Origin of the sequence: Bradyrhizobium sp. USDA 336, from assembly GCF_044908355.1 — a bacterium.
Taxonomy (GTDB): Bacteria; Pseudomonadota; Alphaproteobacteria; order Rhizobiales; family Xanthobacteraceae; genus Bradyrhizobium; species Bradyrhizobium yuanmingense.
This window is the reverse complement of sequence record NZ_JBIYDC010000002.1, coordinates 5,751,934-5,808,254: the sequence shown is the minus strand read 5'-3', so window position 1 is coordinate 5,808,254 and position 56,321 is coordinate 5,751,934. Positions and strand designations below refer to the sequence as shown.

53 protein-coding genes and 1 pseudogene (2 of these 54 only partly in view) are annotated in these 56,321 nt (G+C 64.8%); 25 read left to right on the top strand and 29 right to left on the bottom strand.

Annotation, left to right across the window (positions count from 1 at the left end):
- The 3 genes from ABIA45_RS28250 to xth all read left to right on the top strand — a co-directional run.
- Positions 1-1,845, top strand: partial view of a DNA translocase FtsK gene (locus tag ABIA45_RS28250; RefSeq protein WP_275500376.1) — the 3' portion only. The gene continues 636 nt to the left of window position 1, outside the view; 1,845 of the gene's 2,481 nt are visible here — the last part of the coding sequence; the start codon falls outside the window, past its left edge; the stop codon is at positions 1,843-1,845.
- Positions 1,846-1,997: 152 nt separating this feature from the next.
- Positions 1,998-2,756: an outer membrane lipoprotein carrier protein LolA gene (locus ABIA45_RS28245; RefSeq protein WP_271543686.1), complete on the top strand. Its 759-nt coding sequence runs from the start codon at positions 1,998-2,000 to the stop codon at positions 2,754-2,756.
- 239 nt (positions 2,757-2,995) lie between these two features.
- Entirely contained in the window at positions 2,996-3,811 is an 816-nt protein-coding gene (xth, locus tag ABIA45_RS28240) for an exodeoxyribonuclease III (protein ID WP_157285151.1), read from the top strand.
- A gap of 122 nt (positions 3,812-3,933) precedes the next feature.
- Here xth and ABIA45_RS28235 read toward each other — a convergent pair whose 3' ends face one another.
- Together ABIA45_RS28235 and ABIA45_RS28230 are read right to left on the bottom strand one after the other, a co-directional pair.
- Positions 3,934-4,377, bottom strand: coding sequence for a cyclic nucleotide-binding domain-containing protein (locus ABIA45_RS28235; RefSeq protein ID WP_271543212.1), 444 nt, complete (start codon positions 4,375-4,377; stop codon positions 3,934-3,936).
- Between the two features lie 58 nt (positions 4,378-4,435).
- Entirely contained in the window at positions 4,436-5,122 is a 687-nt protein-coding gene (locus tag ABIA45_RS28230; RefSeq protein ID WP_008142830.1) for a response regulator transcription factor, read from the bottom strand.
- 210 nt (positions 5,123-5,332) lie between these two features.
- Here ABIA45_RS28230 and ABIA45_RS28225 point away from each other — a divergent pair, with 210 nt between their 5' ends.
- On the top strand, positions 5,333-5,902 hold the full coding sequence (locus ABIA45_RS28225; RefSeq protein ID WP_271543214.1) for a L,D-transpeptidase: 570 nt from the start codon (positions 5,333-5,335) through the stop codon (positions 5,900-5,902).
- Positions 5,903-6,096: 194 nt separating this feature from the next.
- On the opposite strand, the gene ABIA45_RS28220 is transcribed toward ABIA45_RS28225, so the two are convergent.
- Positions 6,097-6,786 (bottom strand): YggS family pyridoxal phosphate-dependent enzyme, encoded by a 690-nt coding sequence (locus ABIA45_RS28220; RefSeq protein ID WP_271543216.1) that lies wholly within the window; start codon positions 6,784-6,786, stop codon positions 6,097-6,099.
- Between the two features lie 109 nt (positions 6,787-6,895).
- On the opposite strand from ABIA45_RS28220, the gene ABIA45_RS28215 reads away from it, so the two are divergent.
- Complete coding sequence (locus ABIA45_RS28215; RefSeq protein ID WP_036003074.1) at positions 6,896-8,599, top strand: diguanylate cyclase domain-containing protein; 1,704 nt, start codon at positions 6,896-6,898, stop codon at positions 8,597-8,599.
- 59 nt (positions 8,600-8,658) lie between these two features.
- Here the strand turns inward: ABIA45_RS28215 and ABIA45_RS28210 are convergent.
- A pseudogene (locus ABIA45_RS28210) lies at positions 8,659-9,704 on the bottom strand (GGDEF domain-containing protein).
- Positions 9,705-9,891: 187 nt separating this feature from the next.
- Here ABIA45_RS28210 and leuS point away from each other — a divergent pair.
- The 3 genes from leuS (at position 9,892) to holA (ending at position 14,174) form a co-directional block, all read left to right on the top strand.
- Positions 9,892-12,543 (top strand): leucine--tRNA ligase, encoded by a 2,652-nt coding sequence (gene leuS, locus ABIA45_RS28205; protein WP_404544985.1) that lies wholly within the window; start codon positions 9,892-9,894, stop codon positions 12,541-12,543.
- The gene (lptE, locus tag ABIA45_RS28200; protein WP_157285155.1) at positions 12,530-13,081 is read left to right on the top strand and encodes an LPS assembly lipoprotein LptE; all 552 of its coding nucleotides are present in this window, start codon (positions 12,530-12,532) and stop codon (positions 13,079-13,081) included. Before leuS ends, lptE begins: the two co-directional genes overlap by 14 nt.
- 64 nt (positions 13,082-13,145) lie before the next feature.
- Positions 13,146-14,174 (top strand): DNA polymerase III subunit delta, encoded by a 1,029-nt coding sequence (gene holA, locus ABIA45_RS28195; protein WP_271543225.1) that lies wholly within the window; start codon positions 13,146-13,148, stop codon positions 14,172-14,174.
- Positions 14,175-14,374: 200 nt separating this feature from the next.
- On the opposite strand, the gene ABIA45_RS28190 is transcribed toward holA, so the two are convergent.
- From ABIA45_RS28190 to hemJ, 7 genes are all read right to left on the bottom strand, one after another.
- Positions 14,375-15,262, bottom strand: coding sequence for a ParB/RepB/Spo0J family partition protein (locus ABIA45_RS28190; protein ID WP_036024286.1), 888 nt, complete (start codon positions 15,260-15,262; stop codon positions 14,375-14,377).
- A gap of 148 nt (positions 15,263-15,410) precedes the next feature.
- Positions 15,411-16,277 (bottom strand): ParA family protein, encoded by an 867-nt coding sequence (locus ABIA45_RS28185; RefSeq protein ID WP_404544982.1) that lies wholly within the window; start codon positions 16,275-16,277, stop codon positions 15,411-15,413.
- A 29-nt stretch (positions 16,278-16,306) separates the two neighbouring features.
- The gene (gene rsmG / locus ABIA45_RS28180) at positions 16,307-17,080 is read right to left on the bottom strand and encodes a 16S rRNA (guanine(527)-N(7))-methyltransferase RsmG (protein WP_404544981.1); all 774 of its coding nucleotides are present in this window, start codon (positions 17,078-17,080) and stop codon (positions 16,307-16,309) included.
- A gap of 23 nt (positions 17,081-17,103) precedes the next feature.
- Positions 17,104-18,984 (bottom strand): tRNA uridine-5-carboxymethylaminomethyl(34) synthesis enzyme MnmG, encoded by a 1,881-nt coding sequence (gene mnmG, locus ABIA45_RS28175; RefSeq protein WP_404654484.1) that lies wholly within the window; start codon positions 18,982-18,984, stop codon positions 17,104-17,106.
- Between the two features lie 488 nt (positions 18,985-19,472).
- Positions 19,473-20,828: a tRNA uridine-5-carboxymethylaminomethyl(34) synthesis GTPase MnmE gene (gene mnmE, locus ABIA45_RS28170; protein ID WP_404544978.1), complete on the bottom strand. Its 1,356-nt coding sequence runs from the start codon at positions 20,826-20,828 to the stop codon at positions 19,473-19,475.
- Positions 20,829-21,145: 317 nt separating this feature from the next.
- On the bottom strand, positions 21,146-22,411 hold the full coding sequence (rho, locus tag ABIA45_RS28165) for a transcription termination factor Rho (RefSeq protein WP_008133567.1): 1,266 nt from the start codon (positions 22,409-22,411) through the stop codon (positions 21,146-21,148).
- A gap of 255 nt (positions 22,412-22,666) precedes the next feature.
- On the bottom strand, positions 22,667-23,101 hold the full coding sequence (gene hemJ, locus ABIA45_RS28160) for a protoporphyrinogen oxidase HemJ (protein ID WP_157285159.1): 435 nt from the start codon (positions 23,099-23,101) through the stop codon (positions 22,667-22,669).
- A gap of 461 nt (positions 23,102-23,562) precedes the next feature.
- On the opposite strand from hemJ, the gene ABIA45_RS28155 reads away from it, so the two are divergent.
- The 4 genes from ABIA45_RS28155 to dnaQ are packed head-to-tail and all read left to right on the top strand — an operon-like array spanning position 23,563 to position 26,401.
- Positions 23,563-24,408, top strand: a complete 846-nt coding sequence (locus ABIA45_RS28155) for a pyruvate, water dikinase regulatory protein (protein ID WP_036003121.1) — start codon at positions 23,563-23,565, stop codon at positions 24,406-24,408.
- Positions 24,409-24,417: 9 nt separating this feature from the next.
- Positions 24,418-25,026, top strand: coding sequence for a Maf family nucleotide pyrophosphatase (locus tag ABIA45_RS28150; RefSeq protein WP_404544975.1), 609 nt, complete (start codon positions 24,418-24,420; stop codon positions 25,024-25,026).
- Positions 25,027-25,049: 23 nt separating this feature from the next.
- A complete protein-coding gene (coaE, locus tag ABIA45_RS28145; RefSeq protein ID WP_036024292.1) occupies positions 25,050-25,649 on the top strand; it encodes a dephospho-CoA kinase in 600 nt (199 codons plus the stop codon).
- A gap of 29 nt (positions 25,650-25,678) precedes the next feature.
- The gene (dnaQ, locus tag ABIA45_RS28140) at positions 25,679-26,401 is read left to right on the top strand and encodes a DNA polymerase III subunit epsilon (RefSeq protein WP_404544972.1); all 723 of its coding nucleotides are present in this window, start codon (positions 25,679-25,681) and stop codon (positions 26,399-26,401) included.
- Here dnaQ and secB read toward each other — a convergent pair.
- Entirely contained in the window at positions 26,392-26,880 is a 489-nt protein-coding gene (gene secB, locus ABIA45_RS28135; protein WP_036003132.1) for a protein-export chaperone SecB, read from the bottom strand. The genes dnaQ and secB overlap by 10 nt on opposite strands.
- A gap of 397 nt (positions 26,881-27,277) precedes the next feature.
- Between secB and ABIA45_RS28130 the strand changes: the two genes are divergently transcribed.
- The 3 genes from ABIA45_RS28130 to ABIA45_RS28120 are packed head-to-tail and all read left to right on the top strand — an operon-like array spanning position 27,278 to position 30,085.
- Entirely contained in the window at positions 27,278-27,985 is a 708-nt protein-coding gene (locus tag ABIA45_RS28130; RefSeq protein ID WP_036044972.1) for a Tim44/TimA family putative adaptor protein, read from the top strand.
- Positions 27,963-29,498 (top strand): MltA domain-containing protein, encoded by a 1,536-nt coding sequence (locus ABIA45_RS28125; RefSeq protein WP_404544969.1) that lies wholly within the window; start codon positions 27,963-27,965, stop codon positions 29,496-29,498. The genes ABIA45_RS28130 and ABIA45_RS28125 overlap by 23 nt, the downstream gene beginning before the upstream one ends.
- Positions 29,495-30,085: a Smr/MutS family protein gene (locus tag ABIA45_RS28120; protein WP_225127350.1), complete on the top strand. Its 591-nt coding sequence runs from the start codon at positions 29,495-29,497 to the stop codon at positions 30,083-30,085. The genes ABIA45_RS28125 and ABIA45_RS28120 overlap by 4 nt, the downstream gene beginning before the upstream one ends.
- A gap of 212 nt (positions 30,086-30,297) precedes the next feature.
- Here the strand turns inward: ABIA45_RS28120 and ABIA45_RS28115 are convergent, their stop codons facing one another.
- From ABIA45_RS28115 to hslV, 5 genes are all read right to left on the bottom strand, one after another.
- Complete coding sequence (locus tag ABIA45_RS28115; RefSeq protein ID WP_404544966.1) at positions 30,298-31,422, bottom strand: hypothetical protein; 1,125 nt, start codon at positions 31,420-31,422, stop codon at positions 30,298-30,300.
- 28 nt (positions 31,423-31,450) lie between these two features.
- Positions 31,451-32,755 (bottom strand): ATP-dependent protease ATPase subunit HslU, encoded by a 1,305-nt coding sequence (hslU, locus tag ABIA45_RS28110; protein ID WP_036003145.1) that lies wholly within the window; start codon positions 32,753-32,755, stop codon positions 31,451-31,453.
- Positions 32,756-32,804: 49 nt separating this feature from the next.
- Positions 32,805-33,422: a DUF2585 domain-containing protein gene (locus ABIA45_RS28105; RefSeq protein ID WP_271543252.1), complete on the bottom strand. Its 618-nt coding sequence runs from the start codon at positions 33,420-33,422 to the stop codon at positions 32,805-32,807.
- Positions 33,419-33,901: a GNAT family N-acetyltransferase gene (locus ABIA45_RS28100; RefSeq protein WP_404544964.1), complete on the bottom strand. Its 483-nt coding sequence runs from the start codon at positions 33,899-33,901 to the stop codon at positions 33,419-33,421. The genes ABIA45_RS28105 and ABIA45_RS28100 overlap by 4 nt, the downstream gene beginning before the upstream one ends.
- A 190-nt stretch (positions 33,902-34,091) precedes the next feature.
- Positions 34,092-34,652, bottom strand: a complete 561-nt coding sequence (hslV, locus tag ABIA45_RS28095; RefSeq protein ID WP_036003154.1) for an ATP-dependent protease subunit HslV — start codon at positions 34,650-34,652, stop codon at positions 34,092-34,094.
- Positions 34,653-34,843: 191 nt separating this feature from the next.
- Here hslV and hisB point away from each other — a divergent pair, with 191 nt between their 5' ends.
- The 8 genes from hisB (at position 34,844) to ABIA45_RS28055 (ending at position 42,042) form a co-directional block, all read left to right on the top strand.
- On the top strand, positions 34,844-35,437 hold the full coding sequence (hisB, locus tag ABIA45_RS28090) for an imidazoleglycerol-phosphate dehydratase HisB (protein ID WP_036044988.1): 594 nt from the start codon (positions 34,844-34,846) through the stop codon (positions 35,435-35,437).
- Positions 35,438-35,501: 64 nt separating this feature from the next.
- On the top strand, positions 35,502-36,032 hold the full coding sequence (locus ABIA45_RS28085) for a DUF2628 domain-containing protein (RefSeq protein ID WP_157285168.1): 531 nt from the start codon (positions 35,502-35,504) through the stop codon (positions 36,030-36,032).
- The gene (gene hisH, locus ABIA45_RS28080; RefSeq protein WP_404544960.1) at positions 36,029-36,679 is read left to right on the top strand and encodes an imidazole glycerol phosphate synthase subunit HisH; all 651 of its coding nucleotides are present in this window, start codon (positions 36,029-36,031) and stop codon (positions 36,677-36,679) included. The genes ABIA45_RS28085 and hisH overlap by 4 nt, the downstream gene beginning before the upstream one ends.
- A complete protein-coding gene (gene hisA / locus ABIA45_RS28075) occupies positions 36,676-37,413 on the top strand; it encodes a 1-(5-phosphoribosyl)-5-[(5-phosphoribosylamino)methylideneamino]imidazole-4-carboxamide isomerase (protein ID WP_404544957.1) in 738 nt (245 codons plus the stop codon). Before hisH ends, hisA begins: the two co-directional genes overlap by 4 nt.
- A 3-nt stretch (positions 37,414-37,416) precedes the next feature.
- Entirely contained in the window at positions 37,417-38,190 is a 774-nt protein-coding gene (hisF, locus tag ABIA45_RS28070) for an imidazole glycerol phosphate synthase subunit HisF (protein ID WP_057025778.1), read from the top strand.
- A gap of 77 nt (positions 38,191-38,267) precedes the next feature.
- On the top strand, positions 38,268-38,591 hold the full coding sequence (locus tag ABIA45_RS28065) for a phosphoribosyl-ATP diphosphatase (protein ID WP_404544955.1): 324 nt from the start codon (positions 38,268-38,270) through the stop codon (positions 38,589-38,591).
- Positions 38,592-38,627: 36 nt separating this feature from the next.
- Entirely contained in the window at positions 38,628-39,584 is a 957-nt protein-coding gene (gene coaA / locus ABIA45_RS28060; protein WP_404544952.1) for a type I pantothenate kinase, read from the top strand.
- Positions 39,585-40,071: 487 nt separating this feature from the next.
- Entirely contained in the window at positions 40,072-42,042 is a 1,971-nt protein-coding gene (locus tag ABIA45_RS28055; RefSeq protein WP_404544950.1) for a PAS domain S-box protein, read from the top strand.
- Between the two features lie 3 nt (positions 42,043-42,045).
- Here the strand turns inward: ABIA45_RS28055 and ABIA45_RS28050 are convergent, their stop codons facing one another.
- From ABIA45_RS28050 to ABIA45_RS28030, 5 genes are all read right to left on the bottom strand, one after another.
- The gene (locus tag ABIA45_RS28050; RefSeq protein ID WP_271543267.1) at positions 42,046-43,104 is read right to left on the bottom strand and encodes an AI-2E family transporter; all 1,059 of its coding nucleotides are present in this window, start codon (positions 43,102-43,104) and stop codon (positions 42,046-42,048) included.
- 71 nt (positions 43,105-43,175) lie between these two features.
- Positions 43,176-43,805 (bottom strand): histidine phosphatase family protein, encoded by a 630-nt coding sequence (locus ABIA45_RS28045; protein WP_271543269.1) that lies wholly within the window; start codon positions 43,803-43,805, stop codon positions 43,176-43,178.
- Positions 43,806-43,890: 85 nt separating this feature from the next.
- The gene (locus tag ABIA45_RS28040) at positions 43,891-46,134 is read right to left on the bottom strand and encodes an ATP-binding protein (protein WP_404544947.1); all 2,244 of its coding nucleotides are present in this window, start codon (positions 46,132-46,134) and stop codon (positions 43,891-43,893) included.
- A 208-nt stretch (positions 46,135-46,342) separates the two neighbouring features.
- Entirely contained in the window at positions 46,343-46,810 is a 468-nt protein-coding gene (locus tag ABIA45_RS28035; RefSeq protein ID WP_271543273.1) for a hypothetical protein, read from the bottom strand.
- Positions 46,811-46,919: 109 nt separating this feature from the next.
- Complete coding sequence (locus ABIA45_RS28030) at positions 46,920-48,458, bottom strand: YifB family Mg chelatase-like AAA ATPase (protein WP_404544944.1); 1,539 nt, start codon at positions 48,456-48,458, stop codon at positions 46,920-46,922.
- A gap of 228 nt (positions 48,459-48,686) precedes the next feature.
- Here ABIA45_RS28030 and ABIA45_RS28025 point away from each other — a divergent pair, with 228 nt between their 5' ends.
- Positions 48,687-48,932 (top strand): PilZ domain-containing protein, encoded by a 246-nt coding sequence (locus ABIA45_RS28025; RefSeq protein WP_018644993.1) that lies wholly within the window; start codon positions 48,687-48,689, stop codon positions 48,930-48,932.
- An 81-nt stretch (positions 48,933-49,013) separates the two neighbouring features.
- Positions 49,014-49,811, top strand: coding sequence for a tetratricopeptide repeat protein (locus tag ABIA45_RS28020; RefSeq protein WP_157285175.1), 798 nt, complete (start codon positions 49,014-49,016; stop codon positions 49,809-49,811).
- A gap of 92 nt (positions 49,812-49,903) precedes the next feature.
- On the opposite strand, the gene ABIA45_RS28015 is transcribed toward ABIA45_RS28020, so the two are convergent.
- The 7 genes from ABIA45_RS28015 to rsmI all read right to left on the bottom strand — a co-directional run.
- Positions 49,904-51,193 (bottom strand): CpaE family protein, encoded by a 1,290-nt coding sequence (locus ABIA45_RS28015; RefSeq protein WP_404544942.1) that lies wholly within the window; start codon positions 51,191-51,193, stop codon positions 49,904-49,906.
- The gene (locus ABIA45_RS28010; RefSeq protein WP_157285176.1) at positions 51,190-51,921 is read right to left on the bottom strand and encodes a CpaD family pilus assembly protein; all 732 of its coding nucleotides are present in this window, start codon (positions 51,919-51,921) and stop codon (positions 51,190-51,192) included. Before ABIA45_RS28010 ends, ABIA45_RS28015 begins: the two co-directional genes overlap by 4 nt.
- A 49-nt stretch (positions 51,922-51,970) precedes the next feature.
- Positions 51,971-53,488, bottom strand: a complete 1,518-nt coding sequence (locus tag ABIA45_RS28005) for a type II and III secretion system protein family protein (RefSeq protein ID WP_157285177.1) — start codon at positions 53,486-53,488, stop codon at positions 51,971-51,973.
- A gap of 10 nt (positions 53,489-53,498) precedes the next feature.
- On the bottom strand, positions 53,499-54,320 hold the full coding sequence (gene cpaB / locus ABIA45_RS28000) for a Flp pilus assembly protein CpaB (protein WP_275511735.1): 822 nt from the start codon (positions 54,318-54,320) through the stop codon (positions 53,499-53,501).
- 360 nt (positions 54,321-54,680) lie between these two features.
- Positions 54,681-55,625, bottom strand: a complete 945-nt coding sequence (gene gshB / locus ABIA45_RS27995) for a glutathione synthase (protein WP_404544940.1) — start codon at positions 55,623-55,625, stop codon at positions 54,681-54,683.
- Positions 55,626-55,635: 10 nt separating this feature from the next.
- A complete protein-coding gene (locus ABIA45_RS27990; protein ID WP_036003220.1) occupies positions 55,636-56,037 on the bottom strand; it encodes a YraN family protein in 402 nt (133 codons plus the stop codon).
- Positions 56,024-56,321 carry the 3' end of a 16S rRNA (cytidine(1402)-2'-O)-methyltransferase gene (gene rsmI / locus ABIA45_RS27985; protein WP_271543288.1) on the bottom strand. Its footprint extends 653 nt past the window's final position, so the window shows 298 of its 951 coding nt (coding positions 654-951); its start codon lies off the right edge, out of view; its stop codon occupies positions 56,024-56,026. Before rsmI ends, ABIA45_RS27990 begins: the two co-directional genes overlap by 14 nt.

The following is a 56,321-nucleotide window of genomic DNA, read 5'->3' as shown; positions in this document are numbered from 1 at the left end:
GAGAGCGATCGGGGCTCGGTCTCGCTGGGCTGGCTGTTCCATGCATTGATGAGCACCAAGGCGCGGCTGATCTGGCTGTGTGGTGCCGCCTACCGCTCGCTGGTCTCGAGCGGACCGAAGACCAAGGCCGCCCAGTTCAGCCGGCAGGAGCCGAATCTCGGCGGCGGCCGCTCGGCGCCGTCGATCTCGCCGCAGTCTCAAGACGAGGACTACGAGGACGAGCACGAAGACGAATTGGAGGACGAGGAGGAGGAAGAGGAGGAGCCCGCCGCGCGCGCCCCGAAGAAGAAAGCCGCGCCGAAGCCCGCTTCCAAGAAATCCTCCGACAAGTTCGACCTCCCGTCCGTCTCCATGCTGGCCGCACCGAAGGCCGGCGATCGCCAGCCGCTCAGCAAGGCCGAGCTGGAGAACAATTCCCGTTCGCTCGAAGGCGTGCTGCAGGATTTCGGCGTGCGCGGCGAGATCGTGAAGGCCAATCCGGGTCCGGTGGTCACACTGTACGAGCTGGAGCCGGCGCCCGGCATCAAGTCCTCGCGCGTGATCGGCCTTGCCGACGACATCGCCCGCTCGATGAGCGCGCTGTCGGCGCGCGTCGCCGTCGTGCCCGGGCGCAACGCGATCGGCATCGAGCTGCCGAACGCGCATCGCGAGAAAGTCTATTTGCGCGAATTGCTGGTGGCGAAGGAGGCGACCGACACGGTGGCGAAGCTGCCGCTCTGCCTCGGCAAGACCATCGGCGGCGACCCCGTCATCATCGACCTCGCGCGCACCCCGCACATGCTGATCGCCGGTACCACCGGCTCGGGCAAGTCGGTCGCGATCAACACCATGATCCTCAGCCTGGTCTACCGGCTGCGGCCGGACCAGTGCCGCCTGATCATGGTCGATCCGAAGATGCTCGAGCTCTCCGTCTATGACGGCATTCCCCATCTGCTCACGCCTGTCGTGACCGACCCGAAGAAGGCGGTGGTCGCGCTGAAATGGGCCGTGCGCGAGATGGAAGAGCGCTACAAGAACATGGCCAAGCTCGGTGTGCGCAACATCGACGGTTACAACACGCGCCTGCTCGAATTGAAGGCCAAGGGCGAGGAGCCGACGCGCACGGTGCATACCGGCTTCGACAAGGAAACCGGCAAGGCGATCTACGAGGAAGAGAAGCTCTCGCTCGATCCGCTGCCCTACATCGTCATCATCGTCGACGAAATGGCCGACCTGATGATGGTCGCCGGCAAGGACATCGAAGGCGCGGTGCAGCGTCTGGCGCAGATGGCGCGCGCCGCCGGCCTGCACGTGATCCTGGCGACGCAGCGTCCGTCGGTCGACGTCATCACCGGTACCATCAAGGCGAACTTCCCGACCCGCATCGCCTTCCAGGTCACGTCCAAGATCGACAGCCGCACCATTCTGGGCGAGATGGGCGCCGAGCAGCTGCTCGGCCAGGGCGACATGCTCTACATGGCGGGCGGCGGCCGTATCAGCCGCGTGCACGGACCGTTCGCCTCCGACGAGGAAGTCGAGAAGGTGGTGCGTCACCTCAAGACGCAGGGACAGCCGGAATATCTCGAAGCCGTCACCGCCGAAGAGCCGACCGAGGACGAGGACGGTGCCGTGTTCGACGCCACCGGCATGGGCGGCGATGGCGGCGGCGATCTCTTCCAGCAGGCGGTTGCGATCGTCAAACGCGATCGCAAGGCCTCGACCAGCTACATCCAGCGCCGTCTGCAAATCGGCTACAACCGCGCCGCATCGCTGATGGAGCGCATGGAACTGGAGGGCATCGTCGGCCCCGCCAACCATGCCGGCAAGCGCGAGATTCTGGTCGAGGAAGAAGACAGCCATATGTGAGGCGAGGAGCCTCTGAGCAACATTTCACGCAAATTCGATATCTGCTTTTGCCCGAAATCACGGTAAAAGGGCGCCCAGCCACACAGGACGACGCGTTGATCAGACATCCGGACATTCGATTCGCTGCCACGATCGCCGCGCGAAGCGCGCGCGTGGCCGGCGTGCTTCTCGTCACCGCCGCGATAGTGACCGCTGCGTCGTTCGCTCAGACCGTGCCGGTGCCGAAACCCGCGCCGAAGGGGCGTGACGGCGGCGCATCCGCCGGCGGACCGGCCGTCACCGGCGCGACGCAGGCGCCGCCCAATCCGGTGATCCCGGATCCGCGGCGCAACGTTCCGAGCAGCATCTTCCAGACCTTCGACGCCAACCAGAAAGCGCAGGCGGCCAAGGTCAGTGCCTATCTGTCGTCGCTGCAGACGTTGGTCGGGAATTTCGTCCAGGTCGGTCCCGACGGCAGCAAGACGCAGGGCGATTTCTACATCCAGAAACCCGGCAAGGTACGCTTCGAATATGACGCGCCGAGCCCGATCGACATCGTCGCCGACGGCTCCTCGCTCGTTGTGCGCGACCGCAAGCTCGCGACTCAGGACGTCTACCCGCTGTCGCAGACGCCGCTGCGCTTTCTCCTGTCCGACCGCATCGACCTGATGAAGGACACCAATGTCGTTGGCGTCTCGGCCGACGACGTCTTCGTCAGCGTCACCATCGAGGAGAAGCAGGCCCTGGTCGGCACCAGCCGCCTGCTGCTGATGTTCGGCGCCAAGGACGGCCAGCTCAAGCAGTGGACCGTCACCGATCCGCAGGGCTACGACACGACGATCGCGGTGTACAATCTGGACTCGAGCAAGAAGCTCGACCCCAACATGTTCAAGATCGATTTCACCAATTACAACACGCCATCGCGGGGTTGAGCGCCCTCGTGTCCCAGACAAGCGTAGCTCTTGGACGACGCGCAGCGTTGTCCAAGAGCGGAGCGCAGAGCCGGGACCCAGGAATGCCGCAAGATGGGCCCCGGCTCTGCAGCGCGTCACTTCGTGCCGCGCAGCGTCCGGGGCACGATCCTGCTGATCCTGGTCAATCCCAAAAGCCGGTGGGCACGGCGCCTAGCGCCTTTGCCCACCCTGCGAGAGCTTGCTAAGACGCATTTCCCATGCGTCTTTCCCTGACAACCTGGAACATTAATTCGGTGCGGCTGCGCATCGACCTGGTCGCGAAGTTTCTCAAGAGCGCGCGGCCGGAGGTGCTGTGCCTGCAGGAGACCAAGTGCATCGACGATGCCTTTCCGCTGAAGCGCTTCAAGCGGCTCGGCTACGAGCACGTCGCACTGAACGGGCAGAAGGGCTATCACGGCGTCGCCATCGTCTCGAAGATCCCGTTCGAATCGAAGGACATCCGCACCTTCTGCGACAAGGTGGATTCGCGCCACATCTCGGTGTCGTTCGGTGAAAAAGCGGGCATCGCAAAACCGCTGGTGCTGCATAATTTCTACGTACCCGCGGGCGGCGACATTCCCGATCCCGCACTGAACGAGAAATTCGACCACAAGCTCCGCTTCCTCGACGAGATGACGGCCTGCGAGCCGCTGCATCCGCGCGACGAGGATCGCCACATCCTGGTCGGCGATCTCAACGTCGCCCCGCACGAGAACGACGTGTGGTCGCACAAGCAGCTGCTGAAAGTGGTCTCGCACACGCCGATCGAAACCGAGAAGCTGAAGGCGGCGCTCGAAGCCGGCGAATGGGTCGACGTCGCGCGCGATCGCATTCCGATGTCGGAGAAGGTCTATACGTGGTGGAGCTACCGCTCCGCCGACTGGACCGTCGGCGATCGCGGCCGCCGGCTCGACCACATCTGGGTCTCGCGCGCGCTGAAGGATGCAGTCAGCGATTTCAAGATTCTGCGCGATGCGCGCAGCTGGGAGCGGCCGTCGGACCACGTGCCCGTCACGGTGACGCTGGAGGTGTGAGCCGCGGTGGGTCATTCCGGGGCGCGCCACTTGGCGCGAGCCCGGAATCCATTCATCAACTGACTCTGCCGCTCAATGGATTCCGGGTTCGCGACTTCGTCGCGCCCCGGAATGACGAGGGCTCAGCTCGTCAGCTTCGCACCGGCCATCAAAATATCGCTGGCGATCTGGCTGGAGCGGACCGCGAATTCGTCGCGCAGGCGCACCGCCGCAGCGGGATCGCTTTCGAGCACGCGCTGGAACAGGCTGCGTGCGACGCGGATGACGGAGGAATGCTCCAGCGCCATCGCACTCGACGGCCGCTTCATCGGCACCACCAGCGCGAGCTCGCCGATCAGCGCGCCAGGGCCGGCGATCATTTCGGCGCCCGCGCCGTCCTCGACCCGGAAGGCGCCGCGCTGGACCACGAAGCCGGCGTCGGCGTCGTCCCCGAGATTGAACAGGACGTCGCCGCGGACGAAGTCACGCTGCTCGGAGCCGATCGCCAGCATGCGCAACGAGGCGTCTCCCAACAGGCGCAGTGTCGGGACACGCTCGAGAAGCGCTACATCATCGTCGATTGACATTCAGGTCCGAGGCTCGAAGGCGTGCGATCTAAAACGATTCGCACGCCATCGAAGCGTATCACGGCACCAGCTTGTAGCCACCGGCTTCCGTTACCAGGATCTCCGGGTTGGCGGCGTCCTTCTCGATCTTCTGGCGGAGGCGGTAGATGTGGGTTTCCAGCGTGTGTGTGGTGACGCCGGAATTGTAGCCCCAGACCTCCTGGAGCAGGGTCTCGCGCGACACCGGCATCTGGCCGGCCCGGTAGAGGAAGCGGAGAATCGCGGTTTCCTTCTCGGTGAGGCGGACCTTGCGGGCATTGGCCGCGGTCAGCATCTTCGAGCCGGGGCGGAAGGAGTAGGGTCCGACCGAGAACACCGCGTCCTCGCTGGCTTCATGCTGACGGAGCTGGGCGCGGATGCGCGCCAGCAGCACGGCGAAACGGAAGGGCTTTGCCACATAGTCGTTGGCGCCGGATTCCAGGCCCAGGATCGTATCGGAATCGGTGTCGTGCCCCGTCAGCATGATGATCGGGGCCTTGAAGCCGCCCTTTCGCAGCGAGCGGACAACCTCGCGGCCGTCGGTGTCGGGCAGGCCGACATCCATCAGGACCAGATCGGGGGAATTGGCCTTCGCGGCGCTGGCGCCCTTGGCGCCGGTATCGACCGCAGAGGCTTCGAATTCTTCGTGTAGCGATAATTGCTCCACCAACGTGTCGCGCAGATCGGTATCGTCATCCACGATCAGGATCTTGCGGGCATTGGCCATGGGGGGTCATCCTTTTGGGGTCCGGCTCGGCAGCACATCCATGCCGCACCCAGCCGCGAGGGGAAGTTTAAGGTCGTTCGTCATTATTGTTATTGTTGTTCGTGTTGAAGTAGTGGGCTGTTACCGATTCACAAGCCGGAAGCACTCTAACCCAAGATAGCAGGACGTTTGGATGAATGTCCTGTAATGAATTCGACATTGCACGTTCGCATGAAAAATAAAGCAGCTTCAATCGGTTACATCAGGAATCGAGGCCCCGGGCCGCTCTCGGCGATCCGCGTTAAGCCTGCTGCCGGCAATCCGCGCCGGGGCTGGCTGACGGCGGGAGCGCTGACCATTCCGGTTGCGCTGGGGCGAGGCGGCATTCTCGCCAACAAGCGCGAGGGCGATGGCGGCACCCCCAGAGGCAGCTTCCGGCCCAGGCAATTATGGTGGCGGGGCGACCGGCACAGCCGTCCCCGGACGTTCCTGCCGGCCCGGGTGATCACCGGCGTGGACGCCTGGTGCGAGGATCCGCGGGACCGCCGTTACAACCAGAGCATCCGGCTCGGCGAGGGGCAGGGCGGCGACCGGCTCCAGCGCGCCGACCATCTCTACGACTTCATCATCGAGATCGACCACAACACCCGGCCCCGCATCGCCGGCCGCGGCAGTGCGGTGTTCCTGCACCTTGCCCGCGACAATTTCGGCCCGACCGCCGGCTGCGTCTCCATGACGAAATCCGCGATGCTGCAATTGCTGCGGCGCCTGGGCCCGCGCACAAAGATCATCATCGGTTGAGAGGCGCCGTCATTGCGATCTGTCCCGCTCCAGGTCGAGGGGCAGCATTTTGCTGCTCGTGCCCCGGACGCAGCGCAGCGCTCCTTAAGGGTGCGCTGCAGAGCCGGGGCCCATTCGCGGCACATGAAGGCATTGCTCTGGGTCCCGCTTTGGCGTTGCGGCTTGTCCGGGACACGACAGATCCTCGCCAACGGCTAGCGACGCCCGAAGATCGCGCTGCCGACGCGCACATGGGTGGCGCCCAGCATGATGGCGGTCGCGAAATCGGCGCTCATGCCCATCGAAAGATTCGTCAAGCCATTGCGCGCGGCGATCTTGGCGGTGAGCGCAAAGTGTGCGGCGGGCGGCTCGTCGACCGGCGGGATGCACATCAATCCGGAGATCGTCAGCCCGTAGGTGTCGCGGCAGCTCGCAATGAAGGCATCGGCCTCGCCGGGAGCAATTCCGGCCTTCTGCGGTTCCTCGCCGGTATTGATCTGAACGAACAGCTGCGGGTGCTTGTTCTGGGATTCGATTTCCTTGGCTAACGCTTGGCAAATGCTCGGACGGTCGACCGAATGGATGGCGTCGAACAGCGCGACCGCCTCTTTCGCCTTGTTGGATTGCAGCGGCCCGATCAGATGCAGCGCAATATCGGGGTGAGCAGACGTTAACGCCGGCCACTTGGCTTTGGCCTCCTGCACCCGGTTTTCGCCAAATACGCGCTGTCCGGCGGCGATTACCGGGGTAATTGCATCCGCCGCGAACGTCTTGGATACGGCGATCAGCGTGACCGAGGCGCGCTCACGCTGCGCGTCCCTGCAGGCGCGTGCAATTTCGGCTTCGACCGCGGCGAGCGCGGTTGGTGAATCGCCGGTTACCGGCGCGACGTTGGCTTCCGTCATGACGTCTCTTGGTTGTGACCCGAACCCGAGTTAGGTCCAATTTTACCGAGTTCAAGAAACAGTTTTTGAACCCTTCGCTTTACCTTAGCCCGCGGGGTGGGTAGCGAAAATGGCAAGCGTCAGTCTCAACCGCAAGCGCGCGAAACTCAAGCAGGTTCTCGGTATCCGGGCGCGGCTTGCGTTGCTCGCGGTGATTCTCGTGACGCCCTTGATGATCGAGCGCATCCGTTCCCTCGAAGACACGCGCGCGCGGCAAGTTGCGCAGGCCGCGGCTGAATTCACCACGGTGGCGAGGCACAGCGCCGATGCGCAGCGCCAGGTGATCTCGTCGGTCGAGACCATTCTGAAATCGGAGGCCTTCATCCGCGCCTCCGCCGGCGGCATCAGCAAGAGCTGCGACGTGCTACGCGCGAGCCTGCCGTCGAGCCTGCCCTGGATCCGCACGCTTCTGATCGCCGGCCAGGACGGCCGCATCCAATGCGCCACCAACAACATGTATGTTGGCCTCGATCTCAGTGACCGACCGTACTTCCAGCAGGCCCAGGAAACCGGCCGCTTCGTGCTGAGCGACTTCATCATGTCGCGACCGGTACCGTCGCCAACGGTGATGGCGGTCTATCCGGTCTCCGCCTTCAGCGGCGTGGCTGATGCCGTCGTGCTCGCCACCGTCAATCTCGACTGGATGTCGAAGGTCATGAACAATCTGGGCGGTCGCGCCGGCATCACTGCGGTGCTGGTCGACAGCGCGGGCACCGTGCTGGCGGCCCCGGCCGATCAGCACAGCGCGGTCGGCCGTCCGCTCGACAACATGCCGCTGATGTCCGCGATCGCCGACAAGGCGCTGCGCTCTGATCAGGATGAGGGTTCGCTGTCCTTTCTCGCCGCCGACGGCTCCCGCCGCGCGGTCAGCTATATCCGCATCGCCGGCACCAATGCCCGCCTGATCGCCAGCATCGACGAAGACAAGGTGTCCGCAGCGGTCAGCCGCGACATCCGCACCGCCTATCTGCAGCTCGCCTTCGTGCTCATGTTCGTCCTGCTCGGCGCGCTGATCGCCGCCGAAAAGCTCGTGATCAAGCCGATCGAGATGCTCGCCGACATGGCCAAGCGGCTCGGCGAGGGAGACCTGTCGGCGCGCGCCGCGCGCAATCGCCTGCCCGCCGAGTTCGTGCCGCTGGCCCGCGCGTTCAACGCGATGGCCGCGCAGCTGAGCCAGCGCGAGCGCGAGCTGATCGCAAGCAACGACCGCCTGACGGTGATGGCGTCGATCGACATGCTGTCCGGTCTCGCCAACCGCCGCGGCTTCCAGAGCCGGCTGGATTTCGAATGGATGCGCGCGCAGCAATATGGCAGCGAGCTGGCGCTTCTGATGATCGACGTCGACCATTTCAAGCTCTTCAACGACACCTACGGCCATCTCGAAGGCGATTCCTGCCTGACGCGGCTCGGCGAATCGCTGTCCGGCATCGCCGCCGACACGATGGGCTTCGCGGCCCGCTACGGCGGCGAGGAGTTCTGCCTGCTGCTGCCGAACACCGACGTGACGCGCGCCGTCGCGATCGGCGAGCAGGTGCGTTCGGCCGTGCTGAGGCTCTGCCTGCCTCACATCACCTCGAACCACATGATCGTCACGGTCTCGATCGGCGTCGCCGCGACCAAGCCGAGCGAATCCTTGCGTCCCGGCGACCTGATCGAAGCCGCCGACGCCGCGCTCTACGCTGCCAAGCATCGTGGCCGCAACAATGTCGTCGAGCACGGCGTGCAGGCGATCGCGACCGGCACGGCCGAGATGATGATGGTGGCGAGCGCCTAAAGCGCTGGTTCTTCACCTCGCCCCGCTTGCGGAGAGAGGGAGCATATCGCGGTCGACCGCTACCCCGCAGCCCCGGCCCGCTCGAGCTCGATCTCCGTCACCACACGATTGCGGCCGCCGCCCTTGGCGAGATAGAGCGCGCGGTCGCAGCGTTCGATCAGATCCGTGATCGCCTCGCCGGTCCGGTATTGCGCCACGCCGATGGACACGCTGATGCCGGGCAGGGTCTCGCCGGTCGAACGACGCGTGATCGTGCAATCTGCGATCGCGCGCCTGATCCGTTCGGCGATCTCGGCGCAAGCGGCTAGATCGGCGTCCGGCAGCACCGCGATCAGCTCCTCGCCGCCATAGCGGGCCGGCAGATCTTGCGCGCGAACCTTCTCGCGCAGGACCTTGGCCATCAGGCGCAGCACCTGATCGCCGACACCGTGGCCGAAATTGTCGTTGAAGGACTTGAAGTGGTCGATGTCGAGCATCAGCACGCTGAGCGGCTCGCCCCATTCCGCGGTCGTCTGCGCCTTGCGCAGGAATTCGTCGAGGGCCCGCCGGTTCGCCAGCCCGGTCAGCGTGTCGGTCCGGGCGCGCTGCTCGGACCGCGACAGCGAATCGCGAATCACGTCGAGCTCGCGGGTCTTTTCCGCAAAGCCTGCCTCCAGCCGCGTCGCCCGCGTGGCCGCCCGCGCCAGCTCGTTCATGAGCTGGGCAACCAGCAGCTTTGGATCGACGCCGGCCTTGCCCTGGTCGGCCACCTGGCTGATGACCTGCATCTGCGAATGATTGTCGGCGATCGCCGTCGCCAGAAACTCCTTCGCCGTCCCCATCAGCGCCTGCAGCCGCTCGGACGTGTCGACCACGACGGCACTCACCTGGGGCGCGATGTAGGTCTCGAACAGATCCTGATTGGTTTGGGGGTCGAAGGGACGATTGTGGTCGATCAGGAGATCGATCGCGTTGCGCAGATCGTCATGGCTGCCCGCGAAATACTGGACCAGACGGCAAAGTTGGCAGGGGTCGGTGCAATCCGCTGTTCGGCCATGCTCCGCATCGCCCGCCCTGCGACGGACGCGGCATAGTCGTAATCGGGATCGTCGAAGCTGGAATCCATGTGCGGTAATGCGACCTTGTCGGATCGCAACTTGGCATCGACGCCTTAATCACACCCCAACGCGGACCCTCGTAGTTATGCGGAGGGGGTCGGTTCCCAAAACGCGGCAACCCATTGACCCCTTAAGGGCTTCTATGGCCTAGTCCGCCGTCTTGAGACGGCCGAACCACGAAAACCCAACGATTCCATGACCTCCGAACGCTATAACGCCCGCGACGCCGAACCGCGTTGGCAACGCCTCTGGGACGAGCAGGCGATCTTCGTCTCCAAGAACGACGATCCGCGGCCAAAATATTACGTGCTCGAGATGTTCCCCTACCCGTCCGGGCGCATCCATATCGGCCATGTCCGGAATTACACGCTCGGCGACGTGCTGGCCCGCTTCATGCGCGCCAAGGGGTTCAACGTGCTGCATCCGATGGGCTGGGACGCCTTCGGCCTGCCGGCGGAGAACGCCGCGATCGAGCGCAAGGTCGCGCCGAAGGCCTGGACCTACGACAACATCGCCGCGATGAAGAAGCAGCTCCGCTCGATCGGGCTGTCGCTGGACTGGTCCAGGGAGATCGCGACCTGCGACCCCTCCTACTACAAGCACCAGCAGAAGATGTTTCTGGACTTTCTGCGCGCAGGGCTTGCCGAGCGCGAGAAGCGCAAGGTGAACTGGGACCCCGTCGACATGACCGTGCTCGCCAACGAGCAGGTGATCGACGGCCGCGGCTGGCGTTCGGGCGCCGTCGTCGAGCAGCGCGAGATGAACCAGTGGGTCTTCAAGATCACGAAGTACTCGCAGGAGCTACTGTCGGCGCTCGACGGGCTGGACCGCTGGCCCGACAAGGTGCGGCTGATGCAGCGCAACTGGATCGGTCGTTCGGAAGGCCTGTTGATCCGCTTCGCGCTGGATGCGGCGACAACGCCGGCCGGCGAGAGCGAGCTGAAGATTTTCACGACGCGCCCGGACACGCTGTTCGGCGCCAAGTTCATGGCGATCTCGGCGGATCATCCGCTGGCGCAGGCCGCCGCCGCAAAGAACCCTGAGCTTGCGGAGTTCATCGCAGAGATCAAGAAAATCGGCACCGCGCAGGAGATCATCGACACCGCGGAGAAGCAGGGTTTCGACACCGGCATCCGCGCGGTGCATCCGTTCGATCCCACCTGGAAGCTGCCGGTCTATGTCGCCAATTTCGTGCTGATGGAATACGGCACCGGCGCCATCTTCGGCTGCCCGGCGCACGATCAGCGCGACCTCGACTTCGTCAACAAGTACGCTCTCGGCAACACGCCCGTCGTATGCCCGGAAGGCCAGGACCCGAAGAGCTTCGTCATCACTGATACCGCCTATGACGGCGACGGCCGCATGATCAATTCGCGCTTCCTCGACGGCATGACCATCGAGCAGGCGAAGGAAGAGGTGGCGAAGCGGCTCGAGACGGAGCTGCGCGGCAATGCGCCGGTCGGCGAGCGCCAGGTGAATTTCCGTCTGCGCGACTGGGGCATTTCGCGCCAGCGCTATTGGGGCTGCCCGATCCCCGTCATTCACTGTCCGAAATGCGACGTGGTGCCGGTGCCGGATGCCGATCTGCCCGTGAAGCTGCCGGACGATGCGACCTTCGACAAGCCGGGCAACGCGCTCGATCATCATCCGACCTGGAAGCACGTCACCTGCCCGCAATGCGGCGGCAAGGCTCAACGCGAAACTGACACCATGGACACGTTCGTGGACTCGTCCTGGTACTTTGCGCGCTTCACCGATCCCTGGAACGAGGCTTCGCCGACTACGCCTGCAGTCGCCAACCGGATGCTGCCGGTCGACCAATATATCGGCGGCGTCGAGCACGCGATCCTGCATCTGCTCTACAGCCGCTTCTTCACCCGCGCGATGAAAGCGACTGGGCATATCGCGCTGGACGAGCCGTTCGCCGGCATGTTCACGCAAGGCATGGTGGTGCACGAGACCTACCAGAAGGCCGACGGCAGCTATGTGCAGCCGGCCGAGGTGAAGGTCGAGGTCGGCGGCAACGGACGCCGCGCCACGCTGCTGACGACGGGCGAAGACATCGCGATCGGCCCGATCGAGAAGATGTCCAAGTCGAAGAAGAACACAGTCGACCCCGACGACATCATCGAGACCTATGGCGCCGACGTGGCCCGCTGGTTCATGCTGTCGGACTCCCCGCCCGACCGCGACGTGATCTGGAGCGACGAGCGCGTCCAGGGTGCCTCGCGCTTCGTGCAGCGGTTGTGGCGGCTGGTGAACGATGCCGCCACCCTCGGCAAGGCTGCGCCGGCGGCCCGGCCGGCCAGCTTCGGCCCGGACGCCACGGCGTTGCGCAAGGCCGCCCACGGCGCGCTGGACAAGGTCACCGCCGGCATCGAGCGGCTGCACTTCAACGTTTGCCTGGCCCATATCCGCGAATTCACCAATGCCTTCTCGGAGGTGCTCCAGCGCCCCGGCCAACCTGCCCCGGATCTCGCTCCAGATTTGGCTTGGGCGATCCAGGAGGCCAGCCAGATCCTGGTCCAGCTGTTCTCGCCGATGATGCCGCACCTCGCCGAGGAGTGCTGGCAGGTGCTTTTTGAGAATGGTCTTGGCCGAAAGGGGCTGGTTTCGGAGGCCGATTGGCCGCAAATCGAACGCGATTTGCTGGTTGAAGACAGCGTGACCCTGGTGGTGCAGGTCAACGGCAAGAAGCGAGGTGAGGTCACAGTTGCAACAGCGGCCCAAAATCCGGAAATCGAGGCTGCCGTTTTGGCCCTCGATGCGGTAAAGCTGGCCCTGGACGGCAAGCCCGTCCGCAAGGTGATCATCGTCCCCAAGAGGATCGTGAATGTTGTCGGCTAGGACCCGTATCGCAGCCCGCTTGCTGGCAGTCGCCGCACTGGCGGCGCTGACGGCCGGCTGCTTCCAGCCGATGTATGCGGAGCGCAGCGACGGCACCCCGGGCCTGCGCGAGAAGCTGATGGGGGTCGAGCTGCCCCCGATCAACAAGCCCAATGCCTCCCGCGAGGCCCGCGTCGGCGTCGAAATCCGCAATGCGCTGGCCTTCAAGCTTTACGGCACCGCGACGGGCATGCCGCCGACCCACCGGCTCGATATCCGCTTCACCACCAACCGCTCCTCCCTGATCGTCAGCTCCGCGACGGGACTGCCGACCAGCGAAAATCTTGGCATCGACGCCCAGTACAATCTGGTCGAGGTCGCGACCGGCCGGTCGGTGATGACCGGCTCGACCTTCTCGCGCGTGTCCTATGACATGCCGGGGTCCTATCAGCGCTTCTCGCGCACCCGCGCGGTGCGCGATGCCGAGGATCGCGCCGCCAACGAGATCGCCGAGAACATCACCACCCGGCTCGCCTCGTACTTCACCGCGGGGACGTAGTACCCTTCCGTCATTCCGGGTTCGCCTCTGACGAGGCATTGCGGAATGACGAGTATCGGACAATATGGTCGCACTGCGCGGAAAAGAGATCGACGCCTTCCTTGCCCGCCCCGATGCGGGCCGTCCGATCATCCTGCTCTACGGTCCCGATGCCGGCCTCGTGCGCGAGCGCGCCGACGCGCTGATCGCGTCCGGCGTCGACGATCCCAACGATCCGTTCTCGCTGGTCAAGCTCGACGGCGACGAGCTCTCCGCCGAGCCTTCGCGCCTCGTCGACGAAGCCATGACGGTGCCGCTGTTCGGCGGCCGACGCGCCATCCGCGTTCGCGCCGGCTCGCGCAGCTTTGCCTCCGGCATCGAAACCCTGACCGAGATGAACGTGAGGGATTGCCGCATCGTGATCGAGGCCGGCGAGCTCCGCCCGGAATCGCCGCTGCGCAAGGCCTGCGAGAAAGCCAAGACCGCCGTGGCGATCGGCTGTTATCCCGACACCGAGCGCGATCTTGCCAAGCTGATGGACGACGAGCTGCGGATCGCGAATTTGCGCATCGCGCCGGACGCCCGCGCGGCGCTGATGTCGTTCCTCGGCGGCGACCGTCAGGCCTCGCGTAACGAGCTGCGCAAGCTGACGCTCTACGCCCACGGCAAGGGCGAGGTCACGCTGGACGACGTCATGGCCGTGGTCGCCGATGCCTCGGAGCTGAAGCTCGATCCGATCGTCGACGGCGCCTTTGCCGGTCGGCCCGACATCGTCGAGACCGAGTTTGCAAAGGCGATGATCGCCGGGACCTATCCCGGCGTGATCATCTCGGCCGCGCAACGCCAGGCCGCGTGGCTGCACAAATCCGCGCTGGCGATTGCCGACGGCACGCCTGCCTCCGCCGTGCTCGACGGCGGCTTTCCGCGCCTGCATTTCTCGCGAAAGCCGGCGGTCGAAACCGCGCTGCGCAACTTCAGCCCGGCGCGGCTCGCCGCTGTGATCGAGCAGCTGGCGACCGCCGCCCTCGACACGCGCAAGCAGTCCACCCTCGCCGCCGCCATCGCCCAACGCGCGCTGATGGCGATCGCCGCGAATGCGAAACGGCGGGGCTAGTCTAGGTCCCCGCTCTCTCCACGTCATTGCGAGCGCAGCTCTCTCCACCCGTCATTGCGAGCCGAGCGAAGCAATCCAGAATCTCTCCGCAGAGGGACTCTGGATTGCTTCGCTGCGCTCGCAATGACGATGTGGAAATAGTTGCGCACCCACGCACGCCCTGTCGTTCTCGAACGCGGGAACGACGCCGAGGATTCGGTCTACAGCGCGCCCTTGGCCAGCCGCTTCATCACCTCGTCGAGCTGATCGAGGTTGCGGTAGTTGATCTGCACGGAGCCGCCGGGATCGCGGTGATTGACGGTGACCTTGAGGCCGAGCGCGTCGCTGACGCGCTTCTCCAAATCGATCGTGTCGGGGTCCTTCTCCTTGCCCCCGCTGGCGCGCGCCTTCTGCGGCTTGCGCTCCGGCACGCCCTCTTCATGCGCAAGCGCCTCGGCCTGGCGGACGTTGAGACCTTCCTCGACGATGCGCTTGGCGGCGGCGAGTGGATCGGGCACGCCGATCAGCGCGCGGGCGTGGCCAGCCGTCAGCTCGCCGGTCGCGATGAAGGCCTGCACTTCCGCCGGCAGCTTGGTCAGCCGCATCATGTTGGCGACGTGACTGCGGCTCTTGCCGACTACCTTGGCGATGTCCTCCTGGCTGCGTTTGAACTCGTTGGCGAGCGCATGATAGCCCTGCGCCTCTTCCATCGGGTTGAGGTCCTCGCGCTGCACGTTCTCGACGATCGCGAACTCCAGCGCATCGCTGTCGCTGATGTCGACCGGGACGATCGGCACCTCGTGCAGGCCGGCCATCTGCGAGGCGCGCCAGCGTCGTTCGCCGGCAATGATCTCGAAGCGGTCCTGCGCGCCCTTCACCGGACGCACCACGATCGGCTGGATCACGCCATGCTGCTTGATGGACTCCGAGAGCTCCTTCAGCTCGGTGTCCGAAAAGGTGCGGCGCGGGTTGCGCGGATTGGCCTTGATGAATTCGATCGGCACCTTGCGCTGCGCGCGCGGACGATCGACATGCTGAGCCTCGCCGCCGACGTCACCGATCAGACTTGCAAGACCCCGGCCCAGTCGCGAACGCGCTTCGTCGGCCATCGCCAGCTCCCTTGGATTCACAGTGCAGCACTCCAGAACTGAATTTCGAATCGTAGGGTGGGTTAGCGAAGCGTAACCCACCTCCTCTGTTTCCACGGAGATAGACCGCGGTGGGTTACGCCTTCGGCTAACCCACCCTACGGCAGCGTCAATGCGTGTTGCGCAACTCGCGCTCGCGCTGGATCACTTCGGTGGCGAGGCGCAAGTAAGCTTCGCTGCCGACGCATTTGAGGTCGTAGACCAGCACCGGCTTGCCGTAGGACGGCGCTTCCGAGATGCGCACGTTGCGCGGGATCATGGTCTTGTAGACCTTCTCGCCCATGAACTGGCGGACGTCGGCGACGACCTGGTTCGACAGGTTGTTGCGCGAGTCGAACATGGTCAACACGATGCCGTGGATCGACAGGTTCGGATTGAGTGTCGAGCGCACCTGCTCCACCGTCTGCAACAATTGCGACAGACCTTCGAGCGCGAAGAACTCGCATTGCAGCGGCACCAGGATCGCATCCGAGGCCGCCATCGCGTTGACCGTGAGCAGGTTGAGCGAGGGCGGGCAGTCGATCAGCACGTAGGTGTAGTCGGCGTCCGGGGAGACGTTGTTGTTGAGCGCGCCGATCGCGTCGCGCAACTTGAAGGCGCGGCCGGGCGTGGTGCCGAGCTCGAGCTCGAGGCCAGAGAGATCCATGGTCGATGGTGCGATGTGCAGCCGCGGCACCGCGGTCGAGACCACCGCCTCGCGCAAGGCGGCTTCGCCGATCAGCACGTCGTAGGTCGAGCAGGAGCGGTTGCGGCGATCGATGCCGAGGCCGGTCGAGGCGTTGCCCTGGGGATCGAGATCGACGATCAGGACGCGCTCGCCAATCGCCGCGAGCGCCGTACCAAGGTTGATCGCTGTGGTTGTTTTCCCCACTCCGCCCTTTTGATTCGCCAGCGCGAGGATGCGCGGATGGCCGTGGGGGACCTCGTCGGTCTTTTGGGCCGTCTGTTCTTGCTGCGGTTCGTCAATCACGCTCATCGCAATTCCCCCACTCACCCCTCAACGCCTCAGCTGCGCCGTTCGGCGGCATTGAGCTCCACGATCCAACCGTCGCCCGTGCGGCTTTGGTGGAGCTGCGGCCGAATACTCCAATATTTAGCGGCTTCGGTCAATTCAGCCTCTACATCTTGACCCTTGAGAAACAACGCTCTTGCGCCCTGGCGCATCAGCGGCTCCGCAAAGCCGATGAGTTGATGTAGCGGAGCCAGCGCACGCGCGGTGACGCAATCGACGGGGCCGGTGATTCTATCCACATTATCCCCGATCTCAGCGAGATGTACGACCCCCGGAGATGTGGTGACGCGGATCGCTTCGCGCAAAAAGGCGGCCTTCTTGGCGATTCGCTCGACCAGATGGACGCTCGCCCCGGGCCTGCCGGCCATGGCGCAGGCGAGCACGACGCCGGGAAATCCGCCGCCGCTCCCGAGATCAGCCCAGCGTTTTGCAGCCGGTGCGAGATCGAGCAGCTGGAGCGAGTCAGCGATGTGCCGGGTCCAGAGGTTTGACAAGGTCGATGGCGCGACGAGATTGGTCTTGGCCTGCCACTCCCGGAGTAGCGCGATGTAGCGATCAAGCCGCTCCTCGGTTTCACGTGAAACGGGAGCGAGCTTGAGGGCGGCGATCTTGTCCGCGGCGATGATGGAATCGAGCGCCTTGTCGTTGGCTGTGGCCTTGCTGATCTTCGGGCTGGCCGACCCAGATTCAATTCGCCGCCCAGCGCCCTCACCCGCTCCGGGTCGTCGCGATGGCGGTCGATCTCCGCCCGGTCCGCGCTGTTTCACGTGAAACGCCTATGCGATTGGCTTTATGCGATTGCTTTGGAAGTCTTCCGTGCCTCGCGGCGGAGATAGGCCGCAAGAATGCCGAGCGCCGCCGGCGTCATCCCGTCGATCCGGCCGGCTTGGCCGACGGTGAACGGTCGTGCCTTCTCCAGCTTGGCGCGCACTTCATTGGAGAGACCGGGAACGAGCTGGTAATCGACATCCGCCAGCACCATGCCCTCGTCGCGCCGGAAGGCTTCAACGTCGGCACTCTGTCGCTCCAGGTAGACGTCGTACTTGGCGTCGATCTCGAGATGGGTGGCGATGACGGGATCGATGGCCGACAGCTCGGGCCAGATCGCGCGGACCTGGCTCCAGCCGATCTCCGGATAGGCCATCAGCTCGAACGCCGAGCGGCGTTGGCCGTCCCGGTTCAGCGACAGCCCGTGCTTGATGGCTTCGTTCGGAGTGATGGTCAGGGACTTCGACAACGTCCGGGCAGCGTTCAGGGCGTCCATCTTGGCGCGATGATGCCTGATCCGGGCGCTGCCGACACATCCCAGAGCGATCCCTTTCTCGGTCAGACGTTGGTCGGCATTGTCGGCCCGCAGCGTCAGCCGGTACTCGGCCCGCGAGGTGAACATCCGATAGGGCTCGCTGATTCCGCGGGTGACGAGGTCGTCGATCATCACACCGAGATAGCCGTCGGCACGGTCGAACACGGTGAGCGCGGCACCGCTGGCGGAGAGCGCGGCATTCAGGCCGGCGACGATGCCCTGCCCGGCGGCCTCCTCATATCCGGTGGTGCCATTGATCTGCCCGGCCAGGAAGAGACCGCGCAGACGCTTGGTCTGGAGGGTCGGATCGAGCTCGCGGGGATCGATGTGGTCGTATTCGATGGCGTAGCCGGGACGGACCATCCTCACCCGCTCCAGGCCGGGAATGCTGGCGAGGATCGCGAGCTGGACCTCTTCGGGGAGCGAGGTCGAGATGCCGTTGGGATAGACGGTCGTGTCGTCGAGCCCTTCCGGCTCCAGGAAGATCTGGTGACCGTCGCGGTCGCCGAAGCGGACGATCTTGTCCTCGATCGAGGGGCAATAGCGTGGACCGGAACTCTTGATCTGGCCGGAGTACATCGGGGAGCGATGGACATTGGCCCGGATCACCTCATGGGTCGCGGACGTGGTCCGGGTAATCCCGCACTGGATCTGCGGCGTCGTGATCCGCTCAGTCATTACCGAGAACGGCTCCGGCGGCTCGTCGCCGGGCTGCATCTCGACTACGGACCAGTCGATGGTGGTGCCGTCGAGACGCGGCGGCGTCCCGGTCTTGAGACGCCCAAGAGTGAAGCCGGCGCGCTCGAAGGAGCTGGAAAGGCCCATCGCAGGCGCCTCGCCGACACGTCCGGCGGGCCAGTTCTTCTCGCCGAGATGGATGAGACCGCGGAGGAAGGTGCCGGTGGTCACGACAATGCCCCCTGCCCGGAGCTCCCGGCCGTCGGCCAGGCGAAGCCCGGTCACCCGACCATCGACCACGACCAGCTCGTCGGCTTCGCCCTTGATGACGGAAAGACCTTCGGTCTGGAGGATCGCGGCCTGCATCGCCGCCGCATAGAGCTTGCGGTCGGCCTGGGCCCGCGGACCGCGGACGGCAGGACCTTTCCGACGATTGAGAACGCGAAACTGGATGCCGCCCGCATCGCCCACACGGCCCATCAGGCCGTCGAGCGCATCGACCTCGCGGACCAGATGCCCTTTGCCGAGGCCGCCGATGGCGGGATTGCAGGACATCGCGCCAACGGTGGAGAAACGGTGCGTTACCAGAGCGGTCGTTGCACCCATCCGGGCAGAAGCAGCCGCGGCCTCACAGCCGGCGTGGCCGCCGCCGATGACGATGACGTCGAAGCTCTCTCGCTCTGTTCGCATGGACGGACTTCTAGCTTAGCGGCGAGCAAGCCGGAAGTGGAAACTCCGTGGGCCGTGTTTCACGTGAAACAAGCGCGGCCCAGGGCGGCAGCACTTTCGCGAAAACAACCCCATGCACGGTAGGAGGGGCATTGAGCCATATGGTGTTTCACGTGAAACAAGATCGGGGGCTTACTGCGGTAGATGGGCCGAGCACACGAGCCCTATCACGTGCCCCTTGCCTGGTACCGGAGCTGCCAGTGGAACGCGGGGAACCGCATCATACGCCCTCATTGCGAGCGTAGCGAAGCAATCCAGAGTTTCGCGGCAGAAACAGTCTGGATTGCTTTTCGCAAGGCCTCCTCGCAATGACGCGATTCGAAGCACAGCCATCGCCTTCGCGCTCTCTCTGTAGATCGGAACGGCCGACCGACATGGCGGCCCCGGCGCTGTTTCACGTGAAACAGAAGAAATGGAACAAGCGCTAGTTCTACAATGAAGAACTAGCGCTACTTTCCGATGCAGAACTTCTGGAAGATGGCCCCAAGGACGTCCTCGACGTCTACCCGGCCCAAGAGCCGGCCCAAGGCATAGGCGGCCGTCCGCAGCTCTTCGGCCGCGAGCTCCTCACCGTGTTCTACAAGGTCCAGACTCCGGCGCAAGCTGTCTGAGGCCCGGCTCAATAACTCGCGCTGGCGGGCCCGGGTCACCATGGCGCCCTCGGTGGTTCCGAAGAACTCCGAAGCGAATTTCACCAGCGCCTCGACCAACTCAGGCATGCCGTCGCCCCGGCTTGCCGAAATCCCAAACTCGCTCGGCTTGGCTCTTCCGACCCCGCCGAGATCGATCTTGTTGCGCACGATCCAGACCGAGCCGCCGGGCGAAGCAGCACCGTCCGCCGATGTCCAGCGCGAGCGCATTGTATTCGGATCGACGGCTTGCCCGCCCTCCACCAGCCACAGCACCAGGTCGGCGTCCTCGGCGCGCGCGCGGGCGCGGCGCACGCCCTCCTGCTCGACCGGATCGTCGGTCTCGCGGATACCGGCGGTGTCGATGACCGTGACGGGATAACCGTCGAGATCGAGCTGCACCTCGATCACGTCGCGCGTGGTGCCGGCATGCGGCGAGACGATCGCGACCTCGCGGCGCGCGAGCTGGTTGATCAGCGTCGACTTGCCGACATTCGGCTCGCCGGCGATGGCAACGACAAGGCCCTCGCGCAGCCGTTCAGAATGCCCCTGCGCCGCAAGCACTTTCGTGATTTCGTCGTGAAGCGCTCTGATCGCTTTCACCGCCGGCGCCCGCAGCTCCGCCGGCACGTCGCCTTCATCGGAAAAATCGATGCCGGCCTCGATCAGCGCGGAGGCCTCGATGATGCGCTCGCGCCAGTCGCGCGCACGGTCGCCAAGCAGGCCCTGCAATTGGCGCAGCGCTTGGCGGCGCTGGCGGTCCGTGTCGGCGTGGATGAGATCGTCCAGGCCCTCGGCCTCGGTCAGGTCGAGCTTGCCATTCTCGAAGGCGCGGCGCGTGAACTCGCCGGGGTCGGCCGCACGCGTATTCGGAATATCGGAAATTGCAGCGAAGAGCGCCGCCAGCACCGCCCGGCCGCCATGAACGTGAAACTCGGCAACATCCTCGCCGGTGGCGCTGGCCGGTCCTGGAAACCAGAGCACGACCGCATCGTCGATCGGCTGGCCCGCGCCGTCCCGGAGCAGCCGACGGCTCGCCTGTCGCGGCGCCGGCAACCGGCCCGCTAGCGTAGTCAACGCTAAGCCGGCTTGCGCGCCGGAGACGCGGACCACGGCGATCGCGCTGGGCGCCCGCCCGGATGACAGCGCGAAAATGGTCTGGTCTCGCGGATGCATAGCCTATTTGTCCGGCTGCGGCCGAAAACGCAAACGTCCGTTTTTCGCGATCGAACCAACCGGATTTGCTGCACCAGATTCTGCAGCAAATCGATTTCGCATCGCAATATAACCGCAGCCTTTTGCTGCAGTTCGCCTGATCGGAAGAGGAGAGGCCGACCAGAATTTCAATGATTACTTTTTGATATCAACAGCTTAAGGAGAAACGGAGATCGGGATCGGGTAGCGGCTGCCGCTCATGCTGCACATTCGCTGCAGCAAAACCGCAGCAAAAAGGGGCGCCCGAAGGCGCCCTAGAATTCTTTGTTGCAGTGCACTCAGGTGTTCATGGAGTCGAAGAACTCCGAATTGCTCTTGGTCGAGCGCAGCTTGTCGAGCAGGAAGTCGATCGCGTCCATCGTCCCCATTGGATTGAGGATGCGGCGGAGCACGTACATCTTCTTGAGCACCTGCGGATCGGTGATGAGCTCCTCCTTGCGGGTGCCGGAGCGCGAGATATCGATTGCCGGGAAGGTGCGCTTGTCCGAGACCTTGCGGTCCAGGATCAGTTCGGAGTTACCGGTGCCCTTGAACTCTTCGAAGATGACTTCGTCCATGCGGCTGCCGGTATCGACCAGCGCGGTCGCGATGATGGTCAACGAGCCGCCCTCCTCAATGTTGCGGGCCGCGCCGAAGAAGCGCTTCGGACGCTGCAGCGCGTTGGCGTCGACACCGCCGGTCAGCACCTTGCCGGATGACGGCACCACGGTGTTGTAGGCGCGGCCGAGGCGCGTGATCGAATCGAGCAGGATCACGACGTCGCGGCCGTGCTCGACCAGGCGTTTTGCCTTCTCGATCACCATCTCGGCGACCTGAACGTGGCGCACCGCCGGCTCGTCGAAGGTCGAGGACACGACCTCGCCCTTCACCGAGCGCTGCATGTCCGTGACTTCTTCCGGACGCTCGTCGATCAAGAGCACGATCAAATAGCATTCGGGGTGATTGTGCGTGATCGAATGCGCGATGTTCTGCATCAGCACGGTTTTACCGGTGCGCGGCGGCGCCACGATCAAGGCGCGCTGGCCCTTGCCGATGGGCGCGACGATGTCGATCACGCGTGCCGACAGGTCTTTCCGCGTGGGATCGTCGATTTCCATGCGGAAACGCTGATTCGGAAACAGCGGCGTGAGGTTGTCGAAATTGACCTTGTGCTTGGCCTTTTCCGGATCCTCGAAATTGAGCGTGTTGACCTTCAGCAGCGCGAAGTAGCGCTCGCCCTCTTTCGGGCTGCGGATGTGGCCTTCGATGGTGTCGCCGGTGCGCAGGCCGAAACGGCGGATCTGCGAGGGCGACACGTAGATGTCGTCCGGGCCCGGCAGATAATTCGCGTCGGGCGAGCGGAGAAAGCCGAAGCCGTCGGAGAGAACTTCGACGACGCCCTGGCCGACAATATCGGTCTCGGCGAGCGCCAGCTGCTTGAGGATGGCGAACAGCAGCTCCTGCTTGCGCATGGTGCTGGCATTCTCGACCCCATTCTCCTCCGCGAACGAGACGAGCTCGGCCGGCGTTTTGGACTTGAGGTCTTCGAGTTTGATTTCCCGCATTGGGGTGGTCCTGTGGGGTAACCTGAAAAGAGGGGGTGCGAGGAGGCTCTGAAATGCGGACGCGAGCAGGTGCAGGTAAGGTCCGCAGGTCTGGCAAGGTGAACGCCGGTGAGGCTTCAATCCTGATGCGGGGTCCGGCCTCTGGAAGGCTCGGACACAACCACATCCGCCTGCGTTGGGTGGGATATCGATAATATAGAAAATCGCCTAGCGCTCCGCAAGCCGAAGCGCTGAGCGAATCGTCGCGCGGTCTGCCTAGAACGGCTTCACGATCACCATGATGACGATGAAAATCATCAGGACGGTCGGCACCTCGTTGATAATCCGATAGAATTTCTGGCTTCGCGGGCGGCGATCGGCGGCGAAATCCTTGACCCAGCGTGAAAAATAGCCGTGGACCGCCGAGAGCACCAGGACCAGTGCCAGTTTGACGTGCAGCCAGCCGAACGAGAACCAATGCCCGGACCAGGCGAGATAGAGCCCGGCGAGCCAGGTGATCATCATCGCGGGGTTGATGATTGCCTTGAGCAGCCGGCGTTCCATCACCTTGAACGTCTCCGACTGCTTCGAGCCGATTTCGGCCTCGCAGTGATAGACGAACAGCCGCGGCAGGTAGAGCATGCCGGCCATCCAGGAGATGACGGCGATCACGTGCAGCGCCTTGATCCAGAGATAGACGTCTTCGAACATTTTCGGGGGGCCCGGCTTGCTGCCCAGCGCGGGGAACGCTGGGGATAGTAAGAACCCGTTAAGTCTTACCCCGCACACATATCCCTCCGTAGCGCCTTCCTCAAATCTAGAATCTTAGATTCTTAAGGTTTGAGTCTATGTGACCGTGGATTGGACTCACACAATTCCGTCCGCGCGTTCACGCGCGCTTGTTCACATCCATCCACATATTCCGGACCGCCTTTGTCGACTTCCGATAAGTCAGCCGGCTTCAAAGGCTTGCGCGATTGTATCGGCAGCTTATCAAGGGACTTGTCCGCGCAATCCCGCTTCCCTCTCGGCGGGGCGTCGGATTTGTCCTGACCGGCAGCGGTGTGAAGAAAATCACGCCTTGTCCCGCCCCTGGTGTCGCGCATCCCTTTCCGAGAGGTTAAGCTCCACAGAAATCCACAAACCACCCCAACGAAATTCAAAGGGTTTTTGTGCCGACCTCGAACAATTATTTCCATCTCCACCTGGTCTCGGACTCCACGGGTGAGACGCTCATCACCGTGGCGCGCGCGGTCGCGGCCCAATACGCCAACGTGACGCCGGTCGAGCACGTCTATCCTTTGGTGCGCAGCCAGAAGCAGCTCGACCGCGTGCTCGACGAGATCGAGGAAGCGCCGGGGATCGTGCTGTTCACGCTGCTCGAGAAGGATCTGGTCGCCAGACTCGAGGACAAGTGCAAGCAGATCAATGTTCCGAGTCTGTCGATCATCGGCCCGGTGATGCAGCTGTTCGAGGCCTATCTGGGAGCAGCGACCACCGGCCGTGTCGGCGCCCAGCACGTGCTCAACGCGGAATATTTTAAGCGCATCGATGCCTTGAACTACACGATGATCCATGACGACGGTCAGCATGTCGAAGGTCTCGACGAGGCCGACGTGGTACTGGTCGGGGTGTCCCGGACATCGAAGACGCCGACATCGATCTATCTCGCCAATCGCGGCATTCGCACCGCCAACGTGCCGCTGGTGCCGGGCATTCCGGTGCCCCCGCAATTGGAGACGCTGACGCGGCCGCTGGTGGTTAGCCTGCACGCGACGCCGGAACGCCTGATTCAGATCCGGCAGAACCGCCTGCTGTCCATGGGCGCCGAGTCCAGCAGCGGCAGCGATACCTACACCGACAAGCAGTCGGTCACGGAGGAGGTCGCGTTCGCGCGCAAGCTGAGCGCCAAGCATGACTGGCCGCTGCTGGACGTCACGCGCCGCTCCATCGAGGAAACCGCGGCGGCGATCATGAAGCTGTATAGCGATCGCCAGCGCAACCGGCCGTCCGAGTAAGTGTCGCCGATGAGCCTGTGGCGCGGCAAAAGTCCGTTGATCCTGGCCTCGCAAAGCAGCGCGCGCAAAATGCTGCTGGCCAATGCCGGGCTCGACTTCGAAGCCGTCACCGCTGATATCGACGAGCGTGGCATCCAGGCCGCGTCAAAGCTCTCCAACCCGCGCGAGATCGCCCTGCTCTTGGCCCGCGAAAAGGCCAAGGCTGTTTCTGCCTGTTATCCCGGACATTATGTGATCGGCGCCGACCAGACGCTGGCGCTCGGGAGCCGTCTCTTCAACAAGCCGGCAGGCCGCACCCAGGCGCTGGCGCAATTGCGCGATCTCGCCGGTCAGACGCACGAGCTGAATTCCGCCGTCGCCGTGGCGCAGGATGGCAGGATTCTCTTCGAGGACATTTCCGTGGCGCGCATGACCATGCGGGGAATGAGCGAAGCCGAGCTTTCGGCCTATCTCGACGCCGCCGGCGACGCTGTGACCAGTAGCGTCGGCGCCTATCAGCTCGAGAGCCTCGGCATCCATCTGTTCGAGCGCATCGAGGGCGACCATTTCACCATTCTCGGCCTGCCGCTGTTGCCGCTGCTTGCGTATCTGCGCAGCGAGCAGCTAATTGCGGTGTAGATGCGAGAGAAGGCTGGGTGCTGATGCGAATTCTGGGACTGACCGGCTCGATCGGGATGGGCAAATCCACCACCGCGACATTGTTCGCGGAGGCAGGCGTCCCCGTCTACGACGCCGATGCCGCCGTGCATCAGCTCTATGAGGGTGAGGCCGCCCCCGCGATCGAGGCGGCCTTCCCCGGCACCACCGCGAATGGCAAGGTCGACCGGCAAAAGCTGTCGGCGCGTGTCGTGCACGATCCCGCCGCGATCAAGCAGCTCGAGCAGATCGTTCATCCCATGCTCGGCGCTTCCCGGCAGAAATTCTTTGCCGACGCCGAGGCCGCCAAGGCGCCGGTCGTGGTGCTGGACATCCCGCTGTTGTTCGAGACCGGCGGCGAGAAGCGGGTCGATGCCGTGGTCGTGGTCTCGACCTCGCCCGAGCTGCAGCGCCAGCGGGTGCTGGCGCGCGGCACGATGGACGAGGCCAAGCTCGATGCCATCATCGCCAAGCAGATGCCGGATGCCGAGAAGCGCAAGCGGGCCGATTTCGTGGTGGATACCTCACACGGACTTGACCCCGTGCGGGCCCAAATCGCGCACATCCTGGCCGAGGTCGTTAAGATGCCGCAGCGGCGGACCTGATTCGCCGCCTCACACGGCTTCCAAGAGACATGCGCGAAATCGTCCTCGACACCGAAACCACCGGCCTCGATCCGCTGCGCGGCGATCGGTTGGTCGAGATCGGCTGCGTCGAGATCTTCAATCGCATGCCGACCGGACAGACGTATCACGTCTACATCAACCCCGAGCGGGACATGCCGGCGGAAGCGTTTGCGGTGCACGGATTGTCGTCCGAGTTCCTGGCGACCAAGCCGTTGTTCCACGAGGTCGCCGACGACTTTCTGGCATTCATCGGCGACGCCCCGCTGGTGATCCACAACGCCTCGTTCGACATCGGCTTCATCAATGCCGAGCTCGACCGCATCAAGCGCGCTGCGATCCCGCGCGAGCGCCTGGTCGATACGCTGCTGCTGGCGCGTCGCAAGCATCCCGGCGTGTCCAACCGGCTCGACGATCTCTGCTCGCGCTATTCGATCGACAATTCACACCGTACCAAGCACGGCGCGCTGCTGGACGCCGAGCTGCTCGCCGAGGTCTATGTCGATCTGGTTGGAGCGCGGCAGTCGCAGCTGCTGCTGGCCTCGGACGCCGAGGAGATCAGGGTCAGTAGCACCGGCGATGCGCCGCGGCGGCAACGCCCGGTGCCGCTCGCGCCGCGGATTTCCGAAGCCGAGCGCGAGGCCCATCGGGCCTTCATCGCAACGCTCGGCGACAAGGCGATCTGGAACGAGTACCTGCCCGCTCCAGCCGCGCTGGTGGCGGCTCAGGCCTGACCGGCCTGTCCGCCCTGAGCGGCCATTTGCCGCTCCATGTTCTGGCGGTAGAGACCGACGAAGTCGACCGGATCCAGCATCAGCGGCGGGAACCCGCCATCGCGCACCGCCGTCGCAATGATCTCGCGTGCGAACGGGAACAACAGGCGCGGGCACTCGATCATGACCAGCGGGTGCAGGTTCTCCTTGGGCACGTTGACGATCCGGAACACGCCGGCATAGGCGAGTTCGAACGAGAACATCACTTTACCGGCGGTCTCGGCCTTGCCCTCGACCGACAACGTCACCTCGAATTCCTGTTCACTGAGATTGTTGGCGTTGACGTTGATCTGGATGTTGATCTGCGGCGGCTGGCTCTGCGGCTGCAGCGAGCTCGGCGCGTTGGGATTTTCGAACGAGAGGTCCTTGGTGTATTGCGCCAGCACGTTGAGCTGGGGAGCCTGGGCCGCCTCGGGAGGGGTACCGTTACCGTTGGTCATGAAAGTGTCTCCTTACCCGATTGGGGCTGAATTTCGCGGCGGTTGGCTAACATAGGGCCGGCTCGTTCCACAAGGACGAACGGTCCCGGACCAGGAATTCGGGCCGCAATCGCGCCTTTGACGTTCCTCCTGCCTTTTCCGCGAAATTTCGCCTTAAACGATTGAAGATGCGCCATTTCCGGGCAGGATCGGGTTTCCCCTTAAGCATAAAACGCGCTACACTTGGCGCTGTGCCAAAAGGCGCCATTGGCCGGGCCAGATTTCGTGCCTACATCCCACGGACCTGACGTGGACCCAAAATGGTGATGTAGACTTGCCGTTTCCGTAAGGAACGGTCTACTGGCCGGATTGATTTTCCCGGCAACGAGCCCTGCAAAGACCAGAAAGCGAATACGACGTGGACATCTACACCATCATATTCCTGGCGCTGGCCGTCTTCATCTTCTTGCGGCTGCGTAGCGTGCTGGGGCAGCGTACCGGCAACGAGCGGCCGCCGTTCGATCGCACCGCCGCCCGCAACGCGCTCGGAGGCGCCCAGGACAACAACGTCGTGACCATGCCGGGCAAGGTGATCGACCAGGCCCCGCTGGCGCCGACGGCCGAGCCGACCGCGCCGGCCGATCGCTGGAAGGGGCTGACCGAGCCGGGTACGCCGCTGGCGCAGGGTCTCGATGCCATCGTCGAGAAGGATTCCAGCTTCGACCCGCGCCATTTCCTCTCGGGTGCGCGCGGCGCCTACGAGATGATCGTGCTGGCTTTTGCCAATGGCGACCGCCGCGCGCTGCGCGATCTGTTGTCGTCGGACGTCTATGACAGCTTCGACGCCGCGATCAAGGAGCGCGAGAAGAACGAGCAGAAGACCGAGACGCGGTTCGTGTCGATCGACAAGGCCGAGCTCGTCGGCGCCGAGTTGCGCGATCGCAGTGCGCAGCTCACCGTGCGCTTCGTCTCGCAGATGATCTCGGCCACGCGCGACAAGGCCGGCAACATCGTCGACGGCAGCGCCGACACGGTCGCTGACATCACCGATATCTGGACTTTTGCCCGCGACACCTCCTCTCGCGATCCGAACTGGAAGCTGGTTGGCACCGGAAGCGCGAATTAAGATCTTCCTGAAGAACGGCGCGACGGCGCTTTGCGCAGCCGCCGTCGCGCTGTCGTCGTTTTCGCTCGGTGCCGAGGCGGCGCGGCGTCACCATCGCAGCCACTACCACCATCTGCCGCGAACGCCTGCCGCTCCGCCGCGGGCCTTGCCCTATCCGCAGCTCACCCTGCCGTTCGAAATTCCCGGCGCGCAATATCTGCCGCTGGCCTGGGCGGACGTGAAGGGATGGGGCGACGACAATCATCTCGCCGCGTACAAGACCTTCCGCGCCAGCTGCAAGCCGATCAATGCGCAGAACGGCGAAGCCAAGGCCGAGCCCAAAGCTTTGGGCACCTCGCTGGGCGAGCCCTGCCGGGTTGCCAAAACCCTCGAGCTTGTCGACGACGGCAAAGCGAAAGCATTCTTCGAGGAGAACTTCACGCCGCTGCGGATCTCGCGGCTCGGCGAGCCCGACGGATTCGTCACCGGCTATTACGAGCCGGTGCTGGAGGGATCGCGAACGCAGACCGATGTCTACAACGTGCCGGTCTATCGCCGTCCCTCGAACCTGTTCGTGCGCGGCTACAAGCAGGATGCGCTCAGCCTGCCCAACAAGGGCCCGGTCTATCGCAAGATCGGCCGCCGCAAGCTGGTGCCCTATTACGACCGCGGCGAGATCGAGGACGGCAAGATCGCCGGCCGGGGGCTGGAGATCGCCTGGCTGAAGGATCCGACCGATCTGTTGTTCGCGCAGATCCAGGGCTCGGCCCGCATCAAGTTCGACGACGGCAGCTCGGTTCGGCTTAATTACGACGCCTATAACGGCTATCCCTACACGGCGGTCGGTCGCATCCTGATCGAGCGCGGCATCATCCCGAGAGAGGAGATGTCGATGCAGAAGATCAGGGAGTGGATGGCGCAGAACCCCGACGGCGCCAAGGAGCTGCGCCGCGCGAATCGCGCCTACATCTTCTTCCGCGAGGTCAACCTCTCCGACAAGGAGGAGGCAGTCGGCGCGCAAGGCATTCCCTTGACCGCGGGGCGCTCGATCGCGGTCGACAAATCGCTGCATGTCTACGGCACACCGTTCTTCATCGAGGGCGAGCTGCCGATCGAAACCGAACGCGCCAAGACCCCGTTCCGCCGGCTGATGATCGCGCAGGATACCGGCTCTGCCATTATCGGGCCCGCACGCGCCGATCTGTTTTTCGGCGCCGGCGCGGATGCCGGCCGCGTCTCCGGCCGGCTGCGCCACCCCATGCAATTCGTGATACTGGTGCCGAAGAGCCTCGATCCCGCCCCACGCGCCGCAAAGCTGCCGATCCCGGACCCGAGGCCCGCCGAGAAGATCGCAAAGCTGTTTCCGCAGACCGATCCGGCAAAGACTGGCACGCCTGTCGCCGCGGCAACGCAAGGCAAGACCGAAACGATTGCGGTCGCCGGCCCCATTCCCCTGCCCGTGCCACGTCCCGCGATCGAGCCTGCCCCTGAGCCGCGCCGTCCGGCGAAGAATCGTCCCCATCGCCCGCAATGAAACGGCCGTCCCGTCCGCCCGTGCTGGAGCCTCGCCCCTCGCCGCGCCGTCGCGCGCTGAGCGAGGAGGAGCGCGAGCTGTGGGATCTCGTCGCAAAGCATGTCAAGCCGCTGCGAAAGCATCGCGCGGCCAAGGCGCATGCTACCCCGCGCGCCGAATCTTCGCCCGGGTCCCAGGTGACGAGGACTTCGCCACCGTCAAGGCCGGTTGCCGCTGCACCGGCGCCGCGCGTTGCAAAGCCGTCGATTCCGCCGCTAGCGCCGCTTGGCAAGCGCGAGCGGACCAAGCTGTCGCGCGGCCGCAGCGAGATCGAGGCGCGGCTCGACCTGCACGGCATGACCCAGATGCGCGCCCATCGCGCGCTGGCCGGCTTCCTGCACCGCGCCCATCAGGACGGCCTCACCTTCGTGCTCGTCATCACCGGCAAGGGACGCAGCGGCGGCGAAAGCGGCGTGCTCCGCCGCCAAGTGCCGGAATGGCTCAGCCTGCCGGAATTCCGCGCCTTCGTGGTCGGCTTCGAGGAAGCCGCGATCGGCCACGGCGGCGAGGGGGCGCTGTATGTGCGGATCAGGCGGGCGAGAGGGTAGCAGTCTCGGCGATGCGGCTTCCCTTGCCTCTCCCGCTTGCGGGAGAGGCCGACGCGCGAAGCGCGGCGGGTGAGGGTTTTCTCCTCTTGGGGAATCCCTCTGTGGAGACACCCTCTCCCCAACCCTCCCCCGCATCCGCCTTCGCCAAGGCTTCGGCGGACAAGAGCGGGGGAGGGAGCTCACCTTCTCTGAGGTTGCGACTGGGTCTACCTCTAAAACGGTCGGATAATTCCGACGCGTGGGATCAGCGTGAGGATCAAACCGAAAATGTTGGTCTTGCGATCCTCCGCCGGAATCGGCGCTGCTTCCTGCTTGGCCGGCAGCATCTTCACCGCGTGCAGGATCAGGAACATGCAGACCGCCCAGTTCGAGATCCAGCGTGAATAGTCGAACACCATAGCGAACATCACGAGATAGGCGACACTGATGCCGACCAGTGCTGCGATGACGAGCCGCTTGTGCAGATCGCTGGCGAGCGCGCCGATCAGGCTGGCAAAGAAGCGCCACAGCGGCGCGTGCAGCCAGATCAGAAGCGCGAACACGGGCACGCCGAGGATGTTGTGCGGCAGGCGGCCCCAGGTGTCGGCAACCTCCTTCGCCAGCGGCTGGTACCAGATATAGGCGAATTGCAAGAGGTCGATGCGCGCAGGATCGGCCATCCGGCTTTTGAGATAGGCGACGAAGTCCGCTTCGGGGACCGGCATCGTTCCCAGAAACTGCGCGGCGAAGAACAGCGCGGAGACAATGGCGAGAGCGACCCCGCCGAAGACAACATTGCTGCGGTCACAGCCGTAAGCAAGGTAATGCCGGATCACGACGATGGTGATGATCGTCGGCACATACATCAAGAGATGAATGTGATGGATCAGCACGAGAACGATCGAGAACAGCGCAGCCGTCGCCACGAAGACCAGCGAGCCGGCCGGCATCAGCAGCAGGATGATCGCCAGCGCGCAGCCGTAGATGTCGAAATGGCCGAGCGTGTGCATGAAGTTCTTCAGGAAGAACGGCGAGCCGGCGGTGAAGACGAACAGCGGCAGCGTTTTCGCGGAGAAGCCGAACGTGTTCTGGAAGAGCCTGGCATAAAGGCCCAGCGTTGCAAGCCACATCGCCCCGCCGAGCGCGAACACTGGCCATACCGGCACCTTGTCGGTGAACAGCGCGACGATTGCCCCGATCAGCGCGCGCTTGATGAAGCCGAAATGATAGTCGACCAGGAGGTGGATGTAGGGGACGTAGGGCGGCAGCTGGATCTTGTGAATGAGCACGCCAACGATGACCGCCGCGTTGATCGCGAGCAGGAGCCGCCAGGGATTTTGCAGGATGCGTACGGTCACGCCGCATCCATAGCGTGACCGCCCTGAATTACAAAATGAACCGGCTGAGATCCGCGTTCTTGGCGAGGTCGCCGATGTGCTTTTGCACGTAATCCGCATCGAGCCGAACGGTCTCGCCGTTGCGGTCGGGGGCGGTGAAGGAGATCTCGTCCAGCACCCGCTCCATCACGGTCTGCAGCCGCCGGGCGCCGATGTTCTCGACCGTCGAATTGACGGCAACCGCAATGTCGGCCAGCGCGTCGATGGCGCTGTCGGTGATGTCGAGTGTCACGCCTTCGGTCTGCATCAGGGCGACATATTGCTTGATCAGCGAGGCCTCGGGCTCGGTCAGGATGCGGCGCATGTCGTCGCGGGTCAGCGCCTGCAACTCGACGCGGATCGGAAGGCGGCCCTGCAATTCCGGCAAGAGGTCGGACGGCTTGGCGACGTGGAAGGCGCCCGACGCAATGAACAGGATGTGGTCGGTCTTGACCGCGCCGTGCTTGGTCGAGACCGTGGTGCCCTCGATCAGCGGCAGCAGATCGCGCTGCACGCCCTCGCGCGAGACGTCGCCGCCGACCCGGCCGTCGCGGGCGCAGATCTTGTCGATCTCGTCCAGGAACACGATGCCGTTGTTCTCGACCGCGCTGATCGCCTCCAGCGTCAGCTGCTCGGTGTCCAAGAGCTTGTCGGATTCCTCGTTGACGAGGATCTCGTGCGAGCTCTCCACCGTCAGCCGGCGCGTCTTGCTGCGGCCGCCGAGCTTGCCGAAGATGTCGCCGAGCGAGATCGCGCCCATCTGGGCGCCCGGCATGCCCGGGATCTCGAACATTGGCATGCCGCCGCCCGACGACTGCGTCTCGATCTCGATTTCCTTGTCGTTCAGTTCGCCGGCGCGCAGCTTCTTGCGGAAGGATTCGCGCGTCGCCGAGCTCGCATTGGCGCCGACCAGCGCATCGAGCACGCGCTCCTCGGCGGCAAGCTGGGCGCGCGCCTGCACGTCCTTGCGCTTGCGCTCGCGCACCTGCGCGATTGCGACCTCGACGAGATCGCGGATGATCTGCTCGACGTCGCGGCCGACATAACCGACCTCGGTGAATTTGGTCGCTTCCACCTTCAGGAACGGCGCATTTGCGAGCTTGGCGAGCCGCCGCGCGATTTCCGTCTTGCCGACGCCGGTGGGGCCGATCATCAGGATGTTCTTCGGCAGCACCTCCTCGCGCAAGGAGCCGGTGAGCTGCTGCCGGCGCCAGCGGTTGCGCAGCGCGATCGAGACGGCGCGCTTGGCGTCGCCCTGGCCGACGATGAAACGGTCGAGTTCGGAAACGATTTCGCGGGGGGAGAAGTCTGTCATGTCTGATTAGCTAGGGCTGGAGACGGCCAAGGACAAGCCGCATTTTGGGTCAGATGATCGGCGGGCCGGATTGCCACTGCTTCACGGCATCGATCGGATGGATCAGCATCAGGATATTGAGCGTCAGATTGTCGCGAATGTGGAGCGCCAGCACGATCTCGAAGGCCAGCCCCAGCAGCACGGTCGCGGTGACAGGCAGCGCGCGTGCGGCCAGGAACCCCAGGATCATGGCCAGATTGTCCGAGACCGAATTGAGGATGCTGTCGCCGTAATAATCCAGCGAGATCGTGCCGGCGCGGTAGCGCTCGATGATGAAGGGCGAGTTCTCGACGATCTCCCAGGCGCCTTCGATCAGCATCGCGATGATCAGCCGTGCGGGCCAGGAGAGAGGCAGGAAGGGTAACCGCGCGAACAGCAGCCAGGTCAGGCCGTAGAACAGGAAGCCGTGCAGCACGTGTGAGAACGTGTACCAGTCTGCAATCTGCTGGGAATTCTCCGAGCTGTTCACCACGCCGTGCCACAGCTTGATGGTGCCGCAGGCGCAGATCGGCACCCGTCCCATCGCAAGCAGGATCGCGGCTTGCAGCGCGAGCAGCAGCAGCGCGATGCCGACCCAGGCGAGCGGCGGGAATGTAGTCTTGGCAGCGGGGCTTGCGGCGAGCGTCATGGGTCTCGGATCATCAGGAGTGCGGGACCGTCGGGCGTGACGATCTCGTGCTGCGGCACGAAGCCAGCTTTCTCATAGGCACGAATCGCACGCGCATTGGAAGGACTCGGGTCTATCACGATGCGCGGCACACCGCGCGCGAAGAGCTGGTCGATGAAGGCGCGGATGAAAGCGGAGCCGTGGCCGCGTCCGAGCATGTCAGCCTCGCCGATGAACTGATCGAGGCCGCGAGTGCCCACGGGCTGCGGGCCGAAGCTGACATGCCAATCGCCGAGCCGGTAGCACTGCAGGTAGGCGAAAGGTCGGCCGTCAAGGCTGACGATGAATTGCGCCAGGTCAGGATGATCGAGGTCGCCGCCGACGAATTCAAGCGTCTCCGGATCATGCCACCACTCGGCGACATGCGGTGCGGCGAGCCAGCGCCGGATCAGCGGCATGTCGGCCGCGGTCATGGGACGGAAGGTGTAGCTTTGCGTCATCTAGCGCCCACAGCGGTGCTGCTCTCCCTCTCCCGCTTGCGGGAGAGGGTTGGGGAGAGGGTGTTTCCGCAATGGGACAATCCCCCAGAGGGAAGAGCCCCCACCCGGCGCTTCGCGCCGACCTCCCCCGCAAGCGGGAGAGGTTGCACCGATCGTGCGGAGAGGCACTCGGACAAATGACCCCTCCGCCCTACCCCGTAGCCAGGCTCTCGATCGTCAGATTCCGGTTGGTGTAGACGCAGATGTCCGCGGCGATGTCCAGCGAGCGGCGGACGATGGTCTCGGCGTCCTTGTCGGTGTCGAGCAGAGCCCGGGCCGCCGCCAGCGCGTAATTGCCGCCGGAGCCGATCGCCATCACGCCGGCCTCGGGTTCGAGCACGTCGCCGGTGCCTGTCAGCACCAGGGAGACGTCCCTGTCAGCCACGATCATCATGGCCTCCAGCCGCCGCAGATAGCGGTCGGTGCGCCAGTCCTTGGCGAGCTCCACCGCCGCCCGGGTCAGCTGCCCCGGATATTGCTCGAGCTTGGATTCGAGCCGCTCGAACAGCGTGAAGGCGTCAGCCGTGGCGCCGGCAAAGCCGCCGATCACGTCGCCCTTGCCGAGCTTGCGGACCTTCTTGGCATTGGACTTGATCACGGTCTGGCCGATCGAGACCTGGCCGTCGCCGCCGACCACCACCTTGCCGCCCTTGCGGACCGTTAGAATCGTGGTGCCGTGCCAGCCCGGCGAGCTGTTCTGGGAGTCCTGCATGAATACCTCACTGTCCGGCCTGATTTAGGCGGTCGGGACCAAGGGCACAACGGGCCGTTCCGGGCCGAATTTCGCTCACCATAGGCAGAAGTAGAGGTCCGGCCGGCCGTTCCCGCAGTAGCGAAGGTGTCATTTGGCTGTTAAGAGACTGGCGTTTTCGGCTCCCTAGCTAGGATGAAAGCCAGCTTTCAATGCGCACCGCGACGATCAAGCGCAAGACCAAGGAAACCGACATCGAGGTCTCCGTGAACCTCGATGGCACCGGCGTGGCCAATATCGCGACCGGCATCGGCTTTTTCGACCATATGCTCGATCTTCTCGCCCGCCATTCCCGCATCGACCTCACGGTCAAGGCGGTGGGCGATCTGCACATTGATTATCACCATACCACCGAGGACACCGGCATCGCGCTTGGCCAGGCGGTCAAGCAGGCGCTCGGCAACATGGCGGGTATCACCCGCTACGCCGGCGTGCACATGCCCATGGACGAGACGCTGACGCGCGTGGTGATCGACATCTCGGGCCGCCCGTTCCTGGTGTTCAAGGCCGACTTCCCCCGGCACAAGATCGGCGAGTTCGACACCGAGCTGGTGCGCGAATGGTTCCAGGCCTTTGCCATCAACGCCGGCGTGACTCTCCACGTCGAGACCCTATATGGCGATAACAGCCATCATATCGCCGAGTCCTGCTTCAAGGGTCTGGCGCGGGCGTTGCGCACGGCCGTGGCGATCGATCCGAAGGCGGCGGGCGAAATCCCGTCCACCAAGGGCTCGCTCGGCGGCTGACATCTTCCGTCTTGCGGCGAAGGCTGCTGGCGGCATCACTGAATTTCGAGAACGGGGCATCACCATGCCTGTCTACACAGTTCACGCTCCCTCACCCGCAGGAGCCGACCCGCGCGCGACCGACAGGATCGTGTTCGTGCGCGACGGCTTCCATTTCTGGGCGATGATCTTCGGTCCGTTCTGGCTGTTGTGGAATCGGCTGTGGCTGGCGCTGATCGGCTATCTGATCTTCCTGGCCGCGTTCAACGCCGGGCTGTCGAGCCTCGGCGTCGGGCGCTCCTCGATCTTCTTCGCCGATTGCATCGTCGCGCTGCTGATGGGCCTCGAAGCCTCGAGCCTGCGCCGTTGGACCTTGTCGCGCGGCAAATGGCGCCAGCTCGACATCGTCGTCGCCGACGACAGCGATACTGCGGAGCGCCGCTTCTTCGAGCGCTGGAGCCAGAAGCAGAACGGCAGCGCTGGCGATCAATGGGCCGTCGATCGCGGCGGCCCGCCGCCGACCCGCAATGTGCCGGGTCAGCCATTCTCGAACCCGCCGCCCATTCCAGCCGGCGGCATCATTGGGTTGTTTCCAGAACCGGGAGGGTCAAGATGAGCGTCGCCATCATCGATTACGGTTCCGGCAATCTGCATTCAGCCGCGAAAGCCTTCGAGCGCGCCGCGCGCAGCCTGGAGAGCCCGCAAAAGGTCTTTGTTACCAGCGATCCGGACCAGGCTTACGAGGCTGACCGCCTGGTGCTGCCCGGCGTCGGTGCCTTCGCCGATTGCCGGCGCGGGCTCGATGCCGTCAACGGCATGGTCGAGGCCATCACCGAAGCGGTGCGCGTCAAGGCGCGGCCGTTCTTCGGCATCTGCGTCGGCATGCAGCTGATGGCGAGCCGCGGCAAGGAACACGTCGTCACCGAGGGCCTGAACTGGATCGGCGGCGACGTCGAGAAGATCACGCCGCGCGATGAAGGCCTGAAGATCCCGCACATGGGTTGGAATACGCTCGAGGTGCTCAGGGAGCATCCGGTGCTCGACAAGCTGCCGCTCGGCCCGAAGGGCCAGCACGCTTATTTCGTGCACTCCTATCACCTCAATCCCGCCAGCGAGGCGGACGTGCTCGCGCGCGCCGATTACGGGGGGCCCGTCACCGCGATCGTCGGCAAGGACACCGCCATCGGCACGCAATTCCACCCCGAGAAGAGCCAGCGCTTTGGGTTGGCCCTGATCTCGAACTTCTTGCGATGGAAACCGTGATTCTCTTTCCCGCGATCGACCTCAAGAACGGCCAGTGCGTGCGCCTCGAGCAAGGCGACATGGCGCGCGCGACCGTGTTCAACCTCGATCCGGCCGCGCAGGCGCAGAGCTTTGCCGAGCAGGGTTTTGAATATCTCCACGTCGTCGACCTCGACGGTGCCTTCGCCGGCAAGCCGGTGAATGCCGGGGCGGTCGAGGCGATGTTGAAGACGATCAAGATTCCGGTGCAGCTCGGTGGCGGCATTCGCGATCTCGCGACCGTCGAAGCCTGGCTCGACAAGGGCATCACCCGCGTCATCATTGGCACCGCCGCGGTGCGCGATCCGGAGCTGGTGAAGTCTGCGGCGAAGAAATTTCCCGGGCGGGTCGCGGTCGGGCTCGATGCGCGCGACGGCAAGGTCGCGGTCGAAGGCTGGGCCGAGACGTCGCAGGTCACGGTGCTCGAGATCGCCAAGCGCTTCGAGGATGCGGGCGTTGCCGCCATCATCTTCACCGACATCGCGCGAGACGGCCTGCTCAAGGGCTTGAACTTAGAGGCGACCATCGCGCTGGCCGATGCCATCTCGATTCCCGTGGTCGCCTCCGGCGGCCTCGCCTCGATCGAGGACGTGAAAGCCATGCTGACGCCGTGCGCGAAGAAGCTCGCCGGCGCGATCGCCGGCCGCGCGCTCTATGACGGCCGGCTCGATTCCGCCGCCGCCCTCACCTTGATCCGCGACGCGCGCAGGAGCTGACCCATGTTCAAGGTGCGCGTGATCCCCTGCCTCGACGTCAAGGACGGCCGAGTCGTCAAGGGCGTCAATTTCGTCGATCTGCGCGATGCTGGCGATCCCGTCGAAGCCGCCATCGCCTATGACGCCGCCGGCGCCGACGAGCTCACCTTCCTCGACATCACCGCGACCCACGAGAACCGCGGCATCATGCTGGACGTGGTCCGTCGCACGGCGGAAGCCTGCTTCATGCCTGTCACCGTTGGCGGCGGCGTGCGCGAGGTCAACGACATCAAGACGCTGCTGCGCGCCGGCGCCGACAAAGTGTCGATCAACAGCGCCGCGGTGGCGCGGCGCGAATTCGTCAAGGAAGCCGCGGAAAAATTCGGCGAGCAGTGCGTGGTGGTCGCGATCGACGCCAAGCGCGTCAAGCGTCCGGGCGGCGACCGCTGGGAGATCTTCACTCATGGCGGGCGCAACTCGACCGGCATCGACGCGATCGAATACGCCCAGGAGGTGGTTTCACTCGGCGCCGGCGAGATCCTGCTCACCTCGATGGACCGCGACGGCACAAGGCAGGGATTCGACATTCCGCTGACCCGGGCGATCGCCGACAGCGTTCCCGTTCCCGTGATCGCCTCGGGCGGCGTCGGTAATCTCGACCATCTCGTCGACGGTATCCGCGACGGGCACGCCACGGCGGTGCTGGCGGCTTCGATCTTCCATTTCGGGGAATTTACGATTCGTGAGGCCAAGGAGCACATGGCGCGACGCGGGCTGCCGATGCGCCTCGATGCCTGACGACTCCCGTTCATAAGAATGCTACGCTGGTGGCTGGGGATGGCCGCCGTGGTCCCATGTGTTTCCGAGTGAGTCCGATGCCGCGTTTCACGATCCATGATCTGGCCGAAACCATCGACGCCCGCGCAGCGTCCAGCGGCGAAGCATCGTATACCCGCAAGCTGCTCGACAAAGGCCCCGAGCATTGCGCCAAGAAGTTCGGCGAGGAAGCAGTCGAAACCGTAATCGCTGCAGTCGAAAACGATCGCGCGCATCTGATCGCTGAAAGTGCCGACCTGCTCTATCATTTCCTTGTGCTGCTGAAGGCGCGCGGCATAAAGCTGGAAGAGGTCGAGGCCGCGCTGGACAAGCGGACCTCGATGTCGGGGCTGGAAGAGAAGGCGTCGCGCAAGGGCGGCTAGGCAAGGGCGAATAGATCGCAACGGAAAGGCGGCGTCATGGATATCCGCGCACCCGAGCAGCAGTACAATCCCTACCGCGTTTATACGCGCGAGGAATGGGCGCGACTGCGCGACGATACGCCGATGACGCTAGAGCCGGGCGAGTTCGACCGGCTGCGTTCGCTGCACGATCGCCTTGACCTGCAGGAGGTCGAAGACATCTATCTGCCGCTGTCGCGCCTGTTGTCGATCTACGTCGATGCGATGCAGCGGCTGTATTACGCCGAGCGCCAGTTCCTCAACATCCGGGATCGCAAGGTGCCCTACATCATCGGCGTCGCCGGCTCGGTGGCGGTCGGGAAATCCACCACGGCACGCGTGCTCCAGGCCCTCCTGGCGCGCTGGTCGCCGCGGCCGAAGGTCGAGCTGATCACCACGGACGGATTTCTCTATCCCAACGCGGTGCTCGAGCGGCACGGCATCATGCAGAAGAAGGGTTTTCCGGAGAGCTACGATCTGCCGATGCTGCTCAACTTCCTCTCCGACATCAAGGCCGGCCGTCGCCACGTCCGTGCGCCGGTCTATTCGCATCTGACCTACGACATCGTGCCGAACCAATGGGCCGAGATCGACCAGCCCGACATCCTGATCGTCGAAGGCGTCAACGTGCTGCAGACCGGCAAGCTGCCGCGCGATGGCAAGGCGGTGCCGGTGGTTTCCGACTTCTTCGATTTCTCGGTCTATATCGACGCCGACGAGGCGGCGCTGCGGCAATGGTACATCAAGCGCTTCCTGGCGCTGCGCGACACCGCATTCACCGATCCGAAATCCTACTTCAACCGCTACGCGCTGTTGTCGGACGAGGAAGCCACCGCGACCGCGATCGCAATCTGGGAGCGTACCAACCTCGCCAATCTCGAGGATAACATCCTGCCGACCCGGCCCCGTGCGACGCTGATCCTCAAGAAGGGCGCCGACCACACCGTGGAGAGCGTGGCGCTCAGGCGGCTCTAGCCAGCCGGACAGCCGAGCCGATCGCAATTTTCCAGCTGAGTATCTTTTGATGCAGACCGGCAAAGGGTATTCCGTTATGGCCTTCGAAAACGAGAGGGGCCATGGTTGATCGTCTCAGAAGCGCTGCAGAGCATCTCGAAGCGCCGACATGTCCGGACTGCCAGTCGAGATGAGGTGGTATCGCTCCGAATTGCTCGCGGACGAGCCGGTCCCGGTCATCGCCCACCTTTTTGTGTGCCCGCATTGCAAGCGCGCCGCCCGGACAGATACGGTCTCCAAGGGGCACTCAGGGACCGCCCGGTCGACTTTCGGCGCCGCGATTCCACGCCCACGCAGCATAATGGCCCAGAAGCCGCTGCGTCGGGCTTCGGCTGCGCCCGCAGCCGGTCGAGAGTGCATCAGGCCGAGGTATTCTTAGTCCTTGTGGGGAACTTTGCTGCTGCCTATTCGTTAAGCAACCCCGCCCTGTTCTGTCTCGAGGATCCGTATGAGTCAAACGCCGCTCGACCAGCTCGAGGACGGGCGCCGCCTCGAGCTGCTGGTCAACGCGATCGTCGACTATGCGATCTTCATGCTCGATACCGATGGGATCGTACGGACCTGGAATGTGGGGGCCGAGCGTCTCAAGGGTTATTCCGCAGGCGAAATCGTCGGCAAGTCGTTCTCGGCGTTCTACACGCCCGAGGATCGCGCCGCGGGCCTGCCCGACAGGGCGCTGACGACAGCGCGTGAGACAGGGCGCTTCCATTCCGAGGGCTGGCGGGTGCGCAAGGACGGCAGCCGGTTCTGGGCCCTCGTCGTCCTCGACGCGATTAGGGACGAGCAGGGCCGCCTGATCGGCTTTGCCAAGGTGACGCGGGATATCACCGAGCGGCAGCAAGCGCACGCCGAGCTGCTCGAGAGTGAGCGACGCTACCGTCGCTTGATCGAGGCCGTGATCGACTATGCCATTTTCCAGCTCGACCCGCAGGGCAACGTCGCGACCTGGAATCCAGGGGCTCAGCGCATCAAAGGCTATGCTCCGGATGAGATCATCGGGCAGCATTTCAGCCGGTTCTACACGCCGGAAGATATCGCAAGCGGAGTCCCCAAGCGCGCGTTGGCAGAAGCTCGCGAGCACGGCCGCTTCGAGGCCGAAGGCTGGCGGTTACGAAGGGATGGAACGCGCTTCTGGGCCTCCGTCATCATCGATCGAATCGTCGGCGAGACAGGCGAGGTCATCGGTTTCGCCAAGGTCACGCGCGATCTCACCGAACGCAAGCGCGCACAGGACGAGCTCAAGCAGGTTCAGGAGCAACTGCTCGCCTCGCAGAAGCTCGAGGCCGTCGGACAGCTCAGCGGCGGCATCGCGCACGATTTCAACAACCTGCTCATGATCGTGCTGGGCAACATCGAGACTGCGGAGCGCAATGCCCGCCAATTGGCCGGCAGCGGCAATCTCCAGCGCGCTCTAGGCCACGCCAAGCGTGGTGCCCAGAGAGCTGCGGCGCTGACCAGCCGCTTGCTTGCCTTCTCGCGCCGCCAGGCACTTGATCCGAAGCCGATCAACGTCAACAACTTCCTGAACGGCGTGCAGGATTTCCTGCAGCGTACGCTCGGCGAACGGATCGAAGTCGAGACTGTCGGGAGCGCGGGCCTGTGGCAGATCGAAGCCGACGCAAACCATCTGGAGTCGGCGATCATCAATCTCGCCATCAACGCCCGCGACGCCATGCCGGACGGCGGCAAGCTCACCGTCGAGGCCGTGAATGTCTCGGCCGATGATGATTACAGCCGCATCAATCCCGAGCTGTCGCCAGGTCAGTACGTCGTAATTTGTGTGACCGACACCGGAAGCGGAATGTCGAGCGAGGTGCTCGATCATGCCTTCGAGCCCTTTTTCACGACAAAAGAGCCGGGGCACGGCACGGGACTCGGTCTCAGCCAGGTCTATGGCTTCGTCAAGCAATCCGGCGGGCACGTGAAGATCTACAGCGAGGTCGGCCACGGCACGAGCATCAAGATGTACTTCCCTCGTTATCTCGGCACGAGCCGGGCGCCTGCCAACGAGCCGGAAGACGTGTTGCCCGAAGGCGAGAAGATTGAGACCCTTCTCGTTGTCGAGGATGATGCCGACCTCAGGGCCTATGTGTGCGATGTCCTGCGCGACCTCAATTATCGCGTCCTCTCCGCGCCGAGCGCTCAAGGCGCTCTGACGATTCTGCTCCAGGAGGAGCCGAGAGTGGATCTGCTTCTAACCGATGTCGTCATGCCCGGAATCAACGGTCGCGAGCTCGGGAGACGGGCGCAGCAGATTCGGCCGGGACTCAAGACTCTTTATATGACCGGATATTCCAGGAACGCCGTCGTCCACCAGGGCCGCCTGGATGAAGGGGTCGATGTTCTCGAGAAGCCCGTCTCGCAAGCGAAGCTGGCGCTGCGTGTGCGCGAGATCCTAGACCGGCCGGCCAAGGAATGAAGGTCACTTTCGGACGTCATCTCGCGCTTTCCCGACGACGAAGATGTGCCAAGTCGTCAGAAACATCGCAGCAACGAGCGGGCCGATGACGAACCCGTTCGCTCCGAACGTCGCAAGGCCGCCCAGCGTGGCAAGCAGCACGACATAGCTCGGCATCTGGATCGACTGGCCGACCAGGATCGGGCGGAGAAAATTGTCCGCAAGGCCGATCACGAAGGTGCCGAAAGCGAGCAGGATGAGGCCCTTCGTGACCGAACCTGCAACAAGCAGGTAAAGCGCAACCGGAACCCAGACCAGCGCGGAGCCGAGCACCGGCAGCAGCGAGAGCAGCGCCATCAGTGCGCCCGCCAGCAGCGGCGCTGTGAGGCCGAGCAGCCAGAAGATGAGCCCGCCGAGCGCTCCCTGTATCAAAGCGACGAGAACGATGCCCTTGATCGTTCCACGAACCGCCAGGGTGAAGACATCGAGAATTTCGGCGGTATGGCTCGGGCTCAGCGGGAGCGCCTCGCGAATGCGGGCATTGAGCTCGTCACCGTCGCGCAGCAGGAAGAACAGCAGGTACAGCATCACGAGCAGGCTTGCGACGAACTCCAGCGTCACCTGACCGATGTTGATCGCGTGCCCGGCCAGCTGTTGGCCGGCCGGGACGACCAGACCCGACAGGCGTTCCCTCAGGGCCGAAAGATCGATGCCGGCCAGGCGGTCCCCGAGCGACGCAGCCCAGGCGGGCAGCGCGGATTTCAGCTGCTGCAGGGGATGAGCCAGGCTGATCTCCCCGCTCTGAACGCGCTGATACAGCTCCCCGCCCTGGTCGATCAGCGACGCGATGATGATCGCCACGGGGATCAGGACCATGACGACCACCACGATGACGGTGGCGAGGGCGGCAAGGTTGTGCTTTTCGGGCACGGATTTCAGGACCCGCCGATAGAACGGGGCGAAGATGATGGCCAGCAGCGTGGCCCACAACACGGCACCGGAGAACGGCCAAAGCACCCAGACGAACGCGACGGAGATCGCGCCGAGCAGGATGAGGAATGAACGATTCTCCGATGTTCTCACGTGTTCGCCAGCTCTTCGCTCGTTCGCCAGATGATGTCCGTAGCACAACATCGTGGCGGAGCGGCAGGTCCTCACCTGCCCGCTTTCGCGATCCAATCCGCAAGCGTGATGCGACCTGCGAAGGTGGCGGGGCCCGAGCCGCCGGCCTTGTAGACGAAGGCCTCGCCTTCCCCGACGTTGCCGGCGTCCTTGCCGAAGGCATCGGCGATGTTGGTCTTGTGGGTGACCAGGACGGTGTTGGTGCCGGCCTGCGGCGGCGCATCGACGAGCTGACGCACGGCCTGCCCGGCCTTGGTATTGGCGCCGGTCGGGTTTGCCATTCCCGATGCGCTGGCGTTGCTGCTGTCGGTCAGGGCATCGACCGGCTTGACCTCACGGCCGGAGATCAGCTTGCCGGCTTCGACCGCGCGGTTCAGGCGGCTGGTGTAGACGTCGCCGATGGGGATCGCGAGGTCCTTGACCGCCGTCCCGATCTGGCGCGCCGCGTCCCTGCCCTTCTCGCTGAGCTGACGCTGGGCACTCATGTCGTCGAACTTGAAGGGATAGACATCCTTCTGGCTGTCGTCAGTCGCGGTGTGTCGGAAGATCAGGACGTAGCCGCCCTGCTTCAGCGACGAGATGAGGTCCGGTGTGTCGGCGGCTGCGTGGCGGGAGATTCCAGCCAGGAGAACAATCAGGGCGAGGCGGCAAAGCACGTTCATGCGCAAAATCCTTTGGTTGCAAAATGCCCCCGGAGTGATCGTGACGCGCAACGCGCTCGATTTCAATTGCGATCGTCAGACGAGATCAGGTTCCCGTGAGATCCGGAGCCGTCTGGTGCCGGGACGCGGCAAGGCCCGCCAGCGCCTCCTCGAGCTTCTCACGGTCGACCGGCTTGATCAGAAATCCGTTCATGCCTGCCTCGAAGCAGGCATAACGATCCTCCACCAGCGTGTTGGCGGTGAGCGCCAGGATCGGCGTCTGGGAATCGCCCAGCGCGGCCTCGTGCGCGCGGATGCGCTTTGTCGCCTCGATGCCGTCGAGCTGCGGCATCTGGATGTCCATCAGCACGAGATCGTAGGGCGTGCCGGCCGATGAGGCGGCGAGCCAGGATTCCAGCGCGGCCTCGCCATGGACGGCAATGACGACGCGGTGGCCGAGCTTGGTCAGCAGCGAGCGCATCAGCAAGGCGTTGATTTCGTTGTCCTCGGCGACGAGGATCGACAGGCCTTTCGCTGGCGCGGGGCCGGCGGAGGCCGGTGGCGGCTCCGGCGCGAGATCGGGCGAGGCGACCTCCGGCGTCAGGGCAAGGCGTGCGGCGAGCGAGGCCGCGCGCAGCGGCTTCACCAGAAAGCCGGTGAAAGCCGGCGACAGCTTCTCGTGGCGCGAGCTCGACGTCAGCAGCACGAGGCGCTGCAAGGCATGCGCGCGGGCGGCCTCACCGAGCTGATCGGCTGCGGCTGGACCGATCGCCCGATCGATCAGCACCGCGTGCCAGGAGCGTTCCGGCAGCAATGCTTCGGCGACCGCCGCATCTGCAATCAGGCAGGTCTGGCTGCCCCAGCGTTCGAGGCGCCGGGCGATGAGCGAGGCTTCGATGCCGTCGGCGACGAGGAGCATCGACTTGCCGGTGAGGTCGGGACTCGGAAATGCGGTCTGCCCGGCGCCGCCTTGCGACGGCGGAAGCGGCACCGCGACCTCGAAGGTCGAGCCCTTGCCCGGCTCGCTCGTGAGCGTGATCCGGCCGCCCATGCGCTTGACGATGCGCTCGCTGATGGCGAGGCCAAGGCCGGTGCCGCCATAGGTGCGGGCGACGCGCTCGTCGGCTTGCTCGAATTCGCGGAAGATGCGCTGCTGGGCCTCGGCTGCGATGCCGATGCCGGTGTCGCGAACCAGGAAGCTGATCTCGTTCGGCCAGATGCCGGGCTCGACGATCAGTGCCACGCCGCCGCTGCTCGTGAACTTGATGGCGTTGCCGGCGAGATTGAGCAGCACCTGGCGCAGCCGCGCGGCGTCGCCGACCACTTCGAGCGGCAGGCGCTCGTCGACATAGGCGGCGATCTCGAGCGACTTCGCCTGCGCGCGCGGCGCGAGCAGCTCGGTGATCTCCTCGACCAGGGTCGAGAGCGCGAAGGGACGTTGATCGAGGTCGAGCTTGCCGGCCTCGATCTTGGAATAGTCGAGCAGCTCCTCGATTAGCGCCATCAAGGCTTCGCCCGAGGTCTTCACCGCCCTGGCATAAGTCGCCTGCTCCGGCGTCAGATCGGTGTCGAGCAACAGGCCGCCCATACCGATGATGCCGTTCAGGGGGGTGCGGATTTCGTGCGAGGCCATCGCCAGGAAGCGCGACTTGGCGCGGTTGGCGGCGTCGGCCTGGTCGCGCGCGTCGGACAATGCGCGCTCGGTCTCGGTGCGGTCAGTGACGTCGCGTCCGACGCTCTGCAACTCGGCGGGCTGGCCGGCATCGAGGCGGACATAGCCCTCGCGCCAGGCGATCCATCGCGCGCCGAGCGGGGTTGCGATCTTCTGGTCGTGGATGCGCGTGCCGCTGCTCTCGCGGGCACTGTCGCCCTGCTCCAGCACGTCGAAATCGAAGCGCGTGCCGACCAGCGCGCTGCGCGCCTGTCCTGCGAGCGCGCAATAGGCGTCGTTGGCAAAGCTGATGCGGCCGTCGGTAGCGCGCAGCACGATCAGGTCGCCCTGCTGCTCGAACAGGCTGCGGGCGCGCTCTTCCGCTTCCTTCAGCTCCCAATTGCGGTCGATCAGGGCTTCGTTGTGGGCGGCGAGCGTCCGCAGCTGCTTGTTGACGAAGCGCAGGCGCATGCTCAGCGTCGCAAGGCCGAGGCAGGCGAGCGCAAACAGGAAGCTGGCACCGATCGCAAAGGTATGGGGATCGTAGCCGGAATTGTCGGACCGGCTGCCGGAGACGAAACCATAGGCGCCGCCGAACGTCGCCGAGAAGATCATGAAGGAGCGGATCGCGAAGGCGAGCCTCGGATGCCGTCGCCTGAAACGACGCATGCGCACCTTGATCCGGAACGTCCGACCCATCGCAACCGACCCTTGCCTGAAATCCCCGCCGCCGCGTGCGACGATGGCCCGCCGACCTTGCGAACAAATTGCGGCGGTGGCGCCGCCTCCGAACAGGGTTGACGAGACGTTAACGGGTCAGAGCATGATCCGGAAAAGTGTGCAGCGGTTTTCCTTCGCGACAAACGCGGGACGCGTTTGCGCGGAGATCATGCTCAAACACAAAGCTCTAAAGCGATGCCGCCTGGAAGCGGCCGTGGCCGCCGCGGGCGCCGACGATCAGCGCAGCCGCCTCGCGCGGCGAGAACGTCTTTGAGCGCACATAGATGCGGTAATCCGCCGGTCCTTCGCTGGAGAGATAGACCACCTGGCCGCCGTCGACCGGCTGCGCGGCGATCGAGACGAGACGCGTCGAAGGGCTGGCCTGGCAGGTGTCAGGCTCGGAGCCGAGGCCGTCGTCGACCACGGCAAAATCCGCGGCGTCGGCATCCTCGGTGATCTGGACCCGCACCGTGGCCTGCGCGGGATCGTCGGTGAAGGCAACATGCACACCGGCGGTCCAGAACAGCGAGGTGAGCTCGACCGATGTGTCGCCCAGCGCGATGCAGGGATGCGACACCGATCCGATCTCGGCGCGGGCGAACACCGCAGCCGCCAGCACGGGAACAGCCGAGGCCAGGAACTTGAAACGCAACATGACGCTCTACTCGCTAGGCCCCGGGGAACTCACAACCGAAACGCGTCGGGCCTTATGGTTTGTAGAGCGTAAAGGAAAGTCGTTACCGCCGGGTTGATGCGCGGAATGATCAAGCCAGCTGGCGCACATCCTCCGCGAGTGCGCGGTAGGACAGCGCTTCGGCGAGGTGCAGCCGGCCGATCTTGTCGGCATGGTCGAGGTCGGCCAGCGTGCGCGCCACCCGCAGCACGCGGTGATAGCCGCGCGCCGACAGGCGCATGGTCTCGGCGGCGTCGCGCAGCAGCTTCTGACCCTGCGCGTCCGGCTTTGCGATCTCCTCCAGCACGGAAGCGGGGGCTTCGGCATTGGTGCGGACATGGGGCAGGCCTGCATCTGCATAGCGCGCCAGCTGGATGTCGCGCGCCGCCGCGACGCGGGCGGCGACCTCGGCCGATCCTTCCGACGGCGGCGGCAGGATCAGGTCGGCGGCGGTCACCGCCGGCACTTCGATGCGCAGATCGATGCGGTCCATCAAAGGACCGGAGATGCGCGCCTGATAATCGGCGGTGCAGCGGTCGATGCGGCCGCGCTTACAGGCATAGCCGGGCTCGAACGCATTGCCGCAGCGGCAGGGATTCATCGCCGCGACCAGCATGAAGCGGGCAGGGTAGGTGACGCGGTGATTGGCGCGCGACACCGCGACCTCGCCGTTCTCCAGCGGCTGGCGCAGCGAATCCAGCACGCGCGGATCGAACTCCGGCAATTCGTCGAGGAACAGCACGCCTTGATGCGCCAGCGAGATCTCGCCGGGCTTGGCGCGCGCGCCGCCGCCGGTGAGCGCGGCCATGCTGGCGGAATGGTGTGGCGAGCGGAACGGGCGCCGCGCCGTCAGCGCGCCGCCTTCGATCTCGCCGGCGACCGAGGCGATCATCGAGACCTCGAGCAGCTCGCTCGGCGACAGCGGCGGCAGGATCGAGGGCAGGCGCGCGGCCAACATCGATTTGCCCGCGCCCGGCGCGCCGATCATGAGCAGGTGGTGCCCACCGGCGGCCGCGATCTCCAGCGCGCGCTTGGCGCTTTCCTGGCCCTTGATGTCGCGCAGGTCGAGCGTCGAGGCGGCGGCCTCGTGCACCTTCGGCGTCGGCCGCGACAGCACCTGGGTGCCCTTGAAATGGTTGGCGATCTGGATCAGCGAGTGTGCGGCAATGATCTGGATGTCCGGGCTCGCCCACGCCGCCTCGGAGCCGCAGGACGCCGGGCAGATCAGTCCTTCCTCGCGCATATTGGCGCCGATCGCGGCGGGAAGGACGCCGGCCACCGGCGCGATCGAGCCGTCGAGACCGAGCTCGCCGAGCACGGTGAAGCCGGTCAGCGCATCCGGCGGGATGGCGCCGATCGCGGCCATCAGCCCGAGCGCGATCGGCAGGTCGTAATGGCTGCCCTCCTTCGGGAGGTCGGCCGGGGCCAGATTGACGATGATCCGCCGCGCCGGCAGCGCCAGCCCCGAGGCGATCAGCGCCGAGCGCACCCGCTCGCGCGCCTCCGACACCGCCTTGTCCGGCAGGCCGACGATGGCAAAGGCCGGCAGGCCGGGCGCGACCTGCACCTGCACGTCGACCGCACGGGCCTCGATCCCCTCAAAGGCGACGGTAGAAACCCGCTGAACCATGCCGAACCAGCCTGCCCATTGCTGCAATTAGGGGTAGCAGAGCGCGGCCGTTTCCGCAAGAACAATACGGGAACAATCGCTTGGCGGCCCGTCAAATCCTAACCAGGCGTAAATGCGGTCCCGTCACTACGTCTCGAATGCCACCTTCTCTCCTCAGCACATTCCAACGAATGTCCGCTACTCCTAGGGCTGCGGGATGGGCCGTGGTCTAACGGGTGAACAGTTCAAATGCTTGCAAATCGCCGGAGAAGCGAACGTCGGGTGTGCAGCCGCCTCGCCAAGATCCATTTTGGCGCGGGCTCGCTGCCGCGGGATTGCACGATCACGGATATTTCGGATGGCGGCGTGAAAGTGGTGGCGGAATTTCTGGAAGTGCCGCCGCAGTTCACCATCATCTTCGCGCCTGATTATTCCCGCCAATGCCGCCTGCGCTGGCGCATCGGCTGCGAATTCGGCGCCGAGTTCGTCGACTGAACCTCAACACGCGCGCCCTCCTTAACGGGACTTTAGCGTTAATCGGTAAGCATCTCTGATCAGTTGCCGAGTGATCAGAGTATGCCCAAGCGTTCGTTCCTCGCCTTTCCCCCGGCGGGATATCTGTGTTCCGCCGTCCTGATCCTCGCCCTCGGCGGCTGTCAGACGGCCGGCATCGACGACGTCACCGGTGCGCTCGGCGGCAAGCGGGAGTCCGCCGCCAAGCTTGACGGCAAGTCCGACAGCAAGGCCGACCCCACGCCGGAGATGGACGCACTTCGCGAGCGTTATCGCGCCAAGCCGAGCGATCCCGCCATTGCTCTCGAATACGGCAAGGCGCTGCGTGGCAGCGGCCAGCGCGCGCAGGCGGTCGCAGTGCTGGAGCAGGCCGTGCTCGCCCGTCCCGGCAACAAGGCGCTGCTCGCCGGCTACGGCCGCGCGCTCGCCGACAACGGCAATTTCCAGCAGGCCTTCGACGTCCTCGGCCGGGCGCATTCGCCCGAGGATCCCGATTGGCGCATCCTGTCGGCGCAGGGCGCTGTGCTCGACCAGCTCGGCCGCAACGAGGAAGCCCAGCAATATTACGCCGCGGCGTTGAAGATCGTGCCGAACGAGCCGACCGTGCTGTCCAATCTCGGCCTGTCCTACATGCTGCAGAATAATCTATCGAAGGCCGAACAGGTGCTCGGCCGCGCCCATCAGCGCAATCAGAACGATGCGCGGGTCCGCGCCAATCTGGCGCTCGTGCTGGGATTGCAGGGTCGCGAGGCCGAGGCCGAAATCCTCGTCAAGGCAGATCTGCCGCCGGACCAGGCCGCGGCCAAAGTCGCGGCGCTGAAGCAGCTGCTGGCGAAAAAGCAGCAGCGGGCGGACAGGTAGTCCGCCCTAGAGCATGATCCGGACCCGAAGGGCCGCGTCAGCGCAAAGTGTGAAGCGGTTTTCCGAAAAGATCATGCTCAAATAAGCTACGCCTAAGACGCCTTGCGATGCGGGGCCGAGCTGCGTCCCGACTTGCCCTTCAGCTTCTTCAAAAGCGGCTCGAGCAGCGAGCGCTTTGGCTTCTTCACCTCGCCGCGGCCGGCGAGGCGGTTCGCCATGTTCTGAAACAGAACGGTGGTGCGGTGGGTCCTGGAGACCTCCGCGATCATCTGGCCGTTATTGGCCGCGGTCGAGAACAGTTTCGAATCGAACGGGATCACCGTGATCGGCTGGCTCTCCATGGTCTTGGCGAAGGCCTTGACCTCGATCTCCGCGCGCTTGTGCATGCCGACCTGGTTGAGGCAGTACAGCGGCGGCCGGTCGTTCGGTCGCGCCGCCTTCAGCACGCTCAGCATGTTTTTGGTGTTGCGCAAGTTGGCGAGATCGGGCTCGGCCACGATCACGATGTCGTCGGCGTTCACCAGCGCGCGGCGGGTCCAGCCGGACCATTGATGGGGAACGTCGAGCACGATGCAGGGCGTCGTCATGCGCAGCGTGTCGAACACTGCGTCGAAGGCTTCGGCACTGAAATCGTAGACGCGGTCGAGCGTGGCGGGCGCCGCCAGGAGGCTGAGGCGATCGGTGCATTTGGCGAGCAGGCGCTCCATCAGCGCCGTGTCCGGCCGGTCCTGCGACAGCACCGCATTGGCTATGCCCTGCACCGGATCCTGATTGTAGTCGAGGCCCGCGGTGCCGAAGGCGAGGTCGAGATCGATCACGACGGAATCGAGCGAAAGGTCGCGGGCGATGGTCCATGCCAGATTATGCGCGACGGTGGACGCGCCGACGCCGCCCTTGGCGCCGACCACCGCAATGACGCGGCCGGTGATGATGGCCTCGGAGGCCGAAAACAGGCTGCAGATCGAGCGGACCACGTCGATCGTCTCGACCGGTCCGACTACGTAATCGTTGACGCCGCGGCGCACCAGCTCGCGATAGGGCGCGGTGTCGTTGGGGCTGCCGATCACGACCACGCGCGTGCCGGGATCGCAGACGCCGGCGAGATCGTCCAGTCCTTCGAGGATGTCGCGCGTGCCGTCGGACTCGATGACGATCACGTTCGGCGTCGGCATCGATTCATAGGCTTCGATCGCCGCGGCGAGGCCGCCGTCCTTGGCGCTGAGATGGGCCTTGGCGAGCCGGCGATCCTGGCCAGCCGCCGTCACCGCCTTGAGCGTCTGCTCGGTCTCGCAGAAGGCTTGCACCGAAATGCGCGGAACCGGCGCGATGTGTTCCTCGGGATGCTGCGGATCGTCCGCGTCTTCGTCGTGGATGCCTGTCATTTGGCGGTATCGCTGAGTTTGGCCTTGTCGGATTCTGGATAGGTGGTGGTCGTCGTCGTGCCCTTGCGATAGCGATCGAACGCGATGTCGCGCCGTGCGGTATAGGCGGGCGTCTCGGCGCGCGGTTGCTCGAGGTCAGCCGGGTTGTCGATCATCGCGGCGAGATTGCGCTGGCTGGCGCAGCCCAGATTGAAATAGGGGCGGTTCTCGGTGTAGCCGGGGTTGAGGATGTTGGGGCCGACGTCTTCGGGCCACAGCCCGCAGGGGCCGGCGACCGCGGTGATCTTGGAATAGCTCAGGCGGATGGTGGGCAGCAGCCCGGGATCATCAGGGCGATAGGGCCGCTGGACGATGGCGCGCGACGGCACGCCGCCGGACGTGAGCACCGAGCGGATCTCCTGATAGGTTGCGGCGGCCGCGCGCGAATTGGCGGTGTCGACCGGCACATCGACGACGACCGAGCCGGTGCCTTCGCGCATCCAGTCCCGCGCGATGCCCGCGACGTCCGAATGCTGCGCAGCCGAGAGGCCGCCTCTGCTCTTGCCGACGAAGATCACGATCGACTTCTTGCCTTCCTGCACCGCAATCGGATGGCGCTGGCGATAATCGGTCGGCACCGTCTGGGTGACGATCTCGGTGGTGTTGCAGGCGCCGAGCATGACGGAGAGGCCCGTCAGTGCCAGTGCGAGCCGCAAATTGCGACGTCGATCGGCTGATGTTGTCGTCATCCCCTGATCCCTCCTGCCCCTGCCTTGCCCGGTCCCCAAACCGTTCGTCTCAGTCGATGATGAAGCCGAAATCGCCCGGCGTGCCGGCCACCGGATCGACACGGCTCGCGATGCCATAGAGGCGGTTGACCCTGCCGAGCAGCGCCCTCTGTGCGTCCGAGGCCGGCGCGAAGCCGTCGTCGGGCCGCGACAATTCCTTCTGAGCGACCGCGCGCACCACGTAAGGCGTCACGATCACCATCAGCTCGGTCTCGTTGTTGACGAAGTCCTGGCTGCGGAACAGCGCGCCGATGATCGGCACCTGGTCGACACCAGGCAGTCCGTTGATCGCCTGCTTGGTCTGCTGCTGGATCAGGCCGGCCATCGCCATCGAGCCGCCCGAGGGAATTTCCAGGGTGGTTTCGGCGCGGCGGGTCTGGATCGAAGGAATGGTGATCGAGTTGGTCGAGCCCGCGGACACCGACTGCGTCAGCGTAATCGAGTTGGTGTTCGACAGCTCCGAGACCTCGGTCATCACGCGCAGGCTGATGCGGCCTTCGCTGAGCACGACCGGGGTGAAGTTCAGGGAGATGCCGAACTTCTTGTAGGTGACCTGGGTGGTACAGACGTGGGTGACCGGATCGCAGGCATAGCCCCCGGGAATCGGGAATTCGCCGCCAGCGACGAAAGTGGCGGATTCGCCCGAGATCGCGGTCAGGCTCGGCTCGGCCAGGGTCCGCATGACGCCGGCGCTTTCCATTGCCCGCATCGTGGCGTTGACGGTGGCGACGCCCTTGGCGAGGCCGGTGACGCCGAGCCCATTGCTGCTGACGATCGGTCCGCCAGAGACTGAGAACGGGTTGGAATTGTTGAAATTCACCACCGCCGTGCCGGCATTCAGGCTGGCGCTGAGATCGACGCCGAGTTGCTTGACGATGTCGCGGCGGACTTCGCCGACCACGACCTTGAGCATGACCTGGTCGCGGCCGCGCACGACGATGTTGTTGACGACCTTGTCCGCGCCGCCGACCAGCTTTGCGGCGACGTCGCCGGCCTGCTGGGCCTCGACCGGGCTCGACACCGAGCCGGTCAGCATCACGCTGTCGCCGACGCCCTCGATCTGGACGCCCGGCAGCGACTGGCGCAGCGCCGAACGCATGCCGTTGAGGTCGCGCTTCACCGCGATGTCATAGGAGGCGACTTGCTGGCCATCGGCCGCGAAGAACACGACGTTGGTCTGGCCGACCTGGCCGCCGATGATATAGGCGCGCTGGGCCGAGCGGATCACCGCATTGGCGATCTTGGGATCGGCCACCAGCACGTCCTTGACCTCGCGCGGCAGGTCGATGACGACGGACTTGCCGATGCCGAGCGACAGAAAGCGCGACCGCGCCGGTGCGATCGTCCCAACCGACGATAAGCCGAGATCCGACGCCTGCATCGGCGCCTGGTCGCCGACCGGCGCTTCCGCGGCAGCGACGACGCCGGGAGCCGCGAGCAGCCCCAGCATCAACATCGTCCCCGCCAGGACCGAGCGCGCGCGCTTCCCCCGAATGCGCAGGCCCGTCCGATCACCCCCGTAGTTCATGCTGTCCCCATCACTTCTGTGACGTCAGTTGCCGTGCCTGGACGCCGTAACGGATTACGTTCACGCCGCCCGGGCGCTTGATCGCCTGGTCCTCGGGCGTGCCGTCGACTGCGTTGGCATCGACGATGCTGCGCAGCGCGAGTGTCAGAGTGCCGCCCTGGCGTGCGGCCGAAAGCGTGGCGATCTGGTCGGGCCGCAGCTCGAGCGTGACGGTCTTGCCGACCACCGCGTTCTGGCCCTCCTTTTCCTTCGGGGCCTGGTCGATCGCGAGCACTCGGATGTTGGTGAGAATGACCTCGGACAGGATGAGGTCGTTGCCGCCGGTCGGGCCGTTGGTGTTGCCGCCGTCCGGATTCTTCAGCCGGCGGGTCAGGACGATGTCGACGCGGTCATTCGGCAGGATGAAGCCGCCGGCGCCGGTCTCGGCTGAAATCTCGGTGGAGACGGCACGCATCCCGGACGGCAGGATCGCGGCCATGAAGCCGGAGCCTTCGGCCTTGACCAGCTTCTGCTCGCGGATCGGCTCGCCCTGCATCAACGGCACGCGCGCGATCGATCCCGCGATCTGCGCCGGTGCCTCGGGCCTGCCGTCGCGGCGGATGAAGGCGCTGCTGGCGGTGGCCGCGGGCCAGGCCTGCCATTGCAGGTCCTCGGGCTTCACGGCCTGGCCGAGCTGGATGTCGTTCTTGGCGATGAGGACCTCGACCGTCGGCAGCTTCTCGGCGACGGGCAGGACGGCCGCGGGCGGATTCTGATAGCCGCTCGCCAGATATGCAGCGACGCCGCCGGCGCCGAGAGCGATGACGAGAACGACAATGCGTGCGGTATTCATACGCTTCTACTCTTACGCGGGGCACTCGAACCGCACCTGGCGTGTTCCCCCGCGTCGATGAGTAGGGAGCAAAAGTATAAGGGGTGTTGCGAGGCCGAACGCGATCGCCGGCCGCGATGCTGGTTTTCGGCAGATGGTGAACGCGGCGTTATTGGGTCGGCCAACGGCCCCGTAGTTTCACCTACGCGGGCACGTACGTTCGCACGACGCGCGCGGCGTCATGGTGAATACGTCGTTAGCGTGCGAGGTGGCCGCGAGCGTCGTCCATAGCCGGGATGGAGAGCAAGCGTAATCCGGGGCCAGTGCAAGTGGGGGGCGTCTCAGATTCGCTAACGCCCCATCCGGGCTGCGCGCAGAGCTCTACTTCTTCCGCTTCGCTTCGATCACGTCCCAGATCTTCGCCGCGACATCCGGGCCGCCGAGCCGTGCGATGGCGCGGATGCCGGTCGGTGAGGTCACGTTGATCTCGGTGAGATTGCCGTTGATGACGTCGATGCCGACGAACAGCAGGCCGCGCTCGCGCAGCGCCGGGCCGACCGTGGCGCAGATCTCGCGCTCACGCGGGGTGAGCTCGGTCTCATGCGCCGCGCCGCCGCGCACCATGTTGGAGCGGAGGTCGTCGGCGGCCGGCACGCGGTTCACCGCGCCGGCGAACTCGCCGTCGACCAGGATGATGCGCTTGTCGCCGTGCTTTACCTCGGGGATGAATTGCTGGATCACCCAGGGCTCCCGGAACGTCACCGAGAACATGTCGAACAGCGAGCCGAAATTCATGTCCTGCGGCATCACGCGGAACACCGCCGCGCCGCCATGGCCGTGCAGCGGCTTCATGACGACCGCGCCGTACTTGTCGCGGAACGCATTGATCTCATCGAGGTCGCGCGAGATCAGCGTCGGCGGCATCAGCTGCGGAAAATTCATGACGAACAGCTTTTCCGGCGCGTTGCGCACCGAGGCGGGATCGTTGACGACCAGCGTCTTCGGATGGATGCGCTCCAGGAAATGCGTCGAGGTGATGTAGGCGAGGTCGAACGGCGGATCCTGGCGCAGCAGCACCACGTCGAACCCGTTCAGCGCCTCGCGCTTGGGCTCGCCGAGGGTGAAATGGTCGCCTGGCTCATCGCGCACGGTCAGGAGCTGAACCGGTGCGACCAGCTCCTCGCCGACCATCGAGAGCTTGTCGGGCGTGTAATAAGACAGGCCATGGCCGCGCTTCTGCGCCTCCAAGAGCAGCGCGAAGGTGGAATCGCCCTTGATGTTGATGCGGGCGATGGGGTCCATCTGGACGGCGACGTTCAGTTTCATGGGCTGCCTTTCAGGTCGAGGCGTCGAATGCCGCCAACACATGGCGCGGAAGCGAGCGCGGCGCAATCAGCATGGCGTCGAATCGCAATTCGAATTCGGCATGCTCGGGATGCGCTGCGAGCCAGCCTTGGGCGGCGTCGATGATGCGCTGCTGCTGGCGCGGCGTCACGGCGAATGCGGCCTCGTCCAGCGTGGCGCGGGCCTTGACCTCGACGAAGGCGATCAGGTTGCGGCGCCGCGCCACGATGTCGATCTCGCCATGCGGCGTGCGGTAACGTTTGGCGAGAATGCGGTAGCCCTTGGCCATGAGGTAGGCGGCGGCACGACTCTCCGCGGAAATACCGGTCTGGAACGCTGCGACGCGCTCGGGCGACGCGACCTTCGGTTCCGCAGGAATCTCAGTCTTCGCCATCGCTGCCCCGCGAATCCTTTGCGAGCTCGAGCGCGCGGGCATAGACCTCGCGGCGCGGCCGGCCCGACAACGCGACCGCGTGCGCCACGGCATCCTTGACGCTGTGCGCGGCAAGCTGCTCGCGCAACAGACTATCGAGCGCGTCCGATGTCAGAACCTCGGCGTCGGCCGCGGGCGGAGCGATCACCAGCACGAATTCGCCGCGTGTCTCCAGCGTTGCAGCCTCGCGCGCCAGCTCGCTCAGCGTTGCGCGCGAAATCTCCTCATGCAGCTTGGTCAGCTCG

Bases quoted from the DNA above. Each gene is read 5' to 3' on its own strand.
- ABIA45_RS28030 (WP_404544944.1), bottom strand. From the start codon at position 48,458: ATGGTTCAGCGGGTTTCTACCGTCGCCTTTGAGGGGATCGAGGCCCGT.
- ABIA45_RS28065 (WP_404544955.1), top strand. From the start codon at position 38,268: ATGCCGCGTTTCACGATCCATGATCTGGCCGAAACCATCGACGCCCGC.
- ABIA45_RS28005 (WP_157285177.1), bottom strand. From the start codon at position 53,488: ATGAACTACGGGGGTGATCGGACGGGCCTGCGCATTCGGGGGAAGCGC.
- ABIA45_RS28010 (WP_157285176.1), bottom strand. From the start codon at position 51,921: ATGACGACAACATCAGCCGATCGACGTCGCAATTTGCGGCTCGCACTG.
- ABIA45_RS28025 (WP_018644993.1), top strand. From the start codon at position 48,687: ATGCTTGCAAATCGCCGGAGAAGCGAACGTCGGGTGTGCAGCCGCCTC.
- ABIA45_RS28150 (WP_404544975.1), top strand. From the start codon at position 24,418: ATGAGCCTGTGGCGCGGCAAAAGTCCGTTGATCCTGGCCTCGCAAAGC.
- leuS (WP_404544985.1), top strand. From the start codon at position 9,892: ATGACCTCCGAACGCTATAACGCCCGCGACGCCGAACCGCGTTGGCAA.
- secB (WP_036003132.1), bottom strand. From the start codon at position 26,880: ATGACCAACGGTAACGGTACCCCTCCCGAGGCGGCCCAGGCTCCCCAG.
- dnaQ (WP_404544972.1), top strand. From the start codon at position 25,679: ATGCGCGAAATCGTCCTCGACACCGAAACCACCGGCCTCGATCCGCTG.
- hslV (WP_036003154.1), bottom strand. From the start codon at position 34,652: ATGCAGGACTCCCAGAACAGCTCGCCGGGCTGGCACGGCACCACGATT.
- hslU (WP_036003145.1), bottom strand. From the start codon at position 32,755: ATGACAGACTTCTCCCCCCGCGAAATCGTTTCCGAACTCGACCGTTTC.
- ABIA45_RS28230 (WP_008142830.1), bottom strand. From the start codon at position 5,122: ATGGCCAATGCCCGCAAGATCCTGATCGTGGATGACGATACCGATCTG.
- lptE (WP_157285155.1), top strand. From the start codon at position 12,530: ATGTTGTCGGCTAGGACCCGTATCGCAGCCCGCTTGCTGGCAGTCGCC.
- ABIA45_RS28020 (WP_157285175.1), top strand. From the start codon at position 49,014: ATGCCCAAGCGTTCGTTCCTCGCCTTTCCCCCGGCGGGATATCTGTGT.
- ABIA45_RS28035 (WP_271543273.1), bottom strand. From the start codon at position 46,810: ATGTTGCGTTTCAAGTTCCTGGCCTCGGCTGTTCCCGTGCTGGCGGCT.
- mnmE (WP_404544978.1), bottom strand. From the start codon at position 20,828: ATGCATCCGCGAGACCAGACCATTTTCGCGCTGTCATCCGGGCGGGCG.
- ABIA45_RS28045 (WP_271543269.1), bottom strand. From the start codon at position 43,805: ATGAACGTGCTTTGCCGCCTCGCCCTGATTGTTCTCCTGGCTGGAATC.
- ABIA45_RS28225 (WP_271543214.1), top strand. From the start codon at position 5,333: ATGAAAAATAAAGCAGCTTCAATCGGTTACATCAGGAATCGAGGCCCC.
- hisF (WP_057025778.1), top strand. From the start codon at position 37,417: ATGTTCAAGGTGCGCGTGATCCCCTGCCTCGACGTCAAGGACGGCCGA.
- ABIA45_RS28040 (WP_404544947.1), bottom strand. From the start codon at position 46,134: ATGGGTCGGACGTTCCGGATCAAGGTGCGCATGCGTCGTTTCAGGCGA.
- ABIA45_RS28235 (WP_271543212.1), bottom strand. From the start codon at position 4,377: ATGTCAATCGACGATGATGTAGCGCTTCTCGAGCGTGTCCCGACACTG.
- coaE (WP_036024292.1), top strand. From the start codon at position 25,050: ATGCGAATTCTGGGACTGACCGGCTCGATCGGGATGGGCAAATCCACC.
- rho (WP_008133567.1), bottom strand. From the start codon at position 22,411: ATGCGGGAAATCAAACTCGAAGACCTCAAGTCCAAAACGCCGGCCGAG.
- cpaB (WP_275511735.1), bottom strand. From the start codon at position 54,320: ATGAATACCGCACGCATTGTCGTTCTCGTCATCGCTCTCGGCGCCGGC.
- ABIA45_RS28215 (WP_036003074.1), top strand. From the start codon at position 6,896: ATGGCAAGCGTCAGTCTCAACCGCAAGCGCGCGAAACTCAAGCAGGTT.
- hemJ (WP_157285159.1), bottom strand. From the start codon at position 23,101: ATGTTCGAAGACGTCTATCTCTGGATCAAGGCGCTGCACGTGATCGCC.
- coaA (WP_404544952.1), top strand. From the start codon at position 38,628: ATGGATATCCGCGCACCCGAGCAGCAGTACAATCCCTACCGCGTTTAT.
- ABIA45_RS28120 (WP_225127350.1), top strand. From the start codon at position 29,495: ATGAAACGGCCGTCCCGTCCGCCCGTGCTGGAGCCTCGCCCCTCGCCG.
- ABIA45_RS28100 (WP_404544964.1), bottom strand. From the start codon at position 33,901: ATGACGCAAAGCTACACCTTCCGTCCCATGACCGCGGCCGACATGCCG.
- xth (WP_157285151.1), top strand. From the start codon at position 2,996: ATGCGTCTTTCCCTGACAACCTGGAACATTAATTCGGTGCGGCTGCGC.
- ABIA45_RS27990 (WP_036003220.1), bottom strand. From the start codon at position 56,037: ATGGCGAAGACTGAGATTCCTGCGGAACCGAAGGTCGCGTCGCCCGAG.
- ABIA45_RS28190 (WP_036024286.1), bottom strand. From the start codon at position 15,262: ATGGCCGACGAAGCGCGTTCGCGACTGGGCCGGGGTCTTGCAAGTCTG.
- holA (WP_271543225.1), top strand. From the start codon at position 13,146: ATGGTCGCACTGCGCGGAAAAGAGATCGACGCCTTCCTTGCCCGCCCC.
- ABIA45_RS28185 (WP_404544982.1), bottom strand. From the start codon at position 16,277: ATGAGCGTGATTGACGAACCGCAGCAAGAACAGACGGCCCAAAAGACC.
- ABIA45_RS28220 (WP_271543216.1), bottom strand. From the start codon at position 6,786: ATGACGGAAGCCAACGTCGCGCCGGTAACCGGCGATTCACCAACCGCG.
- hisH (WP_404544960.1), top strand. From the start codon at position 36,029: ATGAGCGTCGCCATCATCGATTACGGTTCCGGCAATCTGCATTCAGCC.
- ABIA45_RS28015 (WP_404544942.1), bottom strand. From the start codon at position 51,193: ATGACAGGCATCCACGACGAAGACGCGGACGATCCGCAGCATCCCGAG.
- ABIA45_RS28105 (WP_271543252.1), bottom strand. From the start codon at position 33,422: ATGACGCTCGCCGCAAGCCCCGCTGCCAAGACTACATTCCCGCCGCTC.
- ABIA45_RS28055 (WP_404544950.1), top strand. From the start codon at position 40,072: ATGAGTCAAACGCCGCTCGACCAGCTCGAGGACGGGCGCCGCCTCGAG.
- gshB (WP_404544940.1), bottom strand. From the start codon at position 55,625: ATGAAACTGAACGTCGCCGTCCAGATGGACCCCATCGCCCGCATCAAC.
- hisB (WP_036044988.1), top strand. From the start codon at position 34,844: ATGCGCACCGCGACGATCAAGCGCAAGACCAAGGAAACCGACATCGAG.
- mnmG (WP_404654484.1), bottom strand. From the start codon at position 18,984: ATGCGAACAGAGCGAGAGAGCTTCGACGTCATCGTCATCGGCGGCGGC.
- ABIA45_RS28085 (WP_157285168.1), top strand. From the start codon at position 35,502: ATGCCTGTCTACACAGTTCACGCTCCCTCACCCGCAGGAGCCGACCCG.